The sequence below is a fragment of the Planctomycetota bacterium genome (genome assembly GCA_035384565.1).
In the GTDB taxonomy this organism is placed as follows: Bacteria; Planctomycetota; PUPC01; order DSUN01; family DSUN01; genus DAOOIT01.
Map to the genome: position 1 here is coordinate 1 of DAOOIT010000036.1, position 41,630 is coordinate 41,630.

Sequence of the window (41,630 nt, forward strand, 5' to 3'; positions counted from 1 at the left end):
GGCCAGAATCGCGGGCGTCGCAGTCCCACGCGGATTCTTGGACAGGCTCCTAGAGCCCGTGCGGAAGCCCATGTGGAACTGCGCCGCCGCGCCTCGCCTCCGCCGCGCTGACACCGGCGAGGCCGCCCACGAGGACTCCCCTATGGCGCAGGCGGGGCCTCCGTGCGGAGGTGGCAGGTGTCGTTGAGCGACACAACGGTAAAGTCGTCGCCTTCGGCCTCGAAGACGTTGATGGCACAGGTGTCCTGCCGAAGTCGCCAGAAGCGGTCGTTGCCCAGCCCCATCACCGCCAGCAGGAGGATGCGGTTGATGACCGTGTGGCCGACGAGCACGATGGTTGCCCCGTCGTGGCAGGCGGCCAGTTCCCTGACGGTGGCCAGGCCGCGGGAGCGCAGGTCGTCGAGTGTCTCGCCGCCAGGGATTCGGGCCCGATGCGGCGCCTCATACCAGTGGCGGGCAATCTCCGGCCAGCGCTGGCGGACCTCGTCCGGCGTCAGACCCTGCCAGTCGCCGTAATGGATGTCCAAGAGGCCAGAATGAGGCTGGATGGGCAAGCCGAAGTGCCTGGCGATGGCCTCGGCGGTCTTCAGCGCCCGGCTCAAGGGGCTGGAGTAGACGGCGGCGGGCCGCCACTCGGCGGCGACGCGCCGCCCGGTCGCCTCGGCCTGAGCGAGGCCGGCATCGTTCAGCGGCACGTCGGCCCGCCCGCGGAAGCGTTCCACCCGGTTCCATTCCGTCTGGCCGTGTCTGACGAGGATCATCCGTGTCACTTGTCGGCTCCAAGCTGGGTGCCAGTGGCGCAACGACTGGGTTGCAGGATAGCAGGATGTCGTGGCGGTTTCAACCCTGTGGGGCCAGTGGGGCTCGGGCCAGAAGCCTGCGCGATGCAGAGAAAGGCGCTTGAAAGGCCACGGCCATCGGCCTATACTGTGTTTCAGCCACAGTGAGTCCCGGTCGCAGGCCAGTGGCCGGCTCCCAAGCTGTCACGGTCTCCCCGCCAAAGGGTCTGTGCGATGCTCAGGTCGCTATTTGCCAGAGTAGCACCCGGCATGGTCCGGCGAGAGGCCCGGGCGGCGCAGGGCATGGCCGGCGAGGAGCAGCGCCGCCTGGCCGAGGTGTGCGCCCTGTCGCCCGAGGACGCCCTGCGCCGATTGGGGACGTCGTGGCGCGGCCTGGACGGGGCCGCGGTTGCGGCCCGCCGTGCGGAGGTTGGTGCCAACGCGATCACCACCAGGAGACGCGGTGGGGTGGTTGTGGAGGTGTTGCGGCGCTTCCGCAATCCCCTCGTCGTGCCGTTGCTGGTGATCGCCATCGTGTCGTTCCTGATGGGGGATGTGAAGGCCACGGTTGTGGTCAGTGGGATGGTGTTCCTGAGCGTGGGGCTGTCGTATTTCCAGGAGACACGCTCGGCGCGGGCCGTGGAAGAACTCAAGGCAATGATCCACAGCCGCGCCACGGTGGTTCGGGAGGGCAAGGAGGAGGAGGTCCCGCTTGCTGATGTGGTGCCGGGGGACCTGGTGGTCCTGGATGCAGGGGCGTTGATTCCGGCTGACTTGCGTGTGGTGCGGGCGAAGGACCTGTTCGTGGCGCAATCGGCGCTCACCGGGGAGTCGATGCCGGTGGAAAAAACGGCGGCGGAGTGCAGCGCAGGGGGCCGCGACGTGCTGGGCATGGGGTCGGCGGTCTTCCTGGGCAGCAGCGTCGTGAGCGGTTCGGGCCTAGGAGTCGTGGTCAACACGGGCAATCGCACGCTCTTCGGAGGCATCTCGTCCAGACTGGCAGAGGCCGAAACGGAGACGAGCTTCGACAAGGGGGTCAAGCAGTTCACCTGGCTGATGGTTCGGTTCATGTTGGTGATGGTGTGTGCGGTGTTCCTGATCATCGGTCTGACCAAGGGCAATTGGGTAGAGGCCTTGCTCTTCGGGCTCGCGGTGGCCGTGGGGTTGACGCCGGAGATGCTGCCCATGATTGCCACCGTGAACCTCTCTAAGGGCGCTCTGGCCTTGGCAAGGAAGAAGGTGGTCGTCAAACACCTATCGTCCATTCAGAACCTTGGGGCGATAGACATCCTGTGCACGGACAAGACGGGAACCCTCACCCAGGACCGCGTGGTGCTGGAGAAGCACCTGGACGTGACCGGCCGGCCGAGCGATGACGTGTTGCGGTATGCGTACCTGAACAGCTATTATCAGACGGGGTTGCGGAATGTGCTCGACAGGGCGGTGCTTGATCATACCGATCTTGATGTGGAGCGGTCGTGCCGGAAGGCGGACGAGATTCCCTACGATTTCCTACGCCGCCGCATGTCGGTGACGATAGAGTACGAGGGCGACCTGGTCCTCATCTGCAAGGGGGCGGTGGAGGACGTGCTGAAGGTCTGCTCGCGGTACCAAGTGGAAGACGAGGTGTATCCGCTGATTGACGCCATCCGTTACGACGTGCTCGAGGAGGCCCAGGCGTTGGGCCGCGACGGGTTCCGCGTGCTGGCCGTGGCGTACCGCGAGTTTCCCCGCGACAAGTCGCAGTTCAGCGTGGCCGACGAGGCGGAACTCGTCCTGCTGGGCTATATCGCCTTTTTCGACCCTCCAAAGGACACGGCGGGTCAGGCCATCGCCGAGCTGCGGGACGCCGGCGTGCGGGTGAAAGTGCTGACCGGCGACAACGCGCTGGTCGCGCGGAAAGTCTGCGGCGACATGGGCCTGAACGTGGAGCGGGTCGTGACGGGCGATGAGATCGGCGGCCTGTCCAAAGAGCAGTTGGGCGAGCTCGCCGATCACACGGATGTATTCGCCCGCCTCACCCCCCTGCAGAAGGAGGAACTGATCGGCGCCCTGCGAAGCCGTGGGCATGTGGTGGGGTATCTCGGCGACGGCATCAACGACGCGCCGTCGCTGAAGACCGCCGACGTCGGGATTTCGGTGGATACCGGCGTGGATGTGGCCAAGGAGGCCTCCGACGTGGTGCTTCTGGAGAAGAGCCTCACGGTCCTCGAGGATGGGATCATCGAGGGGCGCCGGGTCTTCAGCAACATCATCAAGTACATCCGCATGGGCGCCAGTTCCAATTTCGGCAACATGTTCAGCGTGGTGGGCGCGGCATCGTTTCTGCCTTTTCTGCCCATGGCCCCGATTCAGATCCTCACGAACAACCTCCTGTATGACTTCTCGCAAGTGGGCATCCCCACCGACCAGGTGGACGAGGAATTGCTGCGCAAGCCGCGCCAATGGAACATCGCAAACATCAAACGCTTCATGGTCTTCATCGGGCCCATCAGCTCCATTTTCGATTACGCCACGTACGCCCTCATGCTGTGGGTGTTCTCCTGCCACCGATTCTCTGCGCCGGACACCGCTGCCCACGTGAAGGAGTACTACGAACAACTCTTTCATACCGGGTGGTTCGTCGAGTCGCTGCTCACGCAGACGCTCATCGTGCACATCATCCGAACACGCAAGATCCCCTTCCTCCAGAGCCGGCCGAGCGCCGGCCTTGTCCTGACCACTCTGATTGCGATTGGCGTGGCCATCTGGCTGCCCTACTCTCCCGTCGCCCGGTACCTTGGGTTCGTCCCGCTGCCCGCCGATTACTGGTTCTGGCTGGCGGGATTCCTGCTGGCCTATTCTGTCCTCACCCATCTCGTGAAGACGTGGTTCCACAGGAAATACGGGGTTGATTGAGCATGAGAGCGCTGCTCCAGGCCATCGAGGAGGGCCGGCTGATCGAGCTGCCGGAGAACGACAAGGAGAAAGCCCTGACCCTGCTCGCGACCATGATCGAGGCCGTGCCCTCCGTGCCGCCCGGCCTTCGGCTGGTGGAAGCCGTTCTTGCGCGCGAGGCGCAGGCCAACACCTGCCTGGTTCAGGGCTGGGCGGTGCCGCATGCTCGCGTGCCGCAGGACGGAGATCTCATCTGCTGCGTGGGGTGGAGCCCCGTGGGAATCCCCTATGGGACAGCGGATGGGGTCCCCGTGCGTGTCGTGCTGCTCTACTACGTCCCGGACTCTCAACGTGGCGCCTACCTGCGCGAAATCTCCGCGCTGGCGCGCGTCCTCCAGGCAGAAACGGTCGCTCAGCGAGTCTTCGAAGCGTCCACGTTGGATGGCCTGCGGATCCGTCTCCTGGACGTGGTGACGGCCGCGCTGGGCACCTCGCAGGCGGAGGCACGGGCGCGAATGGTGCGCCTGGAGGCTCGAGCCACCGCCGCCGGCGTCGCTCCGCCACAAACCTTCGACCCTACGCAGGTCGTCCCTGCCTGGATCGTGGATGCCGCCGACGGCCGCGTGATGGTTCTCGCGCGCGACGAAGGGCTCGTGCGGGCCCTCGAGGCCCAGCCGGACCTGGGGTTGCGGCTTGCGCGCCAGGCCGTGGTGTCTGTAGGCGGCCACACTATCCACGTGCGCCAGAGTTCCACCTACGGGCTTGGGCGCAGCCTGTTCGACTGCCTCATTGTGAAAGCCAAGTGATACCGAGTGGATGACGTGCGCAGTCGGCAGCCTCGGGGCGCTACGGGCCCTGTCCACCTTCTTGACCAGCCATGAGCTGCAGGGCGCGGACCCACGAGTCGCCCACCTCGCCAAACCCGTCCTTGATCCGACGGTAGTCGTGGCGGGCGATGAAGTCGTCCAGCTCTCCCTGAAGCGCCGCGAGCTTGCGCTGCTGCACCTCCCACAGATAGCCTCGGGTGCCTGAGTCCCCAATCCGGTCGTAGACGAAGAGGAAGTGCGGCACGCACAGGCCGGGACAGGCGTCGAAGGCGGCCCGCATCTCCTCGTCGTCCGCAAGGCCCTCGATCAGGATGGCAGCGTGGCGTTCCCGGCTCTCGGCCTCGAGGTGACAAGCGGGACATTGGGCGCGCTTCGACCACGCGGCGGTGGCGGACGGCCGCAGGCGGCGCAGGCCCGGCTGCCGAAGGGCCTTGAGGAAATCGAGGAACAGCTCGACCTGGTCCCGATAGAGGATGGCCGTGCCGAGGCCGCTCTTGAAGCCGGCCAGGGTGTGGGCGTGACGGGGGCAGTAGCCCCTGGACGCTCTCAGGCTACGCCGCACGCCGGGGTCGTTGACCGACTCGTAGAGAAGCCCATCCAGGTAGCGCTTCGTGCCCTCGACCTCGATGGAGCACAACGGGCAGCCGGCGGCCTGCCGGAGGGCCTCCAGAACGATGTGATAGGGGAGATGCTTTTCCTTGTGCTTGGCCATAGTGTAGCTGACCTCACGTGAGGGTCGCGTGCGACGAGACGCTATGCGTCGTCCGACGCCTCCCAGGGGAGGTAGAGATTCTTCTCCCCGGCAATGTGGATGATCGCGCGGAGGTAGGCGTCCGATTCGTCGTCGTGCTGGAGGTGCCTGCGGAGGCCCTCGTGCTTCATGGCGTAGTTCTGCATGTCTTCGGCCGCCTCCTGGAATCGGCGGGCGGCCTGATGAATCACGGCCTGCGCGATCTTCTGGCGCTGCACCTTCTCAACGAGGTGGACGAGGTGGCGCAGGCAGACGCCCTGGGACTTGGCATAGGCCCGCTGCCCCTCCTCGTCGTTCAGGAAGCTGGCGAGGCGCTCGATGGAGACTCGCTCGCTCTCACGCGCGAGCTGGCACACGCGGCAGCCGCCGGGGTTGCTCATCAGCGCTCGGACCGCCTGACCGGCCTCGGATTGTACGGCGGCCTTGGGCAGTTCCTGAGAGAGCCGCTGGACGAGTCTCGTGTAGCCGAGGGAGAGGCCGTGGGGCGAAGCCATCGCCTCGAGTTGCCAGGTGTGGGGAGCGCAGAAGCCGAGCCCGGCGGCGAACTGCTGCTGCGCGGCTTCGTCCTGAGCGAGGCGGTGCTGCCAGCTCGCCAGGAAGTCGAAGGCCGTCTGAGTCATGTGCTGGCAGACCGGGCAGCCGCGGGTGCGAATGGCCTTGGCGATCCGAGGCTCGGGCGGCCGCACCGCGGGCAGCTCATCGGCCGGTGGCGAGGCTGGGGCGCTGGTGTCCACGGCTGGGGCTGGTCCCAGGGTGGGCGCCGAAGGCTGCGAGGGTACGACCTCGGGGCGCATGCCGAGGAGCTGGGTGCGAAGGGAATTCAGCGCGGCCTCCGCGTCGCCCACGGCGGCCTCACGGTTGCGGCTCTCGCGCCAGTTCTTCCCTGCGATGGCCTCGAGGATGTGGGCCTCGGCCTCGGCGGCCCAGGCGCCCGCCAGGTCGCCGAGGCCCCGCACGGCTTCGGCGATGCCACTGGCCACGGCCTCCTGAAGCGTAGCCGAGCACGATTCGAGGAACCGGCCACACTCGCCATCAAGGTGGCCTGTCAGCGGCCCTCGGACGACCCTTGCCGGCAGGAGAGCGGACCAGAACGGAACGCGCGGGGCCCAAGCGGCACCTGCCGCGAATGGGTTGGGGACTCTCACGGTCACATCCAGGTTGCCGGGGCCGCCCGCCGGAGCACCCTGCGGGGCGGGAACGTCCATTACCTCCGCGGCAATGGCAGAAATGGCGCCCAGATTCCGCGTGACGCGCGCCCAGTGCTCGCTCGCGGCCTGGGGGAACATGCCGCTGAGCCTCTGCTGCTGGGCAGCGGCCCATGGCTCTCCACGCGCGCGAAGGTCCTCGGCGACGCGGCGCGCGAGGGCCCTGGCCACACGCCGGGCGGTCCGCCAGCGTCCCTCCTTGATCGCGGCTTCGACGTGCACCGCGGCTTGCGCCCTTGCGGCCTCAAGGAACGCGCAGTTGTCGGGCGCCACGGCGTCGGCCGCCCAGCGCATCAGGTGCTGGCCCATACGCTGGATGAGCTCATGCCGCTCCTGGGCATGTTCCCGCCAGCGCTGGCGGAGTTGCTCCTGCCTTGCCCGCACAACGTCATCCGAGGCAGCTCTCGCCTTGTGATGGAGGCGGATTTCCTGCACCTCCTCGTCCAGGAGCCGGAGCGCGCGGGCAGTGAGAGACTCCAGGAAAGTCGCTGCTTTCTCATTCGACAGGAAGTCCACCAGCGCCGCCTCGAGGTCCTTGACGCCGCTGCGAGCATAGCCTTCACCATCGCCGGCCAGCCGGCTGGCAAGGCCGAGGCGCGAGGAGACGGGGAAGAGGCGAACGGCATCGGCCCCGAGATGCTGCTTGAGGGCGGCGGCGGTGAAGCCGAGCACCTCCTGGCGCTCGCGGTCACCCACGAGGTCAACCTTGTTGACCACGAAGAAAAGTTTGCGGGCGTGCTCGCGTATCCGTTGGAGGAACTCGATCTCGGAGGCGGTGAGCGCGGCTTCCACGCTGGTGACGAAGAGCGCGGCGTCGCACTGGGGCAGGAAGCTGTAGGTGGTCGTCGTGTTCGCCTCGATGGAGGAGCCGACGCCGGGGGTGTCCACGAACTCCAGGCCCCGCCGCAGGAAGGGGTGGGGAAGCTCCAGGCAGGCCGTGCTCACTGCCTTCTCGTTGCTGGGGTTGCCCCGCTCGGTCACGAACGCGGATAGGTCCGAGACAGGGTATTCCCTCGGGAATGCGGAGCCGGCGTTGTGGACGACCAGCCGTTCCCTCGAGCCGAACTTCAGCACCGTGATCGCCGACGTGACGGGCAGGACGCCCGTGGGCAGGAGATCGCGCCCGATGATGGCGTTCATCAGGGAGCTCTTGCCGCGCTTGAACTCGCCGAGCACGGCCAGGGTGAAACGGTCCTCGGCCAGCTTGGCCATCAGCTCGCGGCATTGCTCAGCCCGCGTCTCGCTCGCGCCCTGCCGGAGAAGGCCGTGGAGCGCGCGGATGTGGCCCGCCAGGGCGTGCTTGGCGCGCGTGTAGGCGCGCAGCTTCTCCACGTCGGGGCTCGTATCAGACTCCGATGCCTTGAGCACCGCTCGGGATGCCTCCGGCGACACAGCCTCACTGCCCATGGCTACCCCGCATCCTCCAGCATGCGACCCAGGCAGTCTGCGACCCTGGCGCTCAAATCGCCGACCGGGATGTCCATATCCCAAGCGGCCTGGCCTCTGGCAAGACCCAGGCGCAGGTGCTGAAGGGGCACGCCGGCGCAAACCTGCTCAACGACGCGGCAGGATCGCAACGCTTCATGGGGGATACAGCACACGTTGATCCCGTAAGACCAGATGCCTGGCCGCAGATCGGGCTCGTTGACGACGTGCACGACCCCGCGGTCGGTCACGACGAGGGCACCCTCCTCCGCCACACAGACGGGAGCTTTTCCCCAGAGCGACGACCGAGTCCCCCAGGTCTGCGCCGAACAGGCGTAGGCGACAAGGGACTCTCCTTCGACGAGGACAGGGCGCAGCCGCCCGGCCTGCCGGGGAGCCACACGCCGCCACAACTCGGGCCAAGCAAGCGGCGAGGGCACGGGCGGTCGGCGGACAGGCCGGGCGGCTGCTCGGTACCCGCGCACCAGCGCCCCAAAGTGCTCGACGCCGTATGTGGCCTCGTAAAGGATCGTCGCCGCAGCCACCCTTGCGCCGTCGGAGTAACGAACGACAAACCAGCCCGGCAGGAGCGAGCCCCCGAACTCCACGCTCAGCACGTTCGCAAACGGAATGACTTGGAGCGAAGGCGCGAGTCGCTTCCGGTGGGCATCGCGGGAAACAAGAAGGCGGTCGTCGGTCACGGCCACAGCGTGAGAGCCCGGCTCTCCGTGGAACCCGAACGGCGCCCCCTCGCCGTCCCAGATGGGGGCATAGAGGAGGCAATGAAGCCGCTCGCCCGGCCGCAGGGCCGAGCCGATGAGGGTCGGATGAACCCCCGGCAGGTCCTCCGGCCCCTCGACGGGGAAGACCATCACCTCCCGGCCGCAGGAGGGCACCCCGCTCGGCCTGCGCCCGGCCGGGCCGGTACCGAGGTCATCGGACCGGCTCCTGGGGGGAGCCGCCGGTTGGTGGGTAGCGAGGACCAGCCTCTCAGGCACGGTGCGCCCCTCGACTGCGTATCAAGGCCATTGCAACGGCCCCGGCCGCGCCCACAACGGCGGAGTAGGCGAACGCATGAACCGGGCCGAACGCCACCCAGAGAAGCCCCACGATCACGCTCGACGCGAAATCACCGATGCCGTTGACGACCCCCAGCAAGCCGAACGCCGTGCCCGCCACATCGGCGCCCACGTAGTCCCGCACGGCCACGGCCTCAATGGTGTCTTCCCAGGCGATGAAGACGCCCGCCAGCACGAACAGAAGGGAGAACCACCAGAGGCTCGGTACGGCCAGAGCGAAACCCAGGAACGTGATCACGGCCACGGCGTAGCCGACGGCCAGGTAGCGCGTGAGCGAGAACCGATGGCTCAGCGCGCCGATGGGAAACGAGGCGGCCGCATAGACGACATTGCGGAGCGTGTAGAGGAGCGCCGCCATGCGCGACGCTTCCAGAAGCCCCATGCTCGGCTCCAGGGAGGTGGCGGCCCGCAGGATCATCAGAGTCGGCGCGAAGTCCGCGATACCGAACAGCCCGACCGCGACGAGGAAGACGCGGTACTCGCGCGGCAGCCCCTTCAGCGTGCCCCAGAACGTGATGTGGGGGTTCGGCTGACGCCGCTTCTCGGTCACCAGGAAGGCCATGGTGGCCACCGAAAGCAGGCCGGGGACCAGCGTAATGAGGAAGATCACCCTGAATGCCCCGCCGGCGTCGGCGGCGCCTTCAGGCAGCCAGGAGTTGACGGCGCGGACCCACGCCGGGTGGGCGCTCAGCAAGCTCAAGAGCCCGAAGGCAGCCAGCGGGCCGGCCACGGCCCCCGCTGTGTCCCCAGCCCTGTGGAACCCGAATGCCTTGCCACGATCCTGGGGTGCGACGGACTCCGCGAGCATGGCGTCCCGCAGCGGTCCGCGAATGCCCCGGCCCAGCCAGCCGACCACTCGCCCCACCAGGATCAGCGGCCAGGCGAACGCCAGCGCAAAGACGGCCTTGGAGACACCCGTCAGAACATACCCGATGACCGTCCAGACCTTGCGGTGGCCGATCCGATCGCTGTGGTAGCCGGCACCCAGCTTCACGAAGCTCGAGACGGCATCCGCCACCCCCTCGATGGACCCCAAAGCTGCTGCGGAGGCCCCGATCGCCTGCATGAACTGCGGCAGCACGGCAGTCGCCATCTCGTGGCAGAAGTCGCTCAAGAAGCTCGTCAGACCGAAGGCGAAGACATTGCGATTCAGCCATCGGCCGGCGGCGGACCGCCGAGCCGCCCCCTCCTCACTCCTTGCGTCCATGAGATTCCCCCTGTGATTCGGCAACCAGCCTCTGTTCGATCAGTTCCAATGTGCGTCGGAACCCCTTGTCTTCTTTCTGCTCCAGAGCTCTCAGAATGCACTCCTTGGCTTCTCGATACCTCTCCTGCTTGTAGAGGCAGCAGGCGAGGTGCTCCTTGAAGCGTGGCTCGAAGGGGTTGAGCCAGATGGCGCGGCGAAGCTGGGCCTCCGCCAGATCATAGGCCTGGCACGCAGCGAGGTGGACGCCCAAGGCATCGCGGTCGTAGCCGAGGCAACGGCTGGGCCGCAGCGCCTCCTCACGCCGCTCGGCCTTATCCTTTCTTCGTGCCCTTCGTTCGGACACGGGGATGCGCTCCATCTGTGGGTGCGGTATCCTCATCCCGCGCTGCGCGGTGCAAGGCCGCGCCGCCCGCACTGGCTCCTGCTCCGGTTCTCGGATAGTCGGGAGTCGTCGGCCGGTTCCTTGCCGCGGAGGCGACCCGCTGGATGGCCCCCAAGAGTTCGCAGAGTCTGGCCACTTTGGGGTCCATGTACCGCACCAGTTCGGCGGGCGGCTCGCCGTAGCGGCGCAGGTAGCGGCCCTCAAGCTCCTGAAGCGGCTCCATCAGGGTGCAACACCACCCCCAGATGTTGCTGGCCAGGTCCTGCACTTTGGGCTCGAGACCTAGCCTGGCGCGGATCTCCCCAAGCTCCTCGCGGATCTGACCAGCCAGGGAGCGGATCGCCTCGCGCTCGCGAGGCAGCAGGGGGTTCCGCTCGTGATAGAGCACGCCGTGGTCCTCGCTGCCCGAGGCCCAGCGCTCGAAGGCGCACAGGGTCTCATCCAGGAGTGCCAGAGATGTCAGGATCCCGCGCAGGTGAAGCTCGCTCATATGGACAACCCCACCAACCTGCGGCGCGCGTGGACCCGCGCGCCGGGACAGACACGCGGCACCTTGCGCACCGCAATCCTTCCCTGGGCGAGCAGGCCCTGCTCATACATGTCCCGAAGGAAAGCTCCGATACGCTCGGGCAGGTCCACGATCTCCACCAGCAGCGGCAAACCTTCCGAGAGAGGCGCCTTCCTGGGCCTGGCGCCTTCGCCCTCGGCGTGGGAGCCCGCCTCGCTGCGGAGAACGGTAGCTCCCGCAAGCCCCCTCTTCCGGGCTTCCTCGACCAGGGCTTCATGCACGGGCCGATGCCCGGACTTCGCGGTCTGCGACACAGTGATGCGAAGCGACACGGCATCCTCGTTCCAGGCCGCTTCGCGGGGTTCGCTCGACATGGCAGGCTCACTCCTCGCTCAGGTCCTCTTCCTCCTTGGGAGCATGAGCGGCACGCTCCGGGAGGGGCTCAGCGGCCGGCGCCGCCCCCGGCAGCGGGAGCAGGTGCTTCGGCAGGAATGCGGCGTTGGCCACCAGGGTGGGGATCACCGCGCTGGCGATCACGGCGGCGACCAGGAACGAGTACTGCGCCTGGGTCACGATGCCGTGCGTGAGCCCGTAGAGGGCGGAGATCGTGCCGAACGTCAGCCCCGTGGACATCATCAGCGTGTAGTACCAGCGCTCGGAGTGGTCCTTGCGGAAGGGGGCGATGAACGGGTAGAGGCCGAAGACCTTGGAGGCGGTCTTCCCAGCAAAGAGCGCCAGGAACGCCAGGGGCGCGGCCGCGAGGGCCGGCAGCATCACCAGCGAACCGGCCCGCAGGAAGTAGAACGGCGTGAGGAAGCCCACTGTCAGCGTGCGCAGGCGGCGCATGAAGTGGGGGTCCGTGCCCGTGAACTCGGCGAGCACCATCCCGGCGATATAGGCAGGGAGCACCGCCTCGCTACCGGACCACAGGGCGAGGCCGCCCAAGGCGAAGAGCACGAAGACGATCCACTTCGTGCGGATTGCCGCCGTGCGGTAGGCATAGCGCTTCGTCAGCCAGGTGGTGACGAACGGCAGCGCGAAGAATGCGGCAATGCAGACTCCCACGAAGACGGCCGTTCGGCGGGTGAACGGCGCGAAGATCAGCCCCAGGGCGATCACGGTCCCCAGGTCGTTGACGAAGCACGCCCCGAGAATCCCCTTGCCGAACTCGGTGCGGTTGAGGCCCGTCTCCAGCATCACGGCGTAGACGACCGCCATCGAAGTGGTCGAGAGGGCGATGCCCGCGAGCAGGCTGGCGCGGGCGTCCCACCCCAGGGCAAACCGGGCCACGGCGGCGCAGCCGAGGAACGGAGCCAGGAAGCCGACCAGGCCCACCACCGAGACCTCCTTGACCTTGGCCTTCATCACGGCCGGCTCCAGCTCCGCGCCCGCCAGGAACGTCAGGAGCACCGCGCCGGAGGCCGCCACGAACTTGAGCCATTCCGCGCCGTTCCCCAGGGCGTTCGTGCCCCAATAGTAGGAGGTGACGGCCGCGGCGGCCACGCCGACGCAGATTTCCATCAGGGCCACGGAGACCTTCAGGTGATTGGCCAAGACAGCGGAGAAGACAGCCAGGAACAGCCAGATGGCCGCCTGGGCGAACAGTTCCTGCATGGTGAACGCTCTCCTAGACCTGGGGACCTTGGGGCGACCAGCCGAAGGTCGCATCCCGACGCAATCTGACCACAGTCTTCCGCGACGTCTCGCCGAGCGGCTCGTCTCCGAACGCACGCGCACGCGGCAGGCGCCGTTGGCGGTTCTCGCTGAGGGCGTCCGTTGTCTCAGACATGGGGCTCGCCGCCAATCTTGTCCATGAACCTGAGCATGTGGATGCGCGAGCAGAAGTAGTACCGCACGCCCTCGTCCACGAAGGTCATCGGGTTTCCCCGCGTGTGAACCACCATGCCACAGACGGGGTCCACGGCATGGGCCTCCGCGCGCAGGTCGAGCCCGGCGGCGCCCGCTGCCACCTTGCCCAGCACCGCGCGCACCTCCCGGGCTGTCGCCGCCGCCAGGCAGGCAGTCGCCAGTCCCAGGCACCCGCTCGGCGTCGCGGCCCCGAGGCGGGCCCGCACGTCCCCGAGCGACCCGGGCGACACGCTCAAGTCGGTCACGCCCAGGCCGGCCAAGACGCCGGCCAGACAGGGATCGCCCGCCATCTCGCCGCACACGGCCAGGGGTTTGCCCGCACGCTGGGCCTCCTGGGCCAGCGTCCGGAGGATTCTGAGGAAGACGGGATGCTCCGGCTGGTAGAGGTCCGTGAGGTTGACGTTGTTTCGCTCCACCGCGAAGAGGAACTGAACGAGGTCGTTCGTGCCAACGCTGGCATAGTCGAACTCCCGGAGCAGCCGGGCGAAATCCCACACGGCGGCGGGTGTTTCGACGAGGAGGCATTGTTCGAAGTGGTCCGAGAACGGGAGGCCATCCTTGCGGAGGGATTGGATGGCCTGGTTCACGAGTTCCCGTATGAACAGCCACTGGTCAACGGACTCGATCATGGGGTACATGACGCGAACGGCGGGATGGCCGTGCGCGGCCCGCAGGATCGCCCGGATCTGGGTGATGAGGAGCTCAGGGTGAAAGCGGAACAGCCTGTGGGCGCGCATTCCGAGGTACGGGTTGTCCTGCGGTCCAAGGGAGAGGTAAGGAACCGGCTTGTCGGCGCCGATGTCCACCGTGCGGATCGTCACGGGGCGCCCGCCGGCGAGTTCACACACTCGCCCGTAGACTCGGAACTGGTCGTCCTCGCTGGGGAAATCGTCGGCCTCCTGCATGAACAGTGTCTCGGTGCGGTAGAGGCCGACCCCCTCGACTCCCTCCCAGTCCAGAGCCTCCAGTTGAACCGGGTCGGTGATGCTCACCCAGAGGCGGGCCGGGAGCTTCTTCGCTGGTTGCCTGGCCTTCCCCTTGTCGGGAGCCCGGAGGCGATGGAGGCGTTCCTCCTCCGTTGGCCTGAGCAGCAGCTCTCCGGCCTCACCGTCCACGAGCACGGGCTGCCCATCGCGCGGGCGCAGCGCTTCCACACTGGGCACGCGAAGGGTGGGAATGCCGAAGGACCTGGCCAGGATCGCTGCGTGCGACAGGGCGGTCCCACGCTCCACGAGAAAGGCTCGAACCCCAAGGCGATGGCCCTGGAGGACCACGGAGGGCAACAGTTCCGGGATCGCCAGGACCGCGCCGGCCGCCTCGGGAGGCACCTGGCGAGCCGGGTGGAGGGACAGCTTGGCTCTCATCTGCTCCGTCAAGTCGCGAAGATCGCTTGCTCGCTCAGCCAGAACGGAACTCTCTGAGGAGCGGAGGACCGCTGCAATCTGTCTCATCACGCGCTCTACGGCTGCTTCGGCCACCAGCCGGGCCTCCTGAATGGCCGCCTGGACCTGGTGGTGGAACTCAGGGTCATTCAGAATCGCGGCGTGGGCGCGGATGATGTCCGCCTCCGAGGAATGGGATTCCGCCTCCAGACTCTCGACGGTCCGCTCCAAGTCCTGGACCAGGGACGACATGCTCTGGCGGAACCGCCGGATTTCTTCGGCCGGCGTAGAGTCGCTGCTCACGTCGTCCCGCGCGGCCGGGGGTTCCGCGGGTCCGACGAGGAGGACCAGAGGCCCCGCGGCAACGCCGGGGCTGATGGCCTCGCCTCGGAGTGAAGCCGGTTCGTCTTGTGTGGTGGGCACCATGGTCTTTGCCCTGTCTTGCTCCCGTGCGGTCGTGCCCGCGAGGCGGCTGGCCCCTGGAGCCCTGGCATCGGCAGCTCTGGAACGCCGGTTCGGCGGGGGCCGTGAGAGCCACGGTCGGTTCAGGATGGCCGCGCGGTTGGCCGTGAGCCTCACGACCGCGGCAACGGATTCCCGAACACGCTCGATTCGCCCAGTTCGGCCTCGATCTCCAGAAGGCGGTTGTACTTTGCGATGCGCTCGCTGCGGCACGCGGAGCCGGTCTTGATCTGCCCGCCGCCCATGGCGACGGCGAAGTCGGCGAGGAAGGTGTCCTCGGTTTCGCCGGAACGGTGCGAAATGACATAGCCCCAACCCGCGCGGCGGCACAGGCCAATCGCCGCCATCGTCTCGGTGACGGTGCCGATCTGATTGAGCTTGATGAGGACGGCGTTGGTGGTCCCCTCGCGGATGCCGCGCTCGATGAAGCGGGTGTTGGTGACGTAGATATCGTCGCCGACGATCTGAATCCTGGCGCCGAGGGCCGCGGTATGCGCCTTGAAGCCGTCCCAGTCGTTCTCCGCCAGACCATCCTCAATGGAGACGATGGGGTACTTCTCCACCCAGGTCTGGTAGAGTGCCGTCATCTCGGCGCTGGTCTTCTTCCCCTGGCGCGACTTGGCGAGGTTGTAGCAGCCATCCTCGTAGAAGGAACTCGCTGCGGGGTCGAGCGCGAGGGCCACGTCCACGCCGGGCGTGTAGCCGGCCGCTCGGATAGCCTCGAGGATGACCTCGCACGCCTCCTCGTTGCTCTTGAGGTTGGGCGCGAACCCGCCCTCGTCGCCCACGCTTGTGGCGTAGCCCTTCTTGGCCAGAATCCTCTTGAGGGCGTGAAAGGTTTCTGCCCCGTACCGCAGCGCCTCGGCGAACGAGGGTGCGCCGACCGGCATCACCATGAACTCCTGAAGGTCCACGCTGTTGTCCGCGTGCTTCCCCCCGTTCAGGATGTTCATCATGGGCACGGGCAACCGCACGGCGCCCGCTCCGCCCAAGTACGCGTAAAGAGGCAGGCCGGCGTTCATCGCCGCCGCACGAGCCACCGCCATGGAGACGCCGAGAATGGCATTCGCGCCCAGTTGGCTCTTCGTCGGCGTTCCGTCCAGGCCAATCATCAGGCGGTCAATCTCCGCCTGGCGGTGCGGCTCCATGCCCACGAGCTTCGGAGCGATGAGCCGGTTGACGTTCTCCACGGCCCTCAGCACGCCCTTGCCGGCGTATCGCTTCTTGTCGCCGTCGCGAAGCTCCAGGGCCTCGTTCTCGCCGGTCGAGGCGCCGGACGGCACGGACGCGGAGGCCGTGAGGCCGTCATCCAGCACCACGTGGACCCGCACAGTGGGGTTGCCGCGGGAATCAAGGACCTCCAGCGCGCGGACGGCTGCGATCGACCTACTCATTTGACTCTCCTTTCGGTTGGCTTGGAACATGGCGGGCGGGGGCGGGGTCGCCGCATGGGGACTTGGGGGTCTCCGCCCCAACAGCTCCAGGGTTTCCCCCGATGGATGCGGCGACACGGAACCCGACGTCATAGCAGCGGTAGGTCGGTCGGGCGGAGCGGCGGCAGGCGAAGCGGGTGATCCTGGGGATCGGATACCAGAAGCCGCCGCGCAGCACGCGGCACCGTCCCGCCTCGGGGCCTCCGGGGTCGTCCTGGGGGGAACACTCGTAGTAGGCTTCGCCGTACCAGTCGGCGCACCATTCGCCCACGTGGTCGGTCATGTCGTAGAGGCCCCAGGCGTTGGGGGGCGTTGCCCCGACGGGATGAGTCGCGTCGTGCAAGCCGGAACTATACCACGCGCACTTGTCGAGGCTCGCCGGGGAGTCGCCGAAGTCGAACCGGCCGCTTTTCCCGGCGCGGCAGGCGTACTCCCACTGGGCCTCCGTGGGCAGTGCAAAGAGCTCTTTGCCGGTGCACTGATTGGCCTTCTCCACAAAGGCCTGGCAATCCTCCCAGGAGATCTGCTCGACGGGATGCTTGTCGCCTTTGAACCAGCTCGGGTTGCTCCCCACGACGCACTGCCACTGCTCCTGGGTTACGGGGTGCCTGCCGAGGTAGAAGGGCCTGGTGATGCGAACGCGATGCAGCGGTTCGTCGCCTCCACGGTCATGTTCCCACGGCGGGCTGCCCATCTCGAATTCTCCGGCGGGGATGAGGACCATCCGGATCGCAACGCCTTGGCCCAGGCGGATGGCCTTCTGCACCGGGATTCGCAACGCGGAGGCCGTCTCGGCTTGGCGCCGTTTCGCCTCTGCCGCGTCGAAGGGCCACTCCTCGTAGACCCTGGCCGTGGGGAGGGGAGGGGGGCGCCGCGCCGCCGTCTCTGGGTGCGTTCCGGGGGCCGCCGTTTGTTCCTTGGCGTGCGTCATTGCCCCTGCTCCTCAAGGGCGGCGTGCGCCAGGCCCCTCTGGACCTCTTCGCGCACCATCAGGGCAGGATAGTTGGCGCAGGCGTGCAGGACTTGCCGGGCCTCTGGGGTTCCGATGCGGCCGAGGGCCGACGCCGCTGCCGTGGCAATGTAGACGTCCCGGGTCGTAGCGAGCAACTCGCGCAGCGGCTCCACGGCGCGGGGCGTGCGGAGCTTGCCGAGTATCCAGGCCGCCCGAATGGCCGTGCCCTGCTCGGGGTGGTGGAGCGCCAGGATCAGCTTGCCGACGAAGTCGGTGGACCTCATGAGGTCGTGGATGCGCAGGCCGCACTTCGGGCACTGGGGGTGATCTTCGGTGAAGTCGCTCCAGCACCCTGGGCAGAAGAAGTGGAGCATGGGGTCATGCCTTTCCCAAGGCGCGCTGGATTTCGGCCAGCTCGGCCGCGGTCGCCTCCAACCGGGCGAGTTCGTCGGCTGTCGCCTCGGCGTGTTCCTTCCGCCTGGCGAGTGCCGCCTGGATGGCGCCGTGGGTGGCCGCGATGGTGTCGGTCAGGCGCTCGTCGAGGGTGCGGCCGAACCGCAGGAAAGTCTGGTCGAGGCTCTGATAGGTGGCCCACCGCAGGTTCTCGACGTTCGGGATCACGAGGTCGCCGATTTGCTCCGTCAGGCGCTTGGCAACCCGCCGGACGCGCACCCGCGCGGGCACCAGCTTGTCCACAAGCGTGGGCGGGATGGGGCTGAGTGTGGCCGACCACTTGTGGGTGACCCAATAGGGCTGCCGTACCATCTCGAAGGCCCCGCGGCTCTCGGGCGCGTGGTAGGGGATGTCGAAGAGCTCGGCCGCGGTGCGGCGGATGGACTCGATCAGGCCGTCCGCGCGCTGTTGATGCGGCCGCAGGACGTCGGAGGTCTTCTTGTCGAACAGGCGGGTCATCTCGCCCATGTGGTGTTCGAAGAAGCCGGGGATGGCCTCGGCCAGGGCCTCGCCGACCTCCTGCTCCCCCACCGCTTGGGGGTCGCCCTTCGCCAGGGTCTCTTTGACGATCCCCTCGAGGTAAGCTCGGGCGTTCTTGCGGAGCGCCTCGGCGTGTTCCTCGAGGAACTCGTGCATGCGCCGCTGGTCGCCCGCGAGGAGGTCGCTCGCCGCCACACGCTCCCGCTCCACGTCCGTCAGCCGCCGCTCGAAGACGCCGAGGCGCTCCTGGAGCTCGTCCAGGGGCATCTGAAGCGACCGGATGCCCAAGCGCAGGCGCATGAGGGCGTCCGACAGCGTGTCGGCGGCTTTACGGGACAATGCCTCATGGAGCGCCTTGGCCTTCTCGCTTGCCAGGAAGTCCACGAGGTGGGCCTCGACCCTGGCCATGCCGCTCTCGGCCCACAGGGTGGCGGCGGCCGACTGCCGGGCTTGGAGGCCCTGCCGCGCCGAGACGCAGAAGACAGGCACATCCTCTCCGATCCCCGCGTGCTCGCGCAGGGCGCGCTGGAGGAACTCGAGGGCCACCCGCCGTTCCGCGTCGCTGAGGTAATCCACCTTGTTGAGGATGAAGAACAGCCGGGCCACCTTGGAGCGCACCTGCTTGAGGAACGCGATCTCCACCTCGGTCACGGGCGGGTCGGCGGAGACGAGGAACATCGCGGCGTCGCACTGCGGCAGGAAGTTCAGCGTCGCCTCGGTGTTGTGCCGGAAGGTCGAGCCGATGCCGGGGGTGTCAATCAGCACCACCCCCTTGCGCAGGATGGGGGCGGGGTGGGAGACCTCCACGTGGGAGACGCCGAGGCGGTTCTTCGGGTTGGCCTCCTCGGTCACGAAGCGCGCCAGGAAGGCGGGCAGGGCCGCGGCATCGCCGCGGAAGGTCTCGGCGGGCGCCCCGTCGGCCAGGTAGACCACGCGGGCCTCCGTGACGGCGCCCGGGCAGATGAACGTCGGGATGGCGGTCAGGGGGACGACGGACGTTGGCAGCAGCGGCTCGCCGAGGAGGGCATTGAGCAGCGTGCTCTTGCCGCGCTTGAACTGCCCGAGCACGGCGAGGTGGAACCGCCCGGCATCGAGGCGCTCGAGGAGATCGGCCATGCCGCGGCGATGCGCCTCGTAGCCCTGGTCGAGCCCGGCGAGCAGGCGCCGCGCGCGCTCCAGCGCGGGCCGTAGCTCGAAGGATTGGGCAGGCCCGAGAGAAGCCTCTGTGGGGGCGTCACTTGATTGGAAGGCGACGGTGGAACCGGCTCCTGAACCCTGGCACATGCTGACTCCGTTCGGGCGACCCCCGACAGGAGCCTTCAATGCTCTGATTCACATATGGCTCCTGTGCGCGGGATAGTCACCCGTGCAGGAGTCATCAGCCGGCATTGGCGGTTCTGGGGGACTCCATCCCCACACATCCACGAACACGAGTATACACGGCTGGCGGGATGGAGTCAAGCCCCACGGGAAATCTGTGTGCGGGCCGGAATCGTAGGTTGTTTCTGATGCGGAAACTTCCGGAATAGGGAAGGCCCGCGGCAGAGGTAGCCGCGAGCGTCCCGCTTGCGGCTCTCTTCATCCGTTCGACAAGCGGGACGCTTGTCGCTACGAGAATCGGCAGCAGAAGCTACCTACAGAGATGGCCACACCCGGGAAATCTGACACGCCCCTGATTTCGATCCTCGGGCTACCCCACGGCGTGCTTGCAGGGGTATAGCCGCCAGACGCGAGAACCGGGGCGTGCCAGCCACAGGAATCGCGTCACGCTTGCGGGCCGACGTGCGAAACCAGGTACAGGGAGGAGAACCGCAGCGCAGGAGCCGAAAGGAGCGGATGCGGATGGAGGCACTGGCAAGAGCCGCCGTGGCGTGGGCTGTCGCGTTGGCCTGCATGAACGCGGCCGTCGCTGCGGAAGAGCAGCGGGCATTGGCCGGGAAGAGGCTGGAGCTGTTCGTCGGGTCGGCCTCCAAGCCGGCCACGGAAGAGGCCGCCAAGGTGTTCGAGGAGAAGACGGGCTGCCAGATGCGCCTGTATTTCGGCGGCTCGGGGGCGATGCTGAGCCAGATGAAGCTCGCGCGGCGCGGCGACCTGTATTTCCCCGGCTCGTCCGACTTCATGGAGCTGGCGAAGCGCGAGAAGCTGGTCGTGCCCGAGACCGAGCAGATCGTCGTCTACCTCATCCCCGCCATCAACGTGCCCGCGGACAATCCGAAGAAGATCGAGAAGCTGGAGGATCTGGGCAAGCCGGGGGTGCGCGTGGGCATCGCGCGGCCCGACTCCGTGTGTGTGGGCCTCTATGCGGTCGAGGTTCTGACGTACAACAAGGTGGTAGACCTGGTGAAGCCGCGGATCGTGACGAATACGGAGTCCTGCGAGAAGACGGCGCAGATCGTCGCCCTGGGCACGGTGGACGCCGTGCTGGGCTGGCGCGTGTTCCAGTACTGGAACCCTGAGAAGATAAAGACTATACTGCTGGAGCCGGCGCAGGTGCCGCGGATCGGGTACATTCCGATCGCGCAGAGCGTCTTCTGCAAGCAACCCGAGGTGGCCAAGGCATTCGTGGACTTCCTGCGGAGCGAGGACGGGAAGGCCGTCTTCCGCAAGTGGAACTACCTGACGAGCGTGGAGGAGGCGCGGAGGTTCACGCGGCCCGATTGCCCCGTGGGCGGAGACTGGCCGCTGCCAAAGGGGTGGTAGCGCATGCGCGGGTGGCTCGACTGGGTGTGCCTGGGGGTCGCGGGCGTCTCCGTTGCCCTGATGGTGTTGCTCATCGCCGTGCAGCTTGGCTACACGGGCAGCGGCCCCACGCTGCGCGCCCTGGGCGAGCCCGACGTGCTTCAGGCCATCTGGCTCAGCGTGTGGACCTCGCTGCTGGGAAGCCTGGCGGCCCTGGTGCTGGCGGTGCCGACCGGCTACGCCCTGGCGCGCTGGCGCTTCCGCGGGGCCTGGTTCGCCGAGGTTCTGCTCGTGATCCCGGTGACCATGTCGCCCATGTCGCTCGGGGTGGCCCTGCTGCTCATCTTCCGCGATCCGCCCGGCCTCTGGCTCGCCCGGTTCTTCGTGTTCGAGGTGCCGGGCATCATCCTCGCCGAGTTCTTCGTAGCCTATGCCTTCATCGTGCTGGTGGCGCGGACGACGTTTTCGGCGATTGACCCGCGCTTCGAGCAGGTGGCGCGATTCCTGGGCTGCACGCCCTGGCAGGCGTTCCGGCGGGTCACGCTGCCGCTGGCCCGCAACGGCATTGTGGCGGCCTTCGTGCTGGGCTGGGCGCGCGCGATCGGCGACTTCGGCTCCAGTTCCACCCTGGCGGGCGCCGTGAAGGGCCACACCGAGACGATGCCCGTGGCCATCTACCTGAGCCTGGCCTCGGTGAGCATAGACCGCGCCGTGGCCCTCAGCGTGTTGCTCACGCTCCTGACCGTGGGCGGGCTGGTGGCCGTGCGGCTCCTGGTGGGGGGGCGGCGCTGATGCTCCAGGTCACCGACCTTGTGGCCCACTACGGCGGCTTCTCCCTCCAGCGGATCAGCGTGACGATTCCGCAGGGGGAGAGCTTCGTGCTGCTCGGCCCCTCGGGCGCCGGGAAGACGCTGTTCCTCGAGACGGTGCTGGGGGTGAAGCCGCCCGACGCCGGGCGCATCCTGCTGGACGGGCGAGACATCGGGCGCACCCGGCCCGAGGAGCGCGGCTTCTGCTACCTGCCGCAGGACCTGGCGCTCTTCCCCCACCTGTCGGTGCGCGAGAACATCGCCTTCGGGCTGGCCGTGCGTCGGGTGGGCGGCGCTGCCGCCGAGGAACGGGTGCGCGGGGCCGTCCGCCTGCTGGGCATCGAGCGGCTGCTCGGCCGGCGCGACATCCGCAGCCTCAGTGGCGGCGAGAAGCAGCGGGTGGCGCTGGCCCGGGCGCTGGTGGTCGAGCCGCGCGTGCTCTTTCTCGACGAGCCGTTCTCCGCGCTCGACCCCGCCACGCGGCGGCAGCTTCAGCGCGAGTTCCGCGACATCTGGCGCCGCCTCGGCCTCACCGCCATCCTCGTCACGCACGACCAGGATGAGGCGGCGGCCCTGGCCGACCGGCTCGCCGTTCTCATGGACGGCCGCCTGAAGCAGTGTGCGGCTCCGGGCGAGGTTTTCGAGCGCCCCGCCGATCTGGCGACCGCGCAGTTCCTCCTCATCGAGAATATCTTCCCCGGTCGCCTGCTGTCCGGGTCGCCGGCGAGCGGCTTCGGCGCGGTGGAGTGCGGCCCCGTGAGGTTCCGCGTCGTGCTGCGCGAGCCCCTGGGGGACGCTGCGGCAGTGCACGTGGGGATCCGGGGGTGCCACGTGAAGCTCCACCCCCGCGGGACTCCCCCGGCGAACGCCTCCGTCTACCCCGGCGTGCTGGAGGGTTTCACGCCATCCGCGAGCGCGCCGCGCGCCCTCGTGCGGCTGGCGGAGGGCGTTCGGATCGAGTGCGGTCCGTGGCCCGACCCGCAGGCTCTGCCCACGCCCGTGGGCGGCGAGCTCCTGGTCGAACTGCCCCCGGAGCGATGCTTGGTCTTCCGTGACACCGAGCAAAGAGAGGGATAGATGTACATCAGGTCAGCGCTTGCGGGCATGGCGGCCGCTGCGGCAGTCGCCCTCACCGGCTGCGACGAGGGGCGGCGCACCCTGCGCGTCTTCGCTGCCGACGCCCTGGCTGCCAGCTTCCGCGACGTGGAGCACGCCTTCGAGCGGCAACACCCCGACGTGGACGTGCGCCTGGAGGTCATGGGCAGCGTGATGGCGACGCGGCTGGTCCCGTTGCGTCGGGGAGACGTGCTGGCGGTGGCGGACCATCGGCTCGTCGAGAAGATTCTCGGCGAGGCTCATGCCGCGTGGGTCGCCAAGTTCGCCTCCACGGAGATCGTCCTCGCCGGCCACACTTCCAGCAACCACCGGGCCGAGATCACGAGCGACAACTGGTATGAGATTCTGCTGAAGCCCAACGTGCGCTTCGGCATCGCCAATCCGTCGCAGGACCCCTGCGGCTACTACGCCCGCATGTCGTGGGAGCTGGCCCAGAAGCACTATTTCGCCTCGCGCGGCAACCCGCGCCCCCTCGCCCGCCAGCTCCAGGAGAGGTGCCGGCCGGAGTTCGTCGCCATTGACGCCAACGAGTTGATCTCGGCCTACCTCAACATGGCCCGCGTGGACTATGCTTTCGTCTATAAGGCGCACGCGGTGGACCTCAAGCTCCCCTACACCCCGCTGCCCAGGGAGGTGAATCTGGGCGACGCCGCGCTGGAGGACTACTACGGGAGCGTCCAGGTCAATGTCCCCAACTACCGAGGCGGCACGGAGACGCTGACCGGGTGCAGCATCGCCTTCGGCATCACGCTCCTCAAGGACGCGGTGAACCGGAGCGACGCGGAGGGCTTCATCCGCTTCGTTCTTTCGCCGGAGGGCCAGGGCATCCTGAAGGTTTCCGGCTTCCAGGCCATTTCGCCGGCCCGGGTGCCCGCGTGGGGCCGCGTGCCGGACTTCCTGGCCGGCCTCGCCACGCCCGAGAGCTGAGGGCGTCCGAGCAGCGCACCACGGTTCCCCGATCAGTGGCGGCTCTTCGGGGCTTGGCGATCTTGACTCGGCTGGCCTGGTGCGGGCGTGCCTGCTCCTTGCGCGCCTGGCGGTTCCTCGGGAGGACTCTGCCAACTAGCGGGTGGGCGCGTCCCGCCCATACTTGCTCAAACCTGTGAGGGGGGAAGTGAGCAAGTATGGGTAGATGGGCGAGGATTGGCGATCCTCGCGGTTCCGGCCATTCCTGCTCACCTTCGGGATGAGCAAGTATGGAGGGGGGATGGCCGGAGAGCGTAAGGCGTTGGGGCATAGAGGGTTATGGGGTAACCCTCGCTGGGGCCGCCGCACCAGCGCCGCCCTCCGTGGGTGGGACGCCTGTGGCTGCAACGACCGGGAGCCGCGGCGAGCTGTCTGTGCATCGCGCTCCGCCAACGGCATCGTCCCGCAGGTGGGGTGTCTCTGCCCCGCGCAGGTTTTGCCACTCCTGCCGCGAATCCGTTCGCATTGGCCGGAACCACGCTGTGTCGGTCGGGGCCTCAAGCGTAGCCGCGAGCGTCCCGCTTGCAGTGGTTCTCGATAAGCGAGACGCTTGCCGCTACACGGAGGAACGCAAATTGATTCGCGGCCGGAGTAGTCAGATGGCGGCCTACTCCACCAGCACCGTGGCGAGGCCGGAGGCGCGGATGGGGACGCCGATGGTGCTGTCCTTCAGCTCGAGCTCGCCTTGCGGCTCCTCGACGAGGTTGCAGGCGGTGGCCTTCTTGGGCTTGAGGAGCGGGATGCGGACGTGGGCGGTCGTGGCCTTGCCGCTGACCTCCCAGAGCCGCAGCACGAGGGCATCGCCGACCTCGGCCTTCTTGGCGCCCACGAGGAAGACGTTCGGCTCCGCAATCTCGATGAGGCTGCCCGAGGGCGCGGCGAGCGGGCCATTGGGATTCGGGTCGGCAAGCGCCCCGATGAGGGGGCTTGCGACCTCCCAGCCGAATCGCGCCGAGGCCACGGGGTCGTTCTTGGGGCGGCTGGTGATCGAGAAGCGGAACGTGAAGTCGCCCCCCTGCCCCGCAAGGTAGTTGGTGAACCAGTAGTTGTTCATCACGTAGGCGTAGATGTGGCCGTTGGTGAACTCCAGCTTGCGGAGCCACTTCCCGCGATTGATATCCTGGAAGCACACCAGCGGCGCGTCGGGTGTGGCCCAGGTAATGGCCACATCAGGGGCCTCCACCTCCACAAAGTGCTGGACGGTGAACCAGTCGAGGCAGGCGGTGGGGAGCATGTCGGTGTTTGCGTTCACGATGCCGCAGGGCACCTCGTAGCGGAACGTCGGCTTCTCCGCCGCGAACGGGAAGGCGAAGTAAACCGCCTCCTTCTTGTACGTCTGTGTCTTCGTCAGTCGATTCGTGACGTCCACCCGCCTGATGTCGTTCCAGACAGTGACCTCTGTGACGATCTTGGGCGTCATCGTGGCCGAGGTTTCGATGACCATCTTCTCGCCAAGGTCGCCGACCCTGAGGCGGCGGAGGGTGGCCTTCTCTGGCCAAGTGATGGTCAGCTTCGGCTCCGCACCGTGCTCAATGATGCGGCTGCCCTCCCCGCCTGCGACATAGAGGTATTGGTTGAGGCGGTACGGGGCCTTGGGGTCAACCAGTTCGCGCTTGAGTTCCTTGTCGAAGATGCTGGTGATCGAGCCCGTGGCCGGGTCGAAACTCACGCGGTAGTAGGTGCTCTCAATCGTTGTGCCCTCGGCAGGAGTCTCGGCCTTCGCCTGCCCGAGCCTGACGACGCGATAGCCGCAGGGCGGCACTTCCCTGACGATCTCCCCGCCGACAAGCTCGCTTCGGGGCCAGCTCGTGGGATTGATGACAACCTGCGAGCCGGCCTCCGTCTTGACAAGTCGCGCGAGCGCCGGCAAGGCCTGCCCGATACATAACTGCTGGGACTGCTCGGCGGCATCAAGGGCGAACTGGGACTTGATCTTCCATTGGGACTTGGTGAAGTCGCTGTCGGGCTGGCCGATGGAGCAATGGGCGCCCCAGGTGTGCTCGTCGTAGAGGAGGCAGTTGCGCCAGGCGGCGGCGATGCCTTCGGCGGGATAAGCGACCTCGCTTGTAGTGCGGCCTTCAGGCCGTAGCCCCGAAGAAGACGGGCTGAAGCCCGCACTACGAACTCGATGGGCGAGGGCGAGGAGGGTCTCGGCGTTGCGGACCGCCTCGTGGGCGTTGCGGTTCAGCGCGGTCTCGCGGGCGGAGGAGCCGGCGCCGTCTTCCCAGTAGGTGCCGGCGCTGCCCTTGACGACGGGGAGCTTGTCGCCGAAGTTCTTCTCGATGTGCTCGAAGAACTCGGCGTTGTGGCACAGGATGACCTTGGGGAACTCGTAGCGGTCGTTCCAGGCCTTGCAGACCTCGGCGAGGCGGGCGTTGAGGGCGCAGTTGTCGCTCACGGCGCCGTGGAGGAAGATGGCGTCGTAGGGGTAGTCCTTTCGGGCCTCGTAGCCCTTGATTGCCCCGAGGATGTGGCCGCGGGCGCGCTCGACGCTGGCGTCGAGGCCCCAGCCGCCGGCGTGGGCGTAGCCGGGCACGTACATCATCAGCACGCGGCTGCCGTCGGGGCCTTCCCACCAGCAGGGGGCTTTGGCGTACATCGCGGTGAGCGGGCCGCGGGTGTTGTTGATGCCGCTGGAGAAGTAGCGGATGCCGGAGCCTGCCAGGATCATCGGGATGGTGGCCTCCTGGCTCGGCACGTCGCTGATCATGGCGCTCTGGAAGGGGATGCCGTAGCGGGTCTTGAGGCTGTGGGCGAAGTAGGTGAACCGGCAGGCCTCCTCGTGAGAGGCCAGGCCGGTGAGGATGTTGGCGTAGAGAGCCTGGACGCCCATGCGGCCCTCCTTGGCGTACTTGAGGAACTTGTCGAGCTGCTCGCCCTTGCGGGAGGCCAGGTAGTTCTCGGCCTGCCAGGCGACCTCGAGGTTCCACTTGAATTCGGGGAACTTGTCCATCAGGTTGGCCGCGATGTCGACGTTCTTGCAGTGTATCTCGGCGCACTGGGGCTGAATGTGGGTATAGCCGATGTCGGTGTGGGAGCTGGGGGCGACGAAGATGCGCCACTTGCGAACCGGCTCGAGCTTGACCGTGGCGGTTTTCGAACGGCCGGCGACGGTGGCAGTGACCTTCACCTCCATCGGCTCGGCGGAATCGGGCACGCCGACCTCCTGGGAGATGCCGCCGAAGGTGGCGAGTTGCTGCTTCACAGGCGCCTCGATAGTCTCTCCGCCGGCCTCGGTGCGAAGCATGATCTCCGCCGCAGGCGCCGTGAGGCCGATGTTCACGTCAATCGCCCGCCGCACCTTGCCGTCCACCTTGATGTGGAACGGCGTGGGGAGGACGGCGATGGAGGCGACGCCTGGCTCGGGCATCTTGCCGTCGGGGTCGGTCACGAGCGTGATGGCGTCGTAGAGGACCCAGGAGCCGTCGGTGCAGGCGAGGGTGATCTCGTTGGTGCCCTTGCGCAGGAGGCCGGGCGGGAGGGCCAGCGCGATCTTGTGCGGCTTGCCTGCGGCGGGGTCGGTGAGAGCGGCGTCCCCGCCGCCGTTCGGGAGGCGGAACTGGCCGCTGCGGTCGCCGATGGCGACGGAGTAGGTCGGCGGGCTGCCCCCGTGGGTATCGCACAGCTCGATGCGGAGGGTGAAGAGCCCCTTCGGCTCGTCGGGGAGGTCGAAGCGAATCTTGAAGGGGTGCACGCGGTGCCCCGCCCAGGAGTCGGTGGGGCCGGGGTGAATCCACGGCCAGTCTTTCGCGGCGTCGCTCTTGCCCACCTCGAAGACGAGCGGCTTGCCGCCCAGGCGCGGCGGGACCGCCTGGTAGTTGCGGGCGGCGAAGAACTCGGCGTAGCTCCTGTCGGGCTTGCCGATCTGCCAGACGATCTGCTCGGCGGCAGAGGCAATGGAAAGGGCGAGAAGGACGACGCAAAGGGCGATTCGGCGCATGGGGGCGCTCCTGGAGGGGTTGGGACCGTACTCATCCTACCGGCGCTGGGGCGGCGGGTCAATGGGGATGGGACGGATAGGACCGACAGGACGGGTAGGGCCATGCATCCCCGGCGCGCGGTGGGTCCTATCGGGCTCGCCCGTCCCATCGGCCTTGTGAGCTCAGTTGCATTCCTCTCGGCCGTCTGCTATACACAGGGCCATAGGAGCCGCCGCCTCTTGCAGGAGATGCTGCCTTGCCGCTGCCTCCCGCCGACCTGGCCATCATCCTCGGCTACTTCGCGTTCGTGATCACCCTGGGCATCTGGGTGCACCGGGCCGCGGCGAGGGGCATCAGCGCCTACTTCCTCGCGGAGAACCAGTCGAAGTGGTGGATGCTCGCGGCGTCGGGCAGCTCGGCCTATTACGACATCACGGGCACGATGTGGATCGTGTCGCTCTTCATGCTCTACGGCGTGAAGGGGATGTGGGAGCAGTGCATCTGGGGCTTCTTCTACGCGGCGTTCTTCATGACGTTCATGGGCAAGTGGATTCGCCGCTCGGGCGTGGTGACCGGTGCGGAGTGGATGAAGACGCGGTTCGGCGGAGGCGCCGCGGGGGAATCGGCCCGGGGCGCCTACGCCTTCCTCGCCGTGGTCACGACCATCGCCTTCATCGCCTACGGCTCGGTGGGCATCGGCAAGTTCGGCCAGAGCTTCCTGCCCGGCTGGTCGCGCAACACCTGTGCGCTGGTGCTGGTGCTGATCACGTCGCTCTACGCCATCGTGGGCGGGTTCGTGAGCGTGGTGCTGATTGATCTCGTGCACACGATCGTCCTTTCGGCCGGCGTGGTCATCCTGTGCGTCTTCGCGTTTGCGGAGGCCAGCGGGTCCGCGGCGGTGCAGGCGCTGGCGTCGGGCGAATGGGGCAGCTTGGTGCCGCCCTGGCGGATGACGGACCCCAGGGCCGTCGAGGCGGGCTACTCGATGTTCGGGCTGTTGGTCGTCTTCTGGCTTCTGAAAGGCTTCGCTCTGGAGTTTGGCGGCCCGGGACAGCTCTACGACTTCCAGCGGTTCCTGGCGGCGCGGAACAGCCGCGACGCCTGCAAGATCGGCGCGCTGTGGGGCGTGCTGCACACGCTGCGCTGGCCGCTGGTCGCCGCCGTGGTGGTGCTGGCCATTGCGGGTGTGGCCGGCACGGCGGACCCCGAGATGGTGCTGCCGCTCGTGCTGCTGAAGCGGCTGCCGATGGGGCTCCGCGGCCTCACGCTGGCCGCGCTCCTGGCCGCCTTCATGTCCACCTTCGACGCCACGATCAACGCGGGGGCATCGTATGCGGTGCGCGACCTGTACCAGCGCTATCTGCGGCCCAGAGCCAGCGACAGGGAGCTGGTGCGGGCGAGCTACGTGGCGTCGGCCCTGGTGGTGATCGTGGGCGTGGTCATCGGCTTCGGGGCCGAGAGCATCGCCCAGATGTTCCAGTGGATCATGCTCGCCTTGGGCGGCGGCGTGATGGTGCCGTGCATTCTGCGCTGGTACTGGTGGCGGTTCAACGGCTGGGGCTTCACAGCGGGCACGCTCTCGGGCATTGTGGCCGCGCTGGCCCAGGCCCAGTGGTTCCCCAAGGCGCCCATCTGGGAGTACTTCCCCATCATCGTGGGGATCAACCTGGTCGCCTCGGTGGCGGCCACGCTCCTCACGGAGCCGGCCGACCGGGAGACGCTCAAGCACTTCTACAAGACCGTGCAGCCCGGCGGCTGGTGGGGGCCGATCGCCCGCGAGGTGGCCGCCGAAGACCCCGCCTTCCGAAAGGAGTCCTTCGCCCGCGATCTGGTGAACACGCTGATCGCCGTGCCCTGTGTGGCGGCGCTCTACATCTTCCCCATCTACCTGATGCTGCGGCAGTGGGCGACGATGGCCTGCTGGCTCGGCGTGGCCGTGGGCCTGGGCGTCGTGCTCTACTTCACATGGTACAAACACCTCCCCGCGCCCGAGAAGCCGGCCGGGGAAGGTGCTAGGTGTTAGGTGTTGGGGGTTGGGGTACGAAGAGAGGAATGCGAGGTCGCGCTCTGGTTCTGTACCCCAACACCTAACACCTAACACCTAATACCCAACACCGCTTCCGCGTGCGAGGGCAGACCAATGACTTCCCGCGAACGTGTGTTGATGTCGGTTCACCACGAAGAACCGGACCGCGTGCCGATTGATTTCGCGGCCTGGCGCTCGAGCGGCATTCAGGCCCCCGCCTACGCCGCGTTGCGGCGGCACGTGGGGATCAACGCGGACCGCCCGTTCAAGCTCTATGATCTGATGCAGCAGCTCGCCGAGCCGGAGTTGGAGTTGATCGAGCGCTTCCACGGCGACGTGGTGCAGATTCACCGCCTCGAGCCCTCGTTCGGCATTCGCATTGACGCCTGGAAGCCGATGGCCCTGCCCGGCGGCACCGAATGCCTCGTGCCGCGCGACTACAACCCCGTGCCGCGCCCCGAGGGCGGCTGGAGCCTGTTCGCGCCCGACGGCACCGAGGTGGCCCGCATGCTCGCCAGCGGCGGCTACTTCGAGCCGGTCTACTTCCCTCTCGCCAACGCCCGCACGCCGGCGGACATCGAGGCGTTTGCCTGGCCCGTGATGACGGCCGAGGAGGCGGCCTTCATCCGCGCCCAGGGCGAGCGCTGGCGCCGCGAGACCGACTACGCGACCCTCGCCTGCTTCGGCGGGAACATCCTGGAGAACGGCAACTTCATGTTCGGCTTCGGCGAGTTCATGATGCGTCTCGCCGCCGACCGCGACCTCGTCGAGTGCTTCTTCGACCGGCTGGCCGCGTGGCACATCGCCAACCTCGAGGTCTTCCTGCCCGCCGTGGAAGGCGTGGCCGACATCGTGGCCGTGGGCGACGACCTGGGGACCCAGACCTCGCTCATCATCTCGCCCGCAACCTACCGCAAGCTGGTCAAGCCGCGCCAGGCGAGGGTCTACGACTACATCCGCCGCCACAGCTCGGCCCGCCTCTTCCTGCACTCGTGCGGGGCCATCGAGCCGATCCTGGGCGACCTCATCGAGATCGGCGTCGAGATCCTCAACCCTGTGCAGATCGGCGCCGCGGGAATGGAGCCGGCGAAACTGAAGCGGAGGTACGGCAGGCACCTCACCTTCTGGGGCGGCGGGTGCGACACCCAACACACCCTGCCCCTGGGCACCGTGGCGGATGTCGAGGCCGAGGTCCGGCGCCTCGTCGAGACCTTCAAGCCCGGCGGCGGCTTCGTCTTCACCCAGGTGCATAACATCCTGGCCGACGTCCCGCCCGCGAAGATCGCTGCCTTGTACGACACGGCCTTTGCCTGCGGCGGGGGCCGCGCCGCATAGGGGCGGCCCCGCCGCCCCGCGCTCACCGTGCACGCCCACCGGGCAAACCACGCCGTGCACACGCGGGCCGCCTCTGGCGGCGGCCCCGTGGGGACGCCCGAGATCTCTGAGCAGCCGCGGGCTACTTCTTCTTGCACAGCTCCAGCATCGCCTCGCCCATTGCGTGGCCGATGCGGGTGAACCAGATGGCGCTGCCCAGATAGTGGTAGCCGTGGTCGCCGCCCACCTTCTCCCAGGCCTGGATGTCCTTCCGCCAGTTCGGGTACAGCTCTTCGGCCGCCTTGTCCACCAGCACGTCGGTGCGGAACGCCTTGACGTTGCCCTTGAACTCCGGCACGTCGTTCATGGACATCTGGGCCTCGCGGATGATCAGCATGGCCCCCGTGGCGGGCTTCGAGCCGTTCTGGCCCATCGCGGCGATCACGAACGGCAGGTTCGGCGCCCCCAGGTCCTTCCGCACGTCGTTGATGAAGTGCTTCATGTTCGAGGCGTACTCGTTCTCCGCCCCGCCGTACTGGTCGTTCCAGCCCTGGAACCAGACGAACCCCGTCAGCTCGAGCTTCCGGCCCTTGAGCTCGGGGAACAGCGTCTCGTACTTCTCGAAGGTCTCCTTCACCTCGGCCATCATGGTGCGGTACGACGAGCCGTAGGGCCTCTTGATGTCGTCCATCGTGGGCAGCGGCTCGTTCTTCTTCTGCTTCTCGTTATTCTTCTTCACGCGCTCCTGCGCCTGGGCGAGCTCCTTCTGGAGCACGTCGTCGGGCGGCAGGCCCGCCGAGGGCGGGCGGAAGGGCTTGGCCAGCGAGTGCCCGCCCCAGGCCGTCTTGATGAGCAGCACCGGGTCCTCGAAGTGATCGCCCATCATCGTGCCGAACTCCAGCTCCACGCCGGTCCGGCCGGGCGAGCCGTAGCCGATCGTCAGCGGCCCTTTGCGGTCGAGGTACTTGATGAATACGTCGTCGCGGACGATCCACTTCCCGTCCTTGCGCAGGTGCTTGAACAGGTCCCTGGTCTCCGGCGCCTCGGCCTGATAGTCGAACAGTTTGTTGGGGGCCTTGCCCTCCATGTTCGACTGGCCGGCGAGGATGAATACCTTCACCGTCCCCTCCGCCGCCCGCCCGGCAGCCGGCGCCGCCGCGGCCACAGCCGCCAGAACGGCGAGGGGGGCCGCCCAACCTGACCTGGAACGCTCGCTGATCATGGCACATTCTCCTTCCGCTGGATGGGGCTCGCGTCGTGTCGGCCGATGGCTACAGTTTCCACGGCCCGCGCATTGGCCGGTCGAGCCTGCGATTGGCCTCCTCGTCGTTGACGAACTGCTCGGCAGCCGGGTCCCAGCGCAGCTTGCGCCCCAGCCGGGTGGCGATCTCCTGCAAGTTGCACAGGAGGTCGGTGCTCACGGCGATGTCAATGGGGGCGGCAGGCTGGGTGCGGCCCTTCACGGCGTCAATGAAGTTGCCGTGGTGGTTGTCGCTGCGGAAGAGCTGGACCTCGTTGGGGCCGGGCTTGGCCTTGAGCAGCGCCTTGTCCTTGGCGTCCAGGCGCGAGCGGTCCACGTGCACCCAGCCTTCGGTGCCGAGGAACATCACGCCGTGGCCGTGCCCTTCCTGTTGCAGCGGGTGCTTCGCCGCGGTCGCGTCGTCCATGTGCACCAGCGTCACGCCGTTGGCGTAGCGGTTCTCCACCTGCCAGTGGGTCGAGCAGTCGGTGAGCATGTCCTTGGGGAACGTGGCGGTGCCCTCCACCTCGGTGGGGCCGCTCCGCTCGGTGTTGTTGCCCCACTGGGCGATGTCGAGGTGGTGGACGCCCCAGTTGCCGATCATGCCCAGGCAGTAGTCGGAGATGCAGTACCAGATGCTCCAGCCCTTGCCTTGGGTGTAGGGCCGGCAGCGCTCGAAGCAATAGGGCGCCATCGGGGCCGGGCCGAGCCACATCTCATAGTCCAGCTCCTTCGGCACAGGCTCCGTGGGTTGCTTCGGGCAGGTCCAGCTCCCGGGCACGCCGACGAGGATGGTCTGGAGCTGGCCGATCTTGCCGTTGCGGACGAGTTCGCAGGCGCGGCGGAAGTTGCCGCCCGAGCGCTGCTGGGTGCCGAACTGGAAGACGACCTTGCTCTCCCTGACGGCCTTTCGCAGCGCCTGAGCGGCGCGGACGCTCCAGCCGATCGGCTTCTCGCAATACATGTGCTTGCCGGTGCGCACGGCCTCGAGGGCCATCAGCACGTGCCAGTGGTCGGGCGCCGTGATCTGCACGGCGTCAACGTCCGGACGCGCCATCAGCTCGCGGAAGTCCTTCGTGGACGCGCAGTCCTGGTTGCCGTAGTACTCGTCCACCGCGCGTTTGCCCTGGCTGCGCTGGTGGTCGTGCACGTCGCAGACGGCGGCGACGCGGACCTCTCGGTTGCCGAGGAAGGTTCGCATGTTGCCCATGCCCTGGATGCCGAGGCCGATGACGCCCAGCCCCACGCGGTCCGAGGGGGCGGGGGCGCCCTCCCGGGCCAGGGCGAACGGGGCGACCACGGCTGGGAGCGCCAGGGCGCCAGCGGCCGCCGCCGTACGCTTGAGGAAACGCCGCCGGCTTGCGGAGCGGCGGCATGCAGCGTTGTTCGCGAGCATGAGGATACCTCCTTGCGGCCGGGGCGGGCAGCGCCCGTGCCCCAAGCCCTCATTCGTACCCGAACTCCCAGCCCTTGCGCGGCGTGCGCTTGACCAGGGCGTTGGCCTTGTCGCTATTGGTGAAGCGGCCTTCGCGGAAATCGTAGGTGAGCTTCTCGCGCACCAGGTTGGCCACATTGCCCACCAGCATGATCTCGGTGAGGCGGGCCGAGTAGTCGAAGTCGGCTGACGACTTGCCCCCCGTGCGGATGGCATCGAGCCAATCGGCCTCGTGGCCCTTCGAGCGCGGGAGCACCGTCTTCGGCTTGCCCACCTCTTTCATGAAGCTCTCGGGGAACAGTCGCGTGCCGTTCATCCACCAGCCGGAGACGGCCATGCCCTTGGTGCCATAGTAGGCGCTGGGCTGGCTGGCGGCCGCCTTCACCTTCTCGGGGTCCACCGTCGGCGGCATCGGTTTGGCGGTGTAGTCGTTGTAGATGCCCGAGCTCCACCGCAGGATGCACGGGACCATGTCGCCGCGCTTCGGGAACTTCCAGGTCACGCGGACCTCGTGGGGCCAGTTGAAGCCGTTTGTCTCCTCGCCCTCGCACTCGACCTCGCAGGTGTCGGCCTCGTAGAGCTTGAGCGCCCACACGGCGCCGTCGCCGTTGTGGCAGAACCAGTCGCCCAGCAGCCCTGTGCCGTAGTCGAGCCACCCGCGCCACTTGGCGGGCACGATGCCGGTGCGGAACTCGCGCTCCTTGGCCGGGCCTTGCCAGAGGTCCCAATCCAGACCCTGGGGCACGGGGGCCGGTTGGCCGGGGTCGCGCGAACCGAAGTCCATCGTGTTGTACGGCGGGCGCACGTGGGCCTCGGTCACGTCGCCGAGGCTGCCCTGCCAGACCCACTCGCACAGCAGCCGCACGTGCTCGCCCGAGTGGCCCTGGTTGCCCATCTGGGTGGCCACCTTCTTGGCCTTGGCCAGCTCGCGCAGCTTGCGGGCCTCGTAGAGGTCGTGGCACAGCGGCTTCTCACAGTAGACGGCGCAGCCGGCTTCGAGGGCGCGGATGGCGGCGGGGAAGTGGTGATGGTCGGGCGTGGCCACCCACACGGCGTCGATGCCCTTCGACTCGTCGAAGAGCTGGCGGTAGTCGGTGTAGATCTTCGCGTCAGCGAACTTGTCCTTGATCCGTTTGGCTGCGCCGGCGGAGTGGTTGGCATCCACGTCGGCCGCGGCGACGATCTGCTCGCCCGAGGCCACGCCCACGCCCTTGCCGCCCATGCCGCCGATGCCGATGCAGGCGAAGCGGATTTTCTCGTTGGCCGCGAACGTGCGGGCCAGCGCGGCGGGCCCGACCAGCAGCGAGGCGGATGCCGCCGCGCCCACGCGAAAAAGGTTCCGACGGGTGATGGTGTTGCTCATGATGTGCCCGGGCTCCTGACGAAGGGGAGTGAGGCTTACCCGCAGGCCAACCGCCCGCGCGGCCTTGAGGCTACCACAGACGGCCCGGGCCAGTCAAGGCCGCGGAGGGGACGAGACAGCGGATGGCGCGGAGGGGCGCGGATGAAGACGGGGGCATGACCGCGAATCGAGCGAAGCCAGGCGAATGCAGAACGCGGGACGGGGCCTGGCCCGAGCGACTTTGAAGGCGTGTCCCGGCCACCGGCACAGGCGGGGCAGTTGTGGCAGGCCGGCGACGGAGCGGAAGTGTGGGGGCGTCACCTCGCAGCGCTCGCACGCATCTTCGGGCTTGCCTTCGAGGGTGGTTGTGGTATCCTGCTGTGGACGGCCGGTGGAGCAAGCCCTGCGGACTATGGTGTGGTGGGCAAGGGATGGTGCGATGACGCGAGGGGAGCGTGTGACGCGTGGCCGATTCCTGAGCGCCGCGGCGGCAGCCGCCGGCGCGATGCTGGTGCCCGGCACGCCCGAGCCGTGTGCAGAGGAGATGATGCCCATGCCTGAATGCGCCTCGACCGAGCACTTCTGGTACCGCCTTCAGCCGGCAGGCAAGTACATTGATTCGCAGCGCGGCAACATGGCGTTCGCCTACGCGGCCGGCACGCTCTTCCTGTCGGAGGACAACGGCCGCTCCTGGCCGCACAGCCTGGCCTTTCCCGACGCCCAGCGGATCACCTTCAGCCACATCCTCCGCAACGGCAACGTCGTCTTCGCCACGGGCTCGAGGCTCTATGTGAGCACCGACCACCTGAAGACGTGCCGCCCCGTGCCCGTCAAGGCGGCCGATGGCTCCGACTATGCGCCCCACACGCCCCGGAACCCCGCCAACCCCGGCTGGTACTTCCACACCCTCCCCGGCGTCGTGTCGTGGGACGTCAAGGGCCGCGAGACGATGGTGTGGGGGAACTACTGCAACGTGCTCGGCGGCGCGGCCCCCGTGAACATCTACTATTCGACCGACGGCGGGCTGACGGTGAAGATCGCGTACTCCTTCGGGCAGCACCCGAACTTCCGCGACAACGGCTCCCCCGGCGGCGGCAAGGAGGGCACGCTGCTGGGCGACCCCGACAACCCGGTGCTCTGCCGCCACGTGCACGCGGTGGCCTACAATCCCGGCGAAGATGCCTTCTACGCCTGCACGGGCGACCACGATATGGCGCCCGGCCACTACGAGTGCCACTGGCTGCGCGGCACCTATGACGCCGCGAAGGACCGATGGGACTGGAAGGTCGTGGTGTCGGCCCGGCTGAACACCCGCTACAAGTCGGGCGGCATCACCTTCGTGGACGGGCAACTCTACTGGATCAGCGACGCCAACGGCCCACCGCCGCACGACCGAGGCATCTTCCGCTGCGACCCCGCCGACCTCGCCAACCCCGAGAAGCACACGATGCTGTTCAACCCGGGCGTCGAGTCGGGCAGCATGATCATCCAGGACGGCGTGATCCTGGCGTCGCACTGCTGCCCTGCGTCCCCGATGGCCACCGGCTTCATCATCTCCACAGACCTGGGGAAGACCTGGGCGCAGTATGACCTCAAGGAGCTCGGCCGGCACTCGCCCACGCGGTTCCACGAGAAGAACGGCGAAGGGTGGTTCCGCGTGGACTTGAGGACCGGCTGGATCCAGCACTCGGGGGTGTTGTTCATCAAGCCGAAGCAGCCGCACGGCGCGTCGTCGAGGTGAGAGCGAAGGCAGGCGCGTCAGAACTCCTGGGGGAGTTGCGACAGTTCGCTGCACCGGAAGACAGGGCCGTCCTTGCACACATATTTGCTGCCGACGTTGCAGCGGCCGCACTTGCCGATGCCGCACTTCATGCGGTTCTCGAGCGTCGTAATGACGGAGTCCATCGGGAACCCGAGCTGGGTGAGGCTGGCGAGCACGAACTTGATCATGATGGGCGGGCCGCACGTGATGACCATTGTGCCCTCGGCCGCGGGCTTCATCTCGCTGAGCACGGTCGGCACGAAGCCCACCTTGCCGTCCCACCCGGGCGCCTCGCCGCCGGGGTCCACGGTGTAGACGGTCTGGACATCGGGGCGCTCGCGCCATTCCCTCAGCTCATTCTTGTAGACGAGGTCGCCCACGCTGCGGGCGCCGTAGAGGATGGTGATATTGGCGAACTGGTCGCGGAGGTCGAGGCAGTTCCAGATGAGCGAGCGCAGGGGGGCCAGGCCGATGCCGCCGCCGATGAAGAGGAGGTTCTTGCCCCTCATCGCGTCAATGGGGAACCAGTTGCCGTAGGGGCCGCGGAAGCCGATGATGTCGCCCTCGTTGCTCTCGTGGAGGTCGGCGGTGACCTTGCCGGCGCGCTTAACGCTGCACTCGATGTAGCCTTTGCGGGTGGGGGCCGAGGCGATGCAGAAGGTGGCCTCGCCGGCGCCGAACACGGAGTAGAGGCCGAACTGGCCGGCGCGGAAGGTGAAGCGCTCGCCCTCGGCCTCGTCGCAGAAGTGCAGGCGGAAGGTCTTGACGTCGGAGGTCTCCGGCGTGATGGCGACGATCCGCATCTTCATCGGCACGTAGTTCATCGGGATGAGGGTCGGGGACGCGGTAAGGGTCGCGGTTTCGGTTGCCACGGGGTCAGTCTCCCGTTCCTTGCTTCGCTTCGATCTGGGTGAGGACGCTCACGAGGCTCTGGCCGACGCCGCAGGTGCGCACGCAGCGCCCGCATCCGACGCAGGCGAGGCGGCCGAAACGCTCGGGGAAGTACTTGAACTTGTGCATGACGCGCTGGCGGTAGCGCGCGGCCTGGGTGGCGCGGGGGTTGTGGCCCGAGGCGTGGAGGGTGAAGAGGGCGAAGGAGCAGCAGTCCCAGTTCCGCCGCCGCTTGCCGCCATTCCAGGTCGCCTCGTCCACGATGTCGAAGCAGTGGCAGGTGGGGCACAGGTAGCTGCACGCGCCGCAGCCGAGGCAGCGCAGGGTGGCCTCGGTCCAGAACGGCCCCTCGAAGTTCGCGTCGAGCCACGTCTTGACCCTATCGGGGTCGAACCTGGGAGCGAGGTCGGCCGGGGCGGGGGGCCGGGCGCCCTCGGGCGCCGGCTGAACGATACTGCCCAGCCGCTCGATCAGCTTCTGCCCCTTTTCGGTGACGACTCTGAGGAGCGCCCCGCCGTTCTCCGCGGCAAACACGAGGATGTCGCTGCCGCGCTCGCTGTGGGGGTTGCCGCCCACCGAGGTGCAGAAGCACTCGGGCTCGGCCTCGGAGCAGGCGAAGGCCACCACGGTGGTGTGCGCGCGGCGGGCGCGGTAGCGCACATCGTCGTAGTCCCACTCGAAGACCTGGTCGAGCACGTCGAGCGCCGCGGCGTCGCAGGGGCGCGGGCCGAAGACCACGGTCTCGACTGCCGGCAGCGGCTCGGGCTCCAAGGCCACGTCGCCGTCGTCGCGTTTCGCGTAGTCGAGCAGCACCTCCGTCTCGGGGAAGAAGAGTTGCTTGAGAGGCACCAGGGTCTTGCCGTTGCCGAGGATGGCCGCCTCCAGCGAGGCGACGGGCGCCAGGTCCACGATGCCCTCCTCCTTCTGGACGGGGGCGATGACCTGGATGCCTGCCTTGGCCAGGGCGTCGGCGACGGCCTTCAGCCAGCCCGGGGCCGCCTGGTAGAGGGGGTGTTGCGCAGCGGTCGTTGCCATCAGAGGATGCCCTCCTCGGGGTCATCGGGCGCGTAGGTGGTGAAGGGGGCCTTCTCCTCCGGCGACCGCCCCGACTCGAAGCCGAACCAGTCGTGCACGAGCTTGGCCATCTTCTGGTTGATGGCGCCGAGCGGAATGCCCGCGGGGCACACGCGTTCGCATTCCCCGCAGCCCACGCAGCGCCCCGTGAGGTGCAGGGCGCGGGCGACGTTCCAGGCCACGTTGCCGCGCAGGTGCGAGCTGGTCTCGACCCACTGCGGCGTGGACTTCTCGACGATGCATCTCTTGCAGTAACACAGCGGGCACACCTGCCTGCACGCATAGCATCTCACGCAGCGGTCCAGGTGCCGCCGCCAGTAGGCCCACCGCTCCTCCATCGTCTTGGCCTCGATGGCCTCGGCGGCGGCGAAGCGTTGGTCGGCGGCGGGGTTGGCCTCGACGGGCGGGCCGACGACCACGTCGCAGCCCTGGGGATCGTGCACGCCGCACGCCTGGCACTTGCCGAGCGGCGGCTCGCCCACGCCGGCGCAGCGCACGCCGATCAGCACCACGTCGTCGCGGGGAATCACATGCTCGCGCAGCAGCACGTTCACGGCGCGCAGGTCGCAGCCCTTCACGACGAGGGCGATCTTGCGCGAGGATGCGGCGGCCTGCCCGCTCTGGGGGGCGGCCGCGAGGTCGCGCACCTCTTTCTTGGTGAGGTAGACCGCCAGGTTCGGGAAGCAGAAGGCGTCGAACAGCAGGCGGGCGGCGTCCTCGGCCCGCCGCACGAACACGGCGGCCACCGTTGGCGTGCCATCTTCGCGGCCGTAGCCGACCACGAGGCCCACCTTGCCTTCGGCAAGAAGCTGTGCGGCCGTCTGCCGCAGGGAATCGGTTGCCGCGTCGCTCATCGTCCGGCCCCTTCTCTCGGGGTGATAGCCAATGGGTCGTTCGGCCTCAGTGTGGCCACCAGCAGTCGAAGAGCACGACCAGGGCCGCCATCAGTGCGAGCGCTACCCCAAAGAGCACCCAGGGGATGGCCTCAGTCGCCTTGCTCACGCGTTGTTCTGCCATTGCCGTTCTCGCAACTTGGGTAACCTGTGAACGGCCCGAGGCGGCGCGCCTCCTCGGTGATTTCGTTGACGAGCGCCGACCACTTGCCGCCCTCGGCGGCCGAGACCCACGACATCTTGAACCGCCGCGGGTCTATGCCCAGGAAGCTCATCAGCTCGCGGAACGCCTGGAGCTTGCGCCGCGCGTGGAAGTTGCCGCTCGTGTAGTGGCAGTCGCCGGGGTGGCAGCCCGATACCAACACCATGTCGGCCCCGCGCTCGAAGCTCTTGAGGATGAACATCGGGTCCACCCGGCCCGAGCAGGGCACGCGGATGATGCGGATGGCGGCGGGATAGCCGAAGCGGCTCATCCCGGCCAGGTCGGCGCCCGCGTAAGAGCACCAGTTGCACAGGAAGGCCACGATGTTCGGCTTCCATTCGGCCGTGGCGGCGGCCGGGGTCGCGTCGTGTTCGGTGGCGGTGTGGCTCATTTCTCACTCCCATTGCCGTGGCGGCCCGAGGGAAGCGCCGCCACGAGCGGCGCCGACGATCCGATGGCGTTGATCTCGGCGTAGAGCTGGTCGTCGCGGAAGCCCTGCACCTCGATGCTCTTGGAGCGGCACGTGACGGCGCAGGCCCCGCAGCCCTGGCACAGGCCCTCGTTGATGTGAGCCACGACGGCCAGCAGCGTGCCGCGCCGGTCGCGGATCTCGCGTGGCCCGATCGCGCCGTAGGCGCACACGGTCTGGCATTCGAAGCAGCCGTTGCAGGTGGCCTGGTTCACGATGCCGATGGTGGGCTCGCGCGTGAGGCGGTCGTGGGTGATGAGGCCGAGGGCCTTGCTCGCCGCCGCACTCGCCTGCGCCACGGTGTCGGGAATGTCCTTCGGGCTGTGCGCGCAGCCGGCCAGGAACACGCCGGCCGTGTTGGTCTCGACGGGCTTGAGCTTGGGGTGCGCTTCGGAGAGGAAGCCGTGCTGGTCGTAGCCGATGCGGAGCTTCTGCGCCAGCTCGCGCACACCGGCCGAGGGCAGCAGCGCGGGGGCCAGCACCACCATCTCGGCGGCGATCTCCACCTGGCCGCCGCCCAGCGTGTCGGCGCCCATCACGATCAGCTTGTCGCCGCGCGGGAACACCTTCGACACGCGCCCGCGCAGGTACGTGGCGTCTTTCTCCTTCACCACGCGGCGCACGAACTCCTCGTAGTTCTTGCCCGCGGAGCGGATGTCCATATAGAAAATGAAGGCCTGGCCGTCGTGCACCTTGTGTTTGTAGAGGATGGCATGCTTGGCGGTGTACATGCAGCAGATTTTCGAGCAGTAAGGCTTGCCGCCGGTCTGCTCCTCGCGCGAGCCGATGCACTGGAGGAACACAATGGTCTTGGGAGGCTGGCCGTTCGAGGGGCGGCGCAGTTCGCCCTCGGTGGGGCCGCTGGCGCTCACCATGCGCTCGAACTCCAGGCTCGTCACCACATCGGGGTAGCGGCCGTAGCCGTACTCCTCGTAGATGCTCGGGTCGAGGAGCTGGTAGCCGGTGGCCACGATCACGGCGCCGACCTTCTCCTCGACGATCTCGTCGGTCATGTCGTAGTCAATGGCGCCGGCGGGGCAGATGGTCTTGCAGGCGCCGCAGCCGCCGGTCTTGAAGTGGATGCAGTTCTCGCGGTCAATGAGCGGCTTGTTGGGCACGGCCTGGGGGAAGGGGATGTGGATGGGCGTGCGCACGTCGTAGCCGCAGTTGAACTCGTTGGGGATCTGCTCGATGGGGTGCGAGCAGAACTCGGCGGGGTCAATGGCCCCCGTGGGGCAGAGGAAGGCGCAGGCGCCGCAGCCGATGCACACGTCGGAGAGCTGCTTGTAGGGCGTCGAGATCTCGCGCCCGCGCCCGCGCCCGGCGAAGCAGGTGGCCGACGGGCCGATCACCTCAGCGCACACGCGCACGCACAGGCCGCAGAGGATGCACTTGGATGCAGCAACGGCCTGCCTCGTCTT

At 67.8% G+C, this 41,630-nt stretch carries 32 protein-coding genes and 1 riboswitch; of the genes, 9 read left to right on the forward strand and 23 right to left on the reverse strand.

The window, feature by feature from the left end; all coding sequences use genetic code 11:
- Window positions 1-140: 140 nt before the first annotated feature.
- The gene (locus PLE19_14150; GenBank protein HPD16092.1) at window positions 141-761 is read right to left on the reverse strand and encodes a histidine phosphatase family protein; all 621 of its coding nucleotides are present in this window, start codon (window positions 759-761) and stop codon (window positions 141-143) included.
- A 288-nt stretch (window positions 762-1,049) separates the two neighbouring features.
- Between PLE19_14150 and mgtA the strand changes: the two genes are divergently transcribed.
- Together mgtA and PLE19_14160 are read left to right on the forward strand one after the other, a co-directional pair.
- Window positions 1,050-3,677, forward strand: a complete 2,628-nt coding sequence (gene mgtA / locus PLE19_14155; protein ID HPD16093.1) for a magnesium-translocating P-type ATPase — start codon at window positions 1,050-1,052, stop codon at window positions 3,675-3,677.
- A 2-nt stretch (window positions 3,678-3,679) separates the two neighbouring features.
- Window positions 3,680-4,462, forward strand: a complete 783-nt coding sequence (locus PLE19_14160) for a PTS sugar transporter subunit IIA (GenBank protein ID HPD16094.1) — start codon at window positions 3,680-3,682, stop codon at window positions 4,460-4,462.
- A 40-nt stretch (window positions 4,463-4,502) separates the two neighbouring features.
- Here the strand turns inward: PLE19_14160 and PLE19_14165 are convergent, their stop codons facing one another.
- The 13 genes from PLE19_14165 to PLE19_14225 all read right to left on the reverse strand — a co-directional run bounded on the left by PLE19_14165 (window position 4,503) and on the right by PLE19_14225 (window position 19,187).
- Window positions 4,503-5,195 (reverse strand): DUF6062 family protein, encoded by a 693-nt coding sequence (locus tag PLE19_14165; GenBank protein ID HPD16095.1) that lies wholly within the window; start codon window positions 5,193-5,195, stop codon window positions 4,503-4,505.
- 41 nt (window positions 5,196-5,236) lie between these two features.
- Window positions 5,237-7,846 (reverse strand): dynamin family protein, encoded by a 2,610-nt coding sequence (locus tag PLE19_14170; protein ID HPD16096.1) that lies wholly within the window; start codon window positions 7,844-7,846, stop codon window positions 5,237-5,239.
- A 2-nt stretch (window positions 7,847-7,848) separates the two neighbouring features.
- A complete protein-coding gene (locus PLE19_14175; GenBank protein ID HPD16097.1) occupies window positions 7,849-8,760 on the reverse strand; it encodes a hypothetical protein in 912 nt (303 codons plus the stop codon).
- 94 nt (window positions 8,761-8,854) lie between these two features.
- On the reverse strand, window positions 8,855-10,057 hold the full coding sequence (locus PLE19_14180) for an MFS transporter (protein ID HPD16098.1): 1,203 nt from the start codon (window positions 10,055-10,057) through the stop codon (window positions 8,855-8,857).
- A gap of 76 nt (window positions 10,058-10,133) precedes the next feature.
- A complete protein-coding gene (locus PLE19_14185) occupies window positions 10,134-10,493 on the reverse strand; it encodes a hypothetical protein (GenBank protein HPD16099.1) in 360 nt (119 codons plus the stop codon).
- Window positions 10,462-11,022, reverse strand: a complete 561-nt coding sequence (locus PLE19_14190) for a hypothetical protein (protein ID HPD16100.1) — start codon at window positions 11,020-11,022, stop codon at window positions 10,462-10,464. Before PLE19_14190 ends, PLE19_14185 begins: the two co-directional genes overlap by 32 nt.
- Complete coding sequence (locus tag PLE19_14195; protein HPD16101.1) at window positions 11,019-11,372, reverse strand: DUF190 domain-containing protein; 354 nt, start codon at window positions 11,370-11,372, stop codon at window positions 11,019-11,021. Before PLE19_14195 ends, PLE19_14190 begins: the two co-directional genes overlap by 4 nt.
- 49 nt (window positions 11,373-11,421) lie before the next feature.
- Window positions 11,422-12,654 (reverse strand): cation:proton antiporter, encoded by a 1,233-nt coding sequence (locus PLE19_14200; protein ID HPD16102.1) that lies wholly within the window; start codon window positions 12,652-12,654, stop codon window positions 11,422-11,424.
- A gap of 167 nt (window positions 12,655-12,821) precedes the next feature.
- Window positions 12,822-14,717, reverse strand: a complete 1,896-nt coding sequence (gene ptsP / locus PLE19_14205) for a phosphoenolpyruvate--protein phosphotransferase (GenBank protein HPD16103.1) — start codon at window positions 14,715-14,717, stop codon at window positions 12,822-12,824.
- A 149-nt stretch (window positions 14,718-14,866) separates the two neighbouring features.
- On the reverse strand, window positions 14,867-16,147 hold the full coding sequence (eno, locus tag PLE19_14210; protein HPD16104.1) for a phosphopyruvate hydratase: 1,281 nt from the start codon (window positions 16,145-16,147) through the stop codon (window positions 14,867-14,869).
- Window positions 16,140-17,117, reverse strand: coding sequence for a formylglycine-generating enzyme family protein (locus tag PLE19_14215; GenBank protein HPD16105.1), 978 nt, complete (start codon window positions 17,115-17,117; stop codon window positions 16,140-16,142). The genes eno and PLE19_14215 overlap by 8 nt, the downstream gene beginning before the upstream one ends.
- On the reverse strand, window positions 17,114-17,512 hold the full coding sequence (locus tag PLE19_14220; protein HPD16106.1) for a HEAT repeat domain-containing protein: 399 nt from the start codon (window positions 17,510-17,512) through the stop codon (window positions 17,114-17,116). The genes PLE19_14215 and PLE19_14220 overlap by 4 nt, the downstream gene beginning before the upstream one ends.
- Window positions 17,513-17,516: 4 nt before the next feature.
- The gene (locus PLE19_14225; GenBank protein ID HPD16107.1) at window positions 17,517-19,187 is read right to left on the reverse strand and encodes a dynamin family protein; all 1,671 of its coding nucleotides are present in this window, start codon (window positions 19,185-19,187) and stop codon (window positions 17,517-17,519) included.
- Between the two features lie 246 nt (window positions 19,188-19,433).
- Window positions 19,434-19,495: riboswitch (Fluoride riboswitch) on the reverse strand.
- 418 nt (window positions 19,496-19,913) lie between these two features.
- Between PLE19_14225 and modA the strand changes: the two genes are divergently transcribed.
- Genes modA through PLE19_14245 form a run of 4 tightly spaced genes read left to right on the forward strand, consistent with a single transcriptional unit; the run spans window position 19,914 to window position 23,602 of the window.
- Window positions 19,914-20,771, forward strand: a complete 858-nt coding sequence (gene modA, locus PLE19_14230) for a molybdate ABC transporter substrate-binding protein (protein HPD16108.1) — start codon at window positions 19,914-19,916, stop codon at window positions 20,769-20,771.
- Between the two features lie 3 nt (window positions 20,772-20,774).
- Complete coding sequence (locus PLE19_14235; GenBank protein HPD16109.1) at window positions 20,775-21,542, forward strand: ABC transporter permease subunit; 768 nt, start codon at window positions 20,775-20,777, stop codon at window positions 21,540-21,542.
- The gene (locus PLE19_14240) at window positions 21,542-22,636 is read left to right on the forward strand and encodes an ABC transporter ATP-binding protein (protein HPD16110.1); all 1,095 of its coding nucleotides are present in this window, start codon (window positions 21,542-21,544) and stop codon (window positions 22,634-22,636) included. The genes PLE19_14235 and PLE19_14240 overlap by 1 nt, the downstream gene beginning before the upstream one ends.
- On the forward strand, window positions 22,637-23,602 hold the full coding sequence (locus PLE19_14245) for an extracellular solute-binding protein (protein ID HPD16111.1): 966 nt from the start codon (window positions 22,637-22,639) through the stop codon (window positions 23,600-23,602).
- A 646-nt stretch (window positions 23,603-24,248) separates the two neighbouring features.
- On the opposite strand, the gene PLE19_14250 is transcribed toward PLE19_14245, so the two are convergent.
- Window positions 24,249-27,581 carry a polysaccharide lyase family protein gene (locus PLE19_14250; protein HPD16112.1) on the reverse strand — a complete coding sequence of 1,111 codons (3,333 nt, stop codon included), beginning with the start codon at window positions 27,579-27,581 and terminating at the stop codon, window positions 24,249-24,251.
- Between the two features lie 236 nt (window positions 27,582-27,817).
- Here PLE19_14250 and PLE19_14255 point away from each other — a divergent pair, with 236 nt between their 5' ends.
- Window positions 27,818-29,584 carry a hypothetical protein gene (locus tag PLE19_14255; GenBank protein ID HPD16113.1) on the forward strand — a complete coding sequence of 589 codons (1,767 nt, stop codon included), beginning with the start codon at window positions 27,818-27,820 and terminating at the stop codon, window positions 29,582-29,584.
- 117 nt (window positions 29,585-29,701) lie between these two features.
- Window positions 29,702-30,922, forward strand: coding sequence for a uroporphyrinogen decarboxylase family protein (locus tag PLE19_14260; protein HPD16114.1), 1,221 nt, complete (start codon window positions 29,702-29,704; stop codon window positions 30,920-30,922).
- Between the two features lie 121 nt (window positions 30,923-31,043).
- Here the strand turns inward: PLE19_14260 and PLE19_14265 are convergent, their stop codons facing one another.
- Genes PLE19_14265 through PLE19_14275 form a run of 3 tightly spaced genes read right to left on the reverse strand, consistent with a single transcriptional unit; the run spans window position 31,044 to window position 34,939 of the window.
- Window positions 31,044-32,123 carry a sialate O-acetylesterase gene (locus PLE19_14265; protein ID HPD16115.1) on the reverse strand — a complete coding sequence of 360 codons (1,080 nt, stop codon included), beginning with the start codon at window positions 32,121-32,123 and terminating at the stop codon, window positions 31,044-31,046.
- Between the two features lie 49 nt (window positions 32,124-32,172).
- A complete protein-coding gene (locus tag PLE19_14270) occupies window positions 32,173-33,537 on the reverse strand; it encodes a Gfo/Idh/MocA family oxidoreductase (GenBank protein HPD16116.1) in 1,365 nt (454 codons plus the stop codon).
- A 49-nt stretch (window positions 33,538-33,586) separates the two neighbouring features.
- Complete coding sequence (locus tag PLE19_14275) at window positions 33,587-34,939, reverse strand: Gfo/Idh/MocA family oxidoreductase (GenBank protein ID HPD16117.1); 1,353 nt, start codon at window positions 34,937-34,939, stop codon at window positions 33,587-33,589.
- Window positions 34,940-35,357: 418 nt separating this feature from the next.
- On the opposite strand from PLE19_14275, the gene PLE19_14280 reads away from it, so the two are divergent.
- Window positions 35,358-36,659, forward strand: coding sequence for a hypothetical protein (locus tag PLE19_14280; protein HPD16118.1), 1,302 nt, complete (start codon window positions 35,358-35,360; stop codon window positions 36,657-36,659).
- Between the two features lie 17 nt (window positions 36,660-36,676).
- Here PLE19_14280 and PLE19_14285 read toward each other — a convergent pair whose 3' ends face one another.
- The 5 genes from PLE19_14285 to PLE19_14305 form a co-directional block, all read right to left on the reverse strand.
- Window positions 36,677-37,504 carry an FAD/NAD(P)-binding protein gene (locus PLE19_14285; GenBank protein HPD16119.1) on the reverse strand — a complete coding sequence of 276 codons (828 nt, stop codon included), beginning with the start codon at window positions 37,502-37,504 and terminating at the stop codon, window positions 36,677-36,679.
- A 52-nt stretch (window positions 37,505-37,556) separates the two neighbouring features.
- Window positions 37,557-38,606: a 4Fe-4S dicluster domain-containing protein gene (locus PLE19_14290; GenBank protein HPD16120.1), complete on the reverse strand. Its 1,050-nt coding sequence runs from the start codon at window positions 38,604-38,606 to the stop codon at window positions 37,557-37,559.
- Window positions 38,606-39,499 carry a 4Fe-4S dicluster domain-containing protein gene (locus PLE19_14295; protein ID HPD16121.1) on the reverse strand — a complete coding sequence of 298 codons (894 nt, stop codon included), beginning with the start codon at window positions 39,497-39,499 and terminating at the stop codon, window positions 38,606-38,608. The genes PLE19_14290 and PLE19_14295 overlap by 1 nt, the downstream gene beginning before the upstream one ends.
- A gap of 131 nt (window positions 39,500-39,630) precedes the next feature.
- Window positions 39,631-40,131 (reverse strand): hydrogenase iron-sulfur subunit, encoded by a 501-nt coding sequence (locus PLE19_14300; GenBank protein HPD16122.1) that lies wholly within the window; start codon window positions 40,129-40,131, stop codon window positions 39,631-39,633.
- On the reverse strand, window positions 40,128-41,630 hold a 1,503-nt coding region (locus PLE19_14305; GenBank protein ID HPD16123.1), incomplete at its 5' end, for a 4Fe-4S binding protein. The genes PLE19_14300 and PLE19_14305, both read right to left, overlap by 4 nt.

Coding starts and splice junctions, on each gene's coding strand:
- PLE19_14220 (HPD16106.1), bottom strand. CDS start 17,512: ATGCTCCACTTCTTCTGCCCAGGGTGCTGGAGCGACTTCACCGAAGAT.
- PLE19_14275 (HPD16117.1), bottom strand. CDS start 34,939: ATGAGCAACACCATCACCCGTCGGAACCTTTTTCGCGTGGGCGCGGCG.
- PLE19_14170 (HPD16096.1), bottom strand. CDS start 7,846: ATGGGCAGTGAGGCTGTGTCGCCGGAGGCATCCCGAGCGGTGCTCAAG.
- PLE19_14215 (HPD16105.1), bottom strand. CDS start 17,117: ATGACGCACGCCAAGGAACAAACGGCGGCCCCCGGAACGCACCCAGAG.
- eno (HPD16104.1), bottom strand. CDS start 16,147: ATGAGTAGGTCGATCGCAGCCGTCCGCGCGCTGGAGGTCCTTGATTCC.
- PLE19_14160 (HPD16094.1), top strand. CDS start 3,680: ATGAGAGCGCTGCTCCAGGCCATCGAGGAGGGCCGGCTGATCGAGCTG.
- ptsP (HPD16103.1), bottom strand. CDS start 14,717: ATGGTGCCCACCACACAAGACGAACCGGCTTCACTCCGAGGCGAGGCC.
- PLE19_14245 (HPD16111.1), top strand. CDS start 22,637: ATGTACATCAGGTCAGCGCTTGCGGGCATGGCGGCCGCTGCGGCAGTC.
- PLE19_14260 (HPD16114.1), top strand. CDS start 29,702: ATGACTTCCCGCGAACGTGTGTTGATGTCGGTTCACCACGAAGAACCG.
- mgtA (HPD16093.1), top strand. CDS start 1,050: ATGGTCCGGCGAGAGGCCCGGGCGGCGCAGGGCATGGCCGGCGAGGAG.
- PLE19_14165 (HPD16095.1), bottom strand. CDS start 5,195: ATGGCCAAGCACAAGGAAAAGCATCTCCCCTATCACATCGTTCTGGAG.
- PLE19_14300 (HPD16122.1), bottom strand. CDS start 40,131: ATGAGCCACACCGCCACCGAACACGACGCGACCCCGGCCGCCGCCACG.
- PLE19_14280 (HPD16118.1), top strand. CDS start 35,358: ATGACGCGAGGGGAGCGTGTGACGCGTGGCCGATTCCTGAGCGCCGCG.
- PLE19_14225 (HPD16107.1), bottom strand. CDS start 19,187: ATGGCCGATCTCCTCGAGCGCCTCGATGCCGGGCGGTTCCACCTCGCC.
- PLE19_14285 (HPD16119.1), bottom strand. CDS start 37,504: ATGAACTACGTGCCGATGAAGATGCGGATCGTCGCCATCACGCCGGAG.
- PLE19_14250 (HPD16112.1), bottom strand. CDS start 27,581: ATGCGCCGAATCGCCCTTTGCGTCGTCCTTCTCGCCCTTTCCATTGCC.
- PLE19_14290 (HPD16120.1), bottom strand. CDS start 38,606: ATGGCAACGACCGCTGCGCAACACCCCCTCTACCAGGCGGCCCCGGGC.
- PLE19_14295 (HPD16121.1), bottom strand. CDS start 39,499: ATGAGCGACGCGGCAACCGATTCCCTGCGGCAGACGGCCGCACAGCTT.
- PLE19_14200 (HPD16102.1), bottom strand. CDS start 12,654: ATGCAGGAACTGTTCGCCCAGGCGGCCATCTGGCTGTTCCTGGCTGTC.
- PLE19_14265 (HPD16115.1), bottom strand. CDS start 32,123: ATGATCAGCGAGCGTTCCAGGTCAGGTTGGGCGGCCCCCCTCGCCGTT.
- PLE19_14150 (HPD16092.1), bottom strand. CDS start 761: ATGATCCTCGTCAGACACGGCCAGACGGAATGGAACCGGGTGGAACGC.
- modA (HPD16108.1), top strand. CDS start 19,914: ATGGAGGCACTGGCAAGAGCCGCCGTGGCGTGGGCTGTCGCGTTGGCC.
- PLE19_14235 (HPD16109.1), top strand. CDS start 20,775: ATGCGCGGGTGGCTCGACTGGGTGTGCCTGGGGGTCGCGGGCGTCTCC.
- PLE19_14190 (HPD16100.1), bottom strand. CDS start 11,022: ATGAGCGAGCTTCACCTGCGCGGGATCCTGACATCTCTGGCACTCCTG.
- PLE19_14240 (HPD16110.1), top strand. CDS start 21,542: ATGCTCCAGGTCACCGACCTTGTGGCCCACTACGGCGGCTTCTCCCTC.
- PLE19_14270 (HPD16116.1), bottom strand. CDS start 33,537: ATGCTCGCGAACAACGCTGCATGCCGCCGCTCCGCAAGCCGGCGGCGT.